This window comes from Staphylococcus sp. 231237_7MaSpsaltlick (genome assembly GCF_043107035.1).
Genome location: NZ_JBICNX010000014.1, coordinates 1 through 57,671 on the forward strand (window position 1 = coordinate 1; position 57,671 = coordinate 57,671).

Annotated in this window: 56 protein-coding genes and 1 rRNA gene (1 of these 57 running past the window's edge); 13 read left to right on the plus strand and 44 right to left on the minus strand. The window is 32.7% G+C overall.

The features are described 5' to 3' along the window. The 4 genes from ACF91D_RS20995 to bcp all read right to left on the minus strand — a co-directional run. Window positions 1-67, minus strand: a 16S ribosomal RNA gene (locus ACF91D_RS20995); the annotation flags it as partial. Window positions 68-742: 675 nt separating this feature from the next. Next, window positions 743-1,192, minus strand: a complete 450-nt coding sequence (gene perR / locus ACF91D_RS21000) for a peroxide-responsive transcriptional repressor PerR (protein WP_042739153.1) — start codon at window positions 1,190-1,192, stop codon at window positions 743-745. Between the two features lie 95 nt (window positions 1,193-1,287). Further along, the gene (locus tag ACF91D_RS21005) at window positions 1,288-2,238 is read right to left on the minus strand and encodes a phosphoglycerate dehydrogenase (RefSeq protein ID WP_119624573.1); all 951 of its coding nucleotides are present in this window, start codon (window positions 2,236-2,238) and stop codon (window positions 1,288-1,290) included. A 6-nt stretch (window positions 2,239-2,244) separates the two neighbouring features. After that, complete coding sequence (gene bcp / locus ACF91D_RS21010; protein WP_107527636.1) at window positions 2,245-2,700, minus strand: thioredoxin-dependent thiol peroxidase; 456 nt, start codon at window positions 2,698-2,700, stop codon at window positions 2,245-2,247. 81 nt (window positions 2,701-2,781) lie between these two features. Between bcp and ACF91D_RS21015 the strand changes: the two genes are divergently transcribed. Together ACF91D_RS21015 and ACF91D_RS21020 are read left to right on the plus strand one after the other, a co-directional pair. Then, window positions 2,782-4,071, plus strand: a complete 1,290-nt coding sequence (locus ACF91D_RS21015) for a glutamate-1-semialdehyde 2,1-aminomutase (RefSeq protein WP_042739156.1) — start codon at window positions 2,782-2,784, stop codon at window positions 4,069-4,071. Between the two features lie 76 nt (window positions 4,072-4,147). Further along, window positions 4,148-5,242: an FUSC family protein gene (locus ACF91D_RS21020; protein ID WP_107527637.1), complete on the plus strand. Its 1,095-nt coding sequence runs from the start codon at window positions 4,148-4,150 to the stop codon at window positions 5,240-5,242. A 58-nt stretch (window positions 5,243-5,300) separates the two neighbouring features. Here ACF91D_RS21020 and ACF91D_RS21025 read toward each other — a convergent pair whose 3' ends face one another. The 3 genes from ACF91D_RS21025 to mutY all read right to left on the minus strand — a co-directional run bounded on the left by ACF91D_RS21025 (window position 5,301) and on the right by mutY (window position 8,908). Then, window positions 5,301-7,037, minus strand: coding sequence for an ABC transporter ATP-binding protein (locus ACF91D_RS21025; RefSeq protein ID WP_107527638.1), 1,737 nt, complete (start codon window positions 7,035-7,037; stop codon window positions 5,301-5,303). A gap of 207 nt (window positions 7,038-7,244) precedes the next feature. After that, entirely contained in the window at window positions 7,245-7,787 is a 543-nt protein-coding gene (gene ntdP / locus ACF91D_RS21030) for a nucleoside tri-diphosphate phosphatase (protein WP_042739159.1), read from the minus strand. 74 nt (window positions 7,788-7,861) lie between these two features. Further along, the gene (gene mutY, locus ACF91D_RS21035; RefSeq protein WP_107527639.1) at window positions 7,862-8,908 is read right to left on the minus strand and encodes an A/G-specific adenine glycosylase; all 1,047 of its coding nucleotides are present in this window, start codon (window positions 8,906-8,908) and stop codon (window positions 7,862-7,864) included. Between the two features lie 120 nt (window positions 8,909-9,028). Between mutY and ACF91D_RS21040 the strand changes: the two genes are divergently transcribed. Continuing rightward, window positions 9,029-10,006, plus strand: a complete 978-nt coding sequence (locus ACF91D_RS21040) for a metal-dependent hydrolase (protein ID WP_107527640.1) — start codon at window positions 9,029-9,031, stop codon at window positions 10,004-10,006. A gap of 116 nt (window positions 10,007-10,122) precedes the next feature. Here ACF91D_RS21040 and ACF91D_RS21045 read toward each other — a convergent pair whose 3' ends face one another. The 7 genes from ACF91D_RS21045 to ACF91D_RS21075 form a co-directional block, all read right to left on the minus strand. Then, entirely contained in the window at window positions 10,123-10,968 is an 846-nt protein-coding gene (locus ACF91D_RS21045; RefSeq protein ID WP_119624574.1) for a sugar ABC transporter permease, read from the minus strand. A gap of 9 nt (window positions 10,969-10,977) precedes the next feature. After that, window positions 10,978-12,510, minus strand: a complete 1,533-nt coding sequence (locus ACF91D_RS21050; protein ID WP_107528022.1) for an ATP-binding cassette domain-containing protein — start codon at window positions 12,508-12,510, stop codon at window positions 10,978-10,980. Window positions 12,511-12,525: 15 nt separating this feature from the next. After that, on the minus strand, window positions 12,526-12,840 hold the full coding sequence (locus tag ACF91D_RS21055) for a YfhH family protein (protein WP_042739164.1): 315 nt from the start codon (window positions 12,838-12,840) through the stop codon (window positions 12,526-12,528). Continuing rightward, complete coding sequence (gene recX / locus ACF91D_RS21060) at window positions 12,818-13,636, minus strand: recombination regulator RecX (protein ID WP_107590095.1); 819 nt, start codon at window positions 13,634-13,636, stop codon at window positions 12,818-12,820. The genes ACF91D_RS21055 and recX overlap by 23 nt, the downstream gene beginning before the upstream one ends. Window positions 13,637-13,849: 213 nt before the next feature. Further along, on the minus strand, window positions 13,850-14,662 hold the full coding sequence (sgtB, locus tag ACF91D_RS21065; protein ID WP_042739166.1) for a monofunctional peptidoglycan glycosyltransferase SgtB: 813 nt from the start codon (window positions 14,660-14,662) through the stop codon (window positions 13,850-13,852). Window positions 14,663-15,300: 638 nt separating this feature from the next. After that, complete coding sequence (locus tag ACF91D_RS21070) at window positions 15,301-15,819, minus strand: type 1 glutamine amidotransferase domain-containing protein (RefSeq protein WP_042739167.1); 519 nt, start codon at window positions 15,817-15,819, stop codon at window positions 15,301-15,303. Between the two features lie 94 nt (window positions 15,820-15,913). Beyond that, window positions 15,914-16,087 (minus strand): SE1561 family protein, encoded by a 174-nt coding sequence (locus ACF91D_RS21075; RefSeq protein ID WP_107513199.1) that lies wholly within the window; start codon window positions 16,085-16,087, stop codon window positions 15,914-15,916. 259 nt (window positions 16,088-16,346) lie between these two features. Between ACF91D_RS21075 and yfkAB the strand changes: the two genes are divergently transcribed. Then, complete coding sequence (gene yfkAB / locus ACF91D_RS21080; RefSeq protein ID WP_107526969.1) at window positions 16,347-17,498, plus strand: radical SAM/CxCxxxxC motif protein YfkAB; 1,152 nt, start codon at window positions 16,347-16,349, stop codon at window positions 17,496-17,498. A gap of 561 nt (window positions 17,499-18,059) precedes the next feature. On the opposite strand, the gene ACF91D_RS21085 is transcribed toward yfkAB, so the two are convergent. The 3 genes from ACF91D_RS21085 to ACF91D_RS21095 form a co-directional block, all read right to left on the minus strand. Further along, complete coding sequence (locus tag ACF91D_RS21085; protein ID WP_042739169.1) at window positions 18,060-18,581, minus strand: acyl-CoA thioesterase; 522 nt, start codon at window positions 18,579-18,581, stop codon at window positions 18,060-18,062. A gap of 121 nt (window positions 18,582-18,702) precedes the next feature. Continuing rightward, entirely contained in the window at window positions 18,703-19,938 is a 1,236-nt protein-coding gene (locus tag ACF91D_RS21090) for an aminopeptidase (protein ID WP_119624575.1), read from the minus strand. 18 nt (window positions 19,939-19,956) lie between these two features. Next, window positions 19,957-20,139, minus strand: a complete 183-nt coding sequence (locus ACF91D_RS21095) for a DUF1128 family protein (protein ID WP_082039199.1) — start codon at window positions 20,137-20,139, stop codon at window positions 19,957-19,959. Window positions 20,140-20,293: 154 nt separating this feature from the next. Between ACF91D_RS21095 and ACF91D_RS21100 the strand changes: the two genes are divergently transcribed. The 3 genes from ACF91D_RS21100 to ACF91D_RS21110 all read left to right on the plus strand — a co-directional run bounded on the left by ACF91D_RS21100 (window position 20,294) and on the right by ACF91D_RS21110 (window position 22,326). After that, on the plus strand, window positions 20,294-20,758 hold the full coding sequence (locus tag ACF91D_RS21100; protein ID WP_107526967.1) for a low molecular weight protein-tyrosine-phosphatase: 465 nt from the start codon (window positions 20,294-20,296) through the stop codon (window positions 20,756-20,758). A 6-nt stretch (window positions 20,759-20,764) separates the two neighbouring features. Beyond that, on the plus strand, window positions 20,765-21,049 hold the full coding sequence (locus tag ACF91D_RS21105) for a magnesium transporter CorA family protein (RefSeq protein ID WP_042739173.1): 285 nt from the start codon (window positions 20,765-20,767) through the stop codon (window positions 21,047-21,049). Between the two features lie 203 nt (window positions 21,050-21,252). Continuing rightward, entirely contained in the window at window positions 21,253-22,326 is a 1,074-nt protein-coding gene (locus ACF91D_RS21110; protein WP_107526966.1) for a YihY/virulence factor BrkB family protein, read from the plus strand. Window positions 22,327-22,378: 52 nt separating this feature from the next. Here ACF91D_RS21110 and vraR read toward each other — a convergent pair whose 3' ends face one another. The 5 genes from vraR to map form a co-directional block, all read right to left on the minus strand. Next, window positions 22,379-23,008 (minus strand): response regulator transcription factor VraR, encoded by a 630-nt coding sequence (gene vraR, locus ACF91D_RS21115; RefSeq protein WP_042739175.1) that lies wholly within the window; start codon window positions 23,006-23,008, stop codon window positions 22,379-22,381. Beyond that, window positions 22,998-24,041, minus strand: coding sequence for a sensor histidine kinase VraS (vraS, locus tag ACF91D_RS21120; RefSeq protein ID WP_042739176.1), 1,044 nt, complete (start codon window positions 24,039-24,041; stop codon window positions 22,998-23,000). The genes vraR and vraS overlap by 11 nt, the downstream gene beginning before the upstream one ends. Continuing rightward, on the minus strand, window positions 24,038-24,739 hold the full coding sequence (vraT, locus tag ACF91D_RS21125; protein WP_107526965.1) for a cell wall-active antibiotics response protein VraT: 702 nt from the start codon (window positions 24,737-24,739) through the stop codon (window positions 24,038-24,040). The genes vraS and vraT overlap by 4 nt, the downstream gene beginning before the upstream one ends. A 16-nt stretch (window positions 24,740-24,755) precedes the next feature. Further along, a complete protein-coding gene (locus tag ACF91D_RS21130; protein ID WP_107526964.1) occupies window positions 24,756-25,142 on the minus strand; it encodes a hypothetical protein in 387 nt (128 codons plus the stop codon). A gap of 104 nt (window positions 25,143-25,246) precedes the next feature. After that, a complete protein-coding gene (map, locus tag ACF91D_RS21135) occupies window positions 25,247-25,999 on the minus strand; it encodes a type I methionyl aminopeptidase (RefSeq protein WP_107526963.1) in 753 nt (250 codons plus the stop codon). A 174-nt stretch (window positions 26,000-26,173) separates the two neighbouring features. Between map and ACF91D_RS21140 the strand changes: the two genes are divergently transcribed. Then, window positions 26,174-27,160 (plus strand): FUSC family protein, encoded by a 987-nt coding sequence (locus tag ACF91D_RS21140; RefSeq protein ID WP_107526962.1) that lies wholly within the window; start codon window positions 26,174-26,176, stop codon window positions 27,158-27,160. A 300-nt stretch (window positions 27,161-27,460) separates the two neighbouring features. Here ACF91D_RS21140 and gatD read toward each other — a convergent pair whose 3' ends face one another. Both gatD and murT read right to left on the minus strand, forming a co-directional pair. Further along, complete coding sequence (gene gatD / locus ACF91D_RS21145) at window positions 27,461-28,177, minus strand: lipid II isoglutaminyl synthase subunit GatD (protein ID WP_107526961.1); 717 nt, start codon at window positions 28,175-28,177, stop codon at window positions 27,461-27,463. Continuing rightward, a complete protein-coding gene (gene murT / locus ACF91D_RS21150; protein ID WP_107526960.1) occupies window positions 28,174-29,493 on the minus strand; it encodes a lipid II isoglutaminyl synthase subunit MurT in 1,320 nt (439 codons plus the stop codon). The genes gatD and murT overlap by 4 nt, the downstream gene beginning before the upstream one ends. A 171-nt stretch (window positions 29,494-29,664) precedes the next feature. Between murT and ftnA the strand changes: the two genes are divergently transcribed. Further along, the gene (ftnA, locus tag ACF91D_RS21155; RefSeq protein ID WP_042739183.1) at window positions 29,665-30,165 is read left to right on the plus strand and encodes an H-type ferritin FtnA; all 501 of its coding nucleotides are present in this window, start codon (window positions 29,665-29,667) and stop codon (window positions 30,163-30,165) included. A 233-nt stretch (window positions 30,166-30,398) separates the two neighbouring features. Further along, window positions 30,399-30,953 carry a 3'-5' exonuclease gene (locus tag ACF91D_RS21160; RefSeq protein WP_107526959.1) on the plus strand — a complete coding sequence of 185 codons (555 nt, stop codon included), beginning with the start codon at window positions 30,399-30,401 and terminating at the stop codon, window positions 30,951-30,953. Between the two features lie 71 nt (window positions 30,954-31,024). On the opposite strand, the gene dinB is transcribed toward ACF91D_RS21160, so the two are convergent. The 7 genes from dinB to gatC all read right to left on the minus strand — a co-directional run bounded on the left by dinB (window position 31,025) and on the right by gatC (window position 38,972). Then, entirely contained in the window at window positions 31,025-32,095 is a 1,071-nt protein-coding gene (gene dinB, locus ACF91D_RS21165; protein WP_042739185.1) for a DNA polymerase IV, read from the minus strand. A 237-nt stretch (window positions 32,096-32,332) separates the two neighbouring features. Next, window positions 32,333-32,881, minus strand: a complete 549-nt coding sequence (locus tag ACF91D_RS21170) for a DUF3267 domain-containing protein (protein WP_107513080.1) — start codon at window positions 32,879-32,881, stop codon at window positions 32,333-32,335. A 189-nt stretch (window positions 32,882-33,070) separates the two neighbouring features. After that, the gene (gene rlmD, locus ACF91D_RS21175) at window positions 33,071-34,432 is read right to left on the minus strand and encodes a 23S rRNA (uracil(1939)-C(5))-methyltransferase RlmD (RefSeq protein WP_107526957.1); all 1,362 of its coding nucleotides are present in this window, start codon (window positions 34,430-34,432) and stop codon (window positions 33,071-33,073) included. A gap of 134 nt (window positions 34,433-34,566) precedes the next feature. Then, entirely contained in the window at window positions 34,567-35,484 is a 918-nt protein-coding gene (locus ACF91D_RS21180; RefSeq protein ID WP_042739188.1) for a diacylglycerol kinase, read from the minus strand. Between the two features lie 286 nt (window positions 35,485-35,770). Beyond that, on the minus strand, window positions 35,771-37,198 hold the full coding sequence (gene gatB, locus ACF91D_RS21185; protein ID WP_107513078.1) for an Asp-tRNA(Asn)/Glu-tRNA(Gln) amidotransferase subunit GatB: 1,428 nt from the start codon (window positions 37,196-37,198) through the stop codon (window positions 35,771-35,773). 12 nt (window positions 37,199-37,210) lie between these two features. After that, window positions 37,211-38,668, minus strand: a complete 1,458-nt coding sequence (gene gatA, locus ACF91D_RS21190) for an Asp-tRNA(Asn)/Glu-tRNA(Gln) amidotransferase subunit GatA (protein WP_107527820.1) — start codon at window positions 38,666-38,668, stop codon at window positions 37,211-37,213. Between the two features lies 1 nt (window position 38,669). Continuing rightward, the gene (gatC, locus tag ACF91D_RS21195) at window positions 38,670-38,972 is read right to left on the minus strand and encodes an Asp-tRNA(Asn)/Glu-tRNA(Gln) amidotransferase subunit GatC (protein ID WP_042739191.1); all 303 of its coding nucleotides are present in this window, start codon (window positions 38,970-38,972) and stop codon (window positions 38,670-38,672) included. 379 nt (window positions 38,973-39,351) lie between these two features. On the opposite strand from gatC, the gene putP reads away from it, so the two are divergent. Next, entirely contained in the window at window positions 39,352-40,887 is a 1,536-nt protein-coding gene (putP, locus tag ACF91D_RS21200) for a sodium/proline symporter PutP (RefSeq protein ID WP_042739192.1), read from the plus strand. 302 nt (window positions 40,888-41,189) lie between these two features. Here the strand turns inward: putP and ACF91D_RS21205 are convergent, their stop codons facing one another. The 11 genes from ACF91D_RS21205 to ACF91D_RS21255 form a co-directional block, all read right to left on the minus strand. Continuing rightward, complete coding sequence (locus ACF91D_RS21205; RefSeq protein ID WP_042739193.1) at window positions 41,190-42,398, minus strand: CamS family sex pheromone protein; 1,209 nt, start codon at window positions 42,396-42,398, stop codon at window positions 41,190-41,192. A gap of 12 nt (window positions 42,399-42,410) precedes the next feature. Continuing rightward, complete coding sequence (gene ligA / locus ACF91D_RS21210; RefSeq protein ID WP_107526939.1) at window positions 42,411-44,414, minus strand: NAD-dependent DNA ligase LigA; 2,004 nt, start codon at window positions 44,412-44,414, stop codon at window positions 42,411-42,413. A 3-nt stretch (window positions 44,415-44,417) separates the two neighbouring features. Beyond that, window positions 44,418-46,625: a DNA helicase PcrA gene (gene pcrA, locus ACF91D_RS21215; RefSeq protein ID WP_107526940.1), complete on the minus strand. Its 2,208-nt coding sequence runs from the start codon at window positions 46,623-46,625 to the stop codon at window positions 44,418-44,420. Continuing rightward, entirely contained in the window at window positions 46,622-47,314 is a 693-nt protein-coding gene (gene pcrB / locus ACF91D_RS21220; RefSeq protein ID WP_107526941.1) for a heptaprenylglyceryl phosphate synthase, read from the minus strand. The genes pcrA and pcrB overlap by 4 nt, the downstream gene beginning before the upstream one ends. A 399-nt stretch (window positions 47,315-47,713) precedes the next feature. Further along, window positions 47,714-48,403: a M15 family metallopeptidase gene (locus ACF91D_RS21225; RefSeq protein WP_107526942.1), complete on the minus strand. Its 690-nt coding sequence runs from the start codon at window positions 48,401-48,403 to the stop codon at window positions 47,714-47,716. A gap of 204 nt (window positions 48,404-48,607) precedes the next feature. Further along, entirely contained in the window at window positions 48,608-48,910 is a 303-nt protein-coding gene (locus ACF91D_RS21230) for a YerC/YecD family TrpR-related protein (RefSeq protein ID WP_042739198.1), read from the minus strand. Window positions 48,911-49,008: 98 nt separating this feature from the next. Further along, window positions 49,009-50,304, minus strand: a complete 1,296-nt coding sequence (gene purB, locus ACF91D_RS21235; protein WP_042739199.1) for an adenylosuccinate lyase — start codon at window positions 50,302-50,304, stop codon at window positions 49,009-49,011. A 234-nt stretch (window positions 50,305-50,538) separates the two neighbouring features. Next, window positions 50,539-50,727, minus strand: coding sequence for an NETI motif-containing protein (locus tag ACF91D_RS21240; RefSeq protein WP_042739200.1), 189 nt, complete (start codon window positions 50,725-50,727; stop codon window positions 50,539-50,541). Continuing rightward, window positions 50,724-51,302, minus strand: a complete 579-nt coding sequence (locus ACF91D_RS21245) for a DUF2179 domain-containing protein (protein ID WP_042739205.1) — start codon at window positions 51,300-51,302, stop codon at window positions 50,724-50,726. Before ACF91D_RS21245 ends, ACF91D_RS21240 begins: the two co-directional genes overlap by 4 nt. Before the next feature lie 83 nt (window positions 51,303-51,385). After that, window positions 51,386-52,207: an ammonia-dependent NAD(+) synthetase gene (gene nadE, locus ACF91D_RS21250; RefSeq protein ID WP_107526943.1), complete on the minus strand. Its 822-nt coding sequence runs from the start codon at window positions 52,205-52,207 to the stop codon at window positions 51,386-51,388. Further along, entirely contained in the window at window positions 52,200-53,669 is a 1,470-nt protein-coding gene (locus ACF91D_RS21255) for a nicotinate phosphoribosyltransferase (RefSeq protein ID WP_107512682.1), read from the minus strand. Before ACF91D_RS21255 ends, nadE begins: the two co-directional genes overlap by 8 nt. Before the next feature lie 233 nt (window positions 53,670-53,902). On the opposite strand from ACF91D_RS21255, the gene ACF91D_RS21260 reads away from it, so the two are divergent. Beyond that, complete coding sequence (locus ACF91D_RS21260) at window positions 53,903-54,967, plus strand: nitric oxide synthase oxygenase (RefSeq protein ID WP_107526944.1); 1,065 nt, start codon at window positions 53,903-53,905, stop codon at window positions 54,965-54,967. Window positions 54,968-55,004: 37 nt separating this feature from the next. Further along, a complete protein-coding gene (gene pheA / locus ACF91D_RS21265) occupies window positions 55,005-55,823 on the plus strand; it encodes a prephenate dehydratase (RefSeq protein WP_042739204.1) in 819 nt (272 codons plus the stop codon). Window positions 55,824-55,927: 104 nt separating this feature from the next. On the opposite strand, the gene ACF91D_RS21270 is transcribed toward pheA, so the two are convergent. Both ACF91D_RS21270 and ACF91D_RS21275 read right to left on the minus strand, forming a co-directional pair. After that, window positions 55,928-57,481 (minus strand): SLC13 family permease, encoded by a 1,554-nt coding sequence (locus ACF91D_RS21270; protein ID WP_107526945.1) that lies wholly within the window; start codon window positions 57,479-57,481, stop codon window positions 55,928-55,930. Between the two features lie 124 nt (window positions 57,482-57,605). Next, on the minus strand, window positions 57,606-57,671 hold the 3' end of the coding sequence (locus ACF91D_RS21275; RefSeq protein ID WP_392437676.1) for a glycosyl hydrolase family 28-related protein. Its footprint extends 1,017 nt past the window's final position; only the last 66 of its 1,083 coding nucleotides appear in the window; its start codon lies off the right edge, out of view; the stop codon is at window positions 57,606-57,608.

Here is a 57,671-nt window from a genome sequence, read left to right on the forward strand (position 1 = left end):
GCTCGACTTGCATGTATTAGGCACGCCGCCAGCGTTCATCCTGAGCCAGGATCAAACTCTCCATAAAAAATTATGATGTTTGATTAGCTCATAAAATACTAATTTGTGTTATCATTAACACGTTTTTTTGAACCAACGATTATCGTTGTGTTCGGAATTAACGTTGACATATTGCAATTCAGTTTTCAATGTTCATTAATGTGTTACAAGAATTTATTTTAACATTAAGTTTTTATTAAGTCAAGAATAAATTTCTTTTTTTATTTTATTAAGTTTGTTGCGTTTGTTAACTCAACATTTAATATTGTATAACCTTTCAACCACATTAACAAGTGTCAAATTTACACTTTTTAAATATTTGTTTGAGAAGTTAAATTCGTTCGCCGCCTTGTTTTGACGACTTTTATATAATATCAAGAGAATTCGTAATCGTCAATCATATTTATCAATATTTTTAGGTTTAATTTTACCTTTGTAATTACTAATTATCGATAATATGTACATAGATTTAAAATAGTGTAAATATTTGTGGCTATATTGCTTATATTTTACCTCATTTTCATGATTTTAAGCATCATAATTATAAAAATGTTTCAATTTTCGTATTATAAATATTCAAAATCACTGACTTGATTAATTTAGCAGTAACTTTAATTGTTATAAATTTTGAAATAAAAAAACACGAATCAATCAAATTGAGACGTGTTTCTTCTATAGTTAGTTATTTATAACAATGTTACTCTTACTTTTTATCTTGGCAATCTTTGCATAGTCCATAAATTTCCATTCGGTGATGCGTAACATTAAAGTCTGTTACATGTTGTGCTAATTGTTCCACTTCATCTAACTGTGGATAATGGAAGTCTACAATCTTACCACAACTCTCACAGATCACATGGTAGTGATTATGTGTATTAAAGTCAAATCGGCTAGAGGAATCACCATAAGGTAATTCTTTAACGAGTCCAATATCCTTAAAGACACGTAAGTTATTATATATTGTCGCAACACTAATATTTGGAAAATCAGGTGAAAGTGCTTGATAAATTTCATCAGCAGTAGGATGTGTCTCTGATGCAATAAGATACTTTAATATTGCTTGTCTTTGAGGTGTGATTCTAATCCCTGCATTTCTTAAAGATGCTATTGAATCTTCTAACTCATGTTCAATTGTGTCCATCTCTGCACTCATATCGTTCACCATCTTTCTATTTAATAATTATTATTACTTAATATAAATATAACTTCTAATTAAGGAATATGTCAATATACAAACATTATAATCCACTAATAACCTTGTTTCGCATCAACTTCATTCTCAATTAGATGGTTGTTATTGAGAAAATGAGTTAGATTCTTTGCAAATAAATCTGTAGCTTCTTGGAAGTTTTCCTTTCCATTTCCTGTAATATGAGCAGTTATTGTTACATTTGATAAATTAAACAGTTCATTTTGTTGCGTTAAAGGCTCTTTCTCAAAAACGTCCAGATAAGCATGTCTTATTACGCTATCCTTCAACACTTTAATCAATATATCTTCTTTAACTACGGATCCTCTACCAACATTTATAAATAATGCTGTATTTTTCATTTGTGAGAAATGCTCACTTGTTAATAGATGAATCGTGTTCTCGGTTTCTGGCAATGTGTTAACTACTATATCCGCTTCCGGTAATACACTCAATAACTCCTTTAATGGATATGTCTTATTAATACCATTTACTTTATGCCCTGTAGTATTAATACCTATAATATTCATATCTAAAGCTTGTAACACATGCGCTGTTCTTTGAGCAATTGTTCCTGTACCTAAAAAAAGTACGGTTTGTTTACCCACTCTATCTGCTGTTAGTTTGGAATCATATACTTTATTCTGTTGGTTTATATATGAGGTTCTCATTTTTTTATAATCATCTAAGATGAAGGCAGTAATAAACTCTGCCATTTGTTTTGCATGAATTCCTTTACCATTTGTCAATAAAATATTTTGATTAGCTATATAATTTAACGGCAGTTTATTAACACCCGTTGCATACCATGCTATCCATTTTAAGTTTGGACATTCAGTTAAAAAGCTTTCATCTAAATTGCTATCATAGCCAATTAAAATATCGAGCGTTGATCTATCAGATTTAGCAATTTCATTTACACCTTTAGTAAAAAGAAATTCGACATCTGGAAACCGATTTGTCAGCTCTTGTTCCAAATCTCCTAATCTTTTCAAACTTACGACTTTCACCTAACATCACCCCAATATATTCTTAAGTGTTTCCATCTGTGTTTTTACTTTTACTTTTTCAATAACATCTATGACTTTTCCTTCTTCATCTAATATAAATGTTGTTCGAACAATTCCCATAGATTCTTTACCGAATGATTTCTTCAATTGATAAACACCTGTAGCTTTGGATAATTGGAAATCTTCATCAACTAGCAAATCAAAATTTAACCCTAATTTTTCAATAAAGTTTTGGTGCTTTTTCTTACTATCACCACTAATACCAAATACATTAACACCTAGTTCATTAAAGCTAGCCAAGTTATCTCTAAAGTCACAAGCCTCCGTAGTACAAGTAGGTGTATTATCTCTTGGATAGAAGTAAAGTACTGTCTTATTACCTTTAATTGTTTCATTAGAAATAACTTCACCATTTTGATTTTCTAAGTTAAATTGTGGAAATATATCGCCTTTTTTCAACATCAAACTCACCCTATTCTGTTTATTATTAATTTTATGATACGATAATAGGCGAAAATATTAAATTAAAAGAGGTTGATATTAATGAATTTTACTGAAAGTGAAAGACTTCAACAAGCATCTAATGAATATATATTAGGAGGGGTGAACTCACCTTCTCGCTCATATAAAGCCGTTGGAGGTGGCGCTCCTGTAATGATGCGTTCTGGACAAGGTCCTTTCTTATTTGATGTTGATGGAAATAAATATATTGACTATCTACAGGCATACGGACCTATCATTACTGGTCATGCACATCCACATATTACTAAAGCAATTCAAGAACAGGCTGCTTCTGGTGTGTTATATGGTACCCCTACAGAACTAGAAATTGATTTTGCTAAAAAATTACGCGATGCAATTCCTTCTTTAGAAAAAATAAGATTTGTTAATTCTGGAACAGAAGCTGTGATGACCACAATCAGAGTAGCTCGTGCATATACTAAGCGTAATAAAATTGTGAAATTTGCTGGTCAATATCATGGACATTCAGATCTAGTATTAGTAGCTGCTGGTAGTGGGCCATCCCAATTAGGTTCCCCTGACTCTGCAGGTGTTCCTGAAAGTGTTGCAAAGGAAGTAATTACAGTTCCTTACAATGATATTGAATCATATAAAGAAGCATTGGAATATTGGGGAGATGATATAGCTTGTGTATTAGTTGAACCAATAGTTGGAAACTTTGGTATGGTGGAACCAAAACCAGGTTTCCTAGAACAAGTTAATGAACTTACACATAATAATGGTAGTTTAGTAATTTATGATGAAGTTATCACAGCATTTAGATTCCATTATGGCGGCGCCCAAGATTTATATAAAGTTTATCCTGATTTAACGGCTTTTGGAAAAATCATCGGAGGCGGACTTCCTATCGGCGGATATGGTGGTAAACAAGACATTATGGAGCAAGTTGCACCTTTAGGCCCTGCTTATCAAGCTGGTACAATGGCAGGTAACCCTCTTTCAATGAAAGCTGGCATAGCTTTATTAGAAGTTCTTGAACAAGATGGTGTTTATGAACACCTTGATAATTTAGGTAAAAGATTAGAAGATGGATTAAATGAATTAATTAGTAAACATAACATTACTGCAACAGTAAATAGAGTCTATGGCGCATTGACACTCTATTTTACAGATGAAAAAGTAACACACTATGATCAAGCAGAGAATTCAGATGGAGAAGCCTTTGCAAAATTCTTTAAATTAATGTTGAATCAAGGGATTAATTTAGCACCTTCCAAATTTGAGGCATGGTTCTTAACTACAGAACATACTGAAAAAGAAATTGACCAAACTTTAGCTGCTGCTGACTATGCATTTAGCCAAATGAAATAAACTTGAATTTTATCGACAATCGTTGTATAACAAGTATAAATAAAAAATAATATTTTATGATGAAGGAGCGGTACATTTGAAATTAGGAGCTCGTATTCTCAAAACAGGTATAGCTATTATACTTGCTTTGTTTATCGCTTCTCTACTACCTAATGAAGCTGGATTAAAAGCAATTGCTGGTGTCAGTGCAGTAGTCGCAATGCAACCAAGTGTCTATCGATCGTTAAAGATTGTATCAGAACAAGCACTTGGTAATGTAGTAGGAGCTTTATTAGCTGTAGCTATGGTTACAGTATTTGGTAATAATGTAGTCATATTAGGAGTCACTGTCATCTTATTAATAGCTATATTATTCCGATTTAACCTCGCACATGTGGCGACTTTAGCGAGTGTGACAGCATTGATAATTATGGGACAGCACACTGGAAACTTTTATATATCTGCATTTTATCGTTTCGTACTTGTTATGATTGGCGTCTTAAGTTCATCTGTTGTTAATCTGTTATTTTTACCACCAAAATTCGAATCGAAAATATACTATAATTCTCAAAACATATGCTCTGACATATTCGTGTGGTTTAAATTAGTCTTGAATGATACTTCTGAATATCAGAACATTAAAGAAGATAGAGGATTGATTAGTAAGCGTATCAATAGATTAGAACAGGTATTTGGCTATTACGAAGAGGAAAATCCATGGACCAAGAAGCACGTCTTTTCACAAAATAGGAAGAAGATACTATTTAAAGAAGTCGTTCGTAGTACTAGACAAGCGTATGAAGTATTAAAGAGAATGAATCGCTATCAAAATGACTTGCACAATCTCAACCACGAATTATTACTACAAATAAAGTTAGAAATTGATACGCTTATTGCATATCATGAGCAAATATTTGTCAGTCTATCCAAAAGAGCAAGATATGATGTAGGTCAACTAGATAGTCAAATTGAAAATCCACAAAAGAAAGATTTAATGGATGCCTTTCAAAAGGAAATTATTAAATCGCCTTATCAAACAGAATATTCATATGCAAATATAATGCAAATCATTGCAGCAATCGAAGAATACCGATATATACTCGAACATCTCGACCGATTGCGTATCAGTTTCTTTTCTTATCATCGTAATGACAATGAAATTGATATTGAGGCAGAAGATTTTGACTTATAACAAAAGAACCCCAAACACTAACTTAACTATTAGTGTTTGGGGTTTCTACTATATATTGTTAAAGATTTTGTATACTGTATAAATGTTCGTACGCACCTTTTTTACTCAATAAGGTTTCGTGATTACCAACTTCAACAATTTCTCCATTTTCAATAACCACAATTTTATCAGCATGTGTAATGGTAGATAATCTATGAGCCACAATTAACGTTGTACGATCTCTACTTAATACATTTAACGCATCTTGAATAATGGCTTCACTTTCTAAATCTAATGCACTTGTCGCTTCATCTAGAATGATAATTGGTGGATTATTCAAGAATATACGTGCAATTGAAACTCTTTGCTTCTGACCACCTGATAATTTTACGCCTCTTTCACCAACTTCAGTGTCATATCCTTCAGATAAATCCATGATAAAGTCGTGAGCATTCGCCATTTTAGCCGCTGCTATCACTTCTTCATCAGTTGCATCTGGTCGCCCAAGTAAAATATTTTCTTTGATTGTATCAGAAAATAATATATTATCTTGTTGCACTAAACCTATTTGATTTCTTAAACTACCCGTAAGATACGACTTAATATTTGTACCATCAATACGAATTTCACCATCAGAAACATCGTAGAATCTTGGTATCAAATTAATTAAGGTTGATTTACCTCCACCACTCATACCAACAAATGCTACTGTTTCACCTTGTTTAATATCAAGATTTATATTATTTAATATAGTAGATTCATCACTGTTATATTTGAAACTAACATGATCTAGTTCAATATGACCTTTTTTAATTTCAATTGGTAATGCGCCTTTTTTATTTTTTATATCGTAGCCTTCATCCATTAATTGAAATACGCGATCCATAGACGCGAAACTTTGAGTTAATGTTGTAAATGAAGAAACTAATCGACGAAGCGGTCCAAATAGTTGTTCTAAGTAACTCACAAATGCAGCCAAAGTACCAACTGTAATATTTCCTGTAATCGCAAAATACGCACCCACGCCGATTACGATAATTGGACCAATATCTGTCACAGTATTAATTGCTGAAAATGAGTAGGCATTCCATCTAGTATGTTTAAACGCACGATCTAAAAAGTGTCTATTATGTCTATCGAAATTTTTCTCTTCATTATCTTCAATAGCAAAACTCTTAATGACAGACATACCTTGAACTCGTTCATGTAAAAATCCTTGAACCTCTGCTAGTGCTTGAGATCTCTTACGTGTTAACTTTCTCAAACGGCCAAAGAAAAAATAAACAGTTAGAATATAGAACGGGAAGATTACGATTGCTGCCAATGTTAATTTCACATCTAAAAACATCATAATACTGAGTGCAATCACAATTGTTATACAGTCTAGCCAGATATTCATTAAGCCAGTAAGTATAAAATCTTTTGTCTGTTCTACATCATTAATCACCCTTGAAATAACTTGTCCTGCTTGGTTATTAGCATAAAAACGAGCGCTCAATGCTTGCAAATGGTTATATAATTTCTTTCTAATATCGTACAAAATTTTGTTACTTGTCCATTGTGCCAAATATTGCCTTAAAAATTCTATTGGTGGTCTGACAATCACAAAAATAAATGCTGCTATACCCAGAGCAATAGATAATCTTGTGAATTTTTCTGGTGTCGATATGTCACCGTTATTTATTACATCATCAATAACAAATTTAATTAATAACGGAATTAACATAGGGATACCAAATTTAATAATACCAATAATAATTGTAGCAATGATTCGCCATTTATATGGTTGCACAAACTTTAAATATCTGCGAATCATAATACATTTCCCCCCAAAAATATTATTACAAATGAAACAGCCCAAGTTGAAATTCAACTAAGGCTGTTGTAAACGCATTATCTTAGTTAGTTAATCATTACGCTAGCGATTACAGTTATATTTTTCACAAAATATAGCATAACTACATTTTGTAAGACATACCTATATTACTATAAATGATTATCTAACTTATCTCATTAAATATGCTTAATAATTTCTTACTTTCTTATATCTTTCACGCCACACTTTGATAAAGTCGGGAGCAAAAGGTCCTTTCTTTTGTTCTATCCATTGTTGTAAAATATCGACATTACGTCTTAATATTTCATCAATATCAGATGAATAATTCATTTGTTTCATATGTTGTTCATATTCATCTTCATCTAGCAAATGATATTTGCCATTTGGATAAACCTTTATGTCTAAATCATAATCGATATATTTTAACGCTTCTTCATCACACACAAAGGGTGACGAAAGATTGCAATAGTAATATACACCATCTTCTCTAAACATACATATCACATTAAACCAATATTCAGAATGAAAATAAACAATCGCTGGTTCTCTCGTTATCCATGTTCTACTATCGCTTTCAGTGACCAAAGTATGATCATTTCCACCGATTACAACATGATCCGTACCTTTTAATATAGTAGTTTCAGACCACACACGATGAATATTACCATCATGTTTATAACTTTGAATCTTTATCGTCTGTCCTTCTTTAGGTATGGATTCTTTAACCATGCTCCACACCACCTTTTCTTAGATTTCACAAGTTAAATTATAACATATCTTTGTTTCTTGCAACGAGTTTAGACCTACTCTGACTGACAAATATGATTATAAATTTTAGTCATACTTACTGGAAAGTTATATGATGCTTTATCTGTAAGTTTCATCCAGGTCATATTTTCAGGTAATACAAGTGAATTTTTTGTTATCGTTGATTCGGCAACAAACACTGATATATCCCATGTAATGTGAGTGAATTGATGTTTTAATGTATATACAGGCTTTTCATTAAATGAAATCTCCTGTCCTAACGTTTGCTGTATACTTTCATTGCTTTCAGCCTCATACATTGGAAATTCCCACATTTGATTAAGTAATTTTTGTGTTCGTTGTTCAATTAAATATTCATTATTTTCATTTTTCACGATATAAACATGTTGCTTTATATGTCTTTTCTTTACTTTTGTTGTTTTGACAGGTAATTCCAATACTGTCCCTTTCTCAAATGCTTCACACTGTGTTTGAACCGGACAAAATAGACAGAGAGGCGATTTAGGTGTACAAATGAGTGCCCCTAATTCCATCATAGCTTGATTAAATGTACCAGATTCATTTTGTACATATGGTAATAATTCTTGTTCAAATGCTTTTCTTGTTGACTGTAATTTGGTATCCCTGTAATCATTATTTAACCTAGACCAAACTCTAAAGACATTTCCATCAACCGTCGCCAATGGTTGGTTAAATGCAATGCTCATAACCGCAGCTTGTGTATATGGTCCTACACCTTTTAAATCGGCAAATTGTTGTGGGTCATCAGGCACTTTCCCCTGAAATTTATCAGCGACTTCTTTAATTGCTGTATGAAAATTTCTAGCCCTACTATAGTAGCCCAATCCTTCCCAGTATTTTAATACATCATCTTCATGTGCGTTACTTAAATCTTCAATTGTGGGAAACCTTTTCGTAAATCTAAGATAATAATCTATAACTGTTTTTACTTGTGTTTGTTGTAACATCACTTCGCTCAACCATATATAATATGGATTGGATGTTTCTCTCCAAGGCATTTCACGTTGATTTTCATCAAACCATGTAACTAAATTCGTTTTAAATTCATTTTCTTTAAACATCACACACATCTCTTTCTATTTTTCACGTAATTTTTTTCTTTTAATTAGTTGGGATATTTTTATTATTTTAAAAATTCGATTATAATAAATGTAACATTGATACGAAATGAGTGAAACATTATGGACACAGCTACACATATTGTCATGGGCATAGGCTTAACCGCTTTAGCAACTCAAGATCCTGCAATGGCTGGGTCTTTTGCAGCAACTGCAACAACTTTAGTAGTTGGCTCCCTCATTCCTGACGGTGATACAGTGCTAAAGTTAAAAGATAATGCAACTTATATATCAAATCATAGAGGTATCACACATTCAATCCCTTTTACAATATTATGGCCTCTATTAATAGCATTATTTATTTTCACTTTCTTTAAAAATGTTGATATCACTCATATATGGTTATGGGCGCAACTCGCAGTTTTTTTACATGTATTTGTAGATATATTCAACTCATATGGTACACAAGCATTGAGACCTATTACGAATAAATGGATTCAACTTAGCGTCATTAATACATTCGATCCAATTATTTTTGTAATATGGTGTATTGGCATTGCACTTTGGGTAATTGGATTACATCCTTTTGCTGTGTTTTTCCCTTTAATTGGCGTACTTGTTATATATTATATAATTCGGTTTCGAATGCAAGCAATTATTAAAAAACGTGCACTGCAACAGATACAACAAGAGCATCAACCGGTCAAAGTTTTCGTGGCACCAACAATGAAATTTTTTGAGTGGCGCGTGGCTATTCAAACAGAGTCATATGATTACGTTGGTCGAAGTTTTAGTAGAAATATTGTATTTAGTGATAAATCAAAACGTCATCCTTTTCCAAGTGACGATTTAATGGATTATGTAAAAAACGATAAAAACATTAAAACTTTTCTAAACTTTTCTTCTATTTATCGTTGGCAAGCGACTAAAAATGATGATGGTACTACTGAAATTCGTTTGATTGATTTACGTTATTTAAAAAACGGACACTATTCCTTTGTTGCCATTGCACATCTAGATTCGGATAATACTATCGATCATTCCTATATTGGTTGGGTATTTAGTGAAGATAAACTGCAAAAAAAACTTTTTGCAAAATAACAATTTGAAATTTGTTTAGAATGCTAAGTTAGATTTTGCAATTAAAATAACCCTTAACTATCTTGTCTAAGTCGTTGACAATGATAGCTAAGGGTTATTTTTTAATTACGTATCTATTAAGAAGGATTTGAATTTTGAACTGCTTCAGAATCTTCATCATTAATTTCAGTTTGGCTAGCTATTTTTTGTTGTTTACGTGCGAAAAATATATATTTTTTATTAGCAATTGTACGATACAAAGCATATATAATGACACATAACAATCCAATAAATAAATAGAAGTAAATATGATATGGCAAATTATTTAAACTCAACGCACCTAAAACGACAGACTGGGAAACGCCCTCAATAAGATAATATACCGGGTTTAACATTAAAATATGTGTCACAATACCTTCATTTGTAGTTGGAATAAAAATAATTGGCACAATAAAAAATGTTATCGCTGAAATAATGTAATATATTAAATTTAATTTCGTTGTTAATATAGAAATTAAACCCATAATAGTTGATACAACAACCATGAATATTAAAGCCATAATCACATAATATAATGTGGAAATAACAGAGCTTTCTATATTAACTGGCGTCGCAAAAATGATAATAATGAGTGAAATAAACATTAAGATACTAGACGCTATAGTAATAATAATATTTTGGAAAATCGGATTTATATTATATAACTTACTAATGAAGTAATCTTTCTTATAAATCAAATAAACTTGGTAAATCGTTATCCACATAAAAGAAAAGCTTGTAAGTGCTGCTAATCGATAATACGCACGCGCTTGTTTTATTTCTTCAGTGTTATTCATTTTAAATACCAACATCATAATAAATAAGATAATAATGCTAGCAACGAATGGCGCAACAAACCATATCCATCTTTCTTTAAAACGTACCAAAACATGTTTTAACAGATATGGTATATTTTTATAAAAATTAATCAAACTATCTATCATTATTCACACCTACAATTCAATATATAACCATTTATTATTTTTTAAATCTGCCATATAGTAACCGTCACCTGATTTAGTAATCCAGAAGTCACCTTCAATATCAAATTTCTTTTTCAATTTATCTTTATCCTTTATCGGAATAGTAAAGCCTGTTAATTTATTTTGATCATTGAAAATCATTGCTATAGGCTGTTGTACAATTGGTACAACAAATCGATTATCTTTATCAGTTTCTGGTACTAACGAATCTGTCACTTTGCCATGCTTTTTATGTAAATGACTGTTAAAAAATTCATTATAGTTACTATAATTTTTATGCATATATGGTGCTATACTTTTAAAACTATGTGATTCAAACAAACCTGCTGGATCAAAATAACGTAATTTGTTTTTCGCTATTCTATAATTCTTGTTGTCTACTACCACACGGTAATATTTTGTATTTTCTCCTGTTATGGTAACAAATCCATATTTAGCAACTGTCTTTGCAGCAGTATTCTGCATGCTATCTAATTTCACAGAATCAGCAAGTACTATTCCATATGCTAGCTTTTCTTCATATGGGTTTTTATGTTGGTTTTGAATTGTAGACTGATCAATATTTTGGTTAATATTTAATTTACCAATGTCATTGAACATTAAAAGAGCCATTATGATCAGCCCTATTAAAAATATACTGATTAAACTCCAAAATCTATAAAACGAAACTGGTGGTCTTACATGATTATAACGTTCAACGCGTCTAAAGTTATATGTTAATTCAGGTATACGTGCCCTAGACTTTTTCCAATCCACATCAAAATTTTCTTTTTCCTCAGCTGTCTCTAAAGAAGTACGATCAATTTCATGATCTCTATAAAGCGGTAGGACTTGTTTCAGCGAGCCTTCCTTTCTTAATTGACCATGTGAGAACCAAGCTATATAATTGCTCGTTCTTGCAACACGCTCGACATCATCCTCTATCATGACCATAGTTAAACTCTTGCTTATGTATTCATCCGTTAATTCAATTGCACGCTCAAAAAATGTCTCATCCAAATGTGAGATAACTTGGTTAAAGATAAGAATATTAGCATTAGATGTACGCGCCAACGTAAATAATAGACGCGCATAAGCTTCATCCGTTAGTTCATTTATCTTCGTCGTTTCCGCTTCTGTTAAATGAGCATATTTTAAAATCTGTTCTACTTTATGTTCAGATGCTTTATATGGAAATAATAATACCGCATTTTTCACATAATCAAGTACAGTATTATCTTGCATCGACCTATCTTGCATATCTGCATAAAATAAATCAGTCTTTCTTACAACCTTACCTTTATCAGGTTTAATTTCACCACTCAAAATACGACCGACACGTTCTTTAGAAGATTCTGGTTCACCAATAATACCTAATGCCTCACCTTGATAGATATGTAGGTTAATATTATTCAATTCTATATCTTCAGCATCATAACCAAAAGGTAGATACCATTTTTTAGATTGTTTATTTCTATAATAATGCGTTACATTAAGTAACTTTAAAATAATTGAACTACCCATTCTATCGTCATCCTTCTACAATTTTAATAATGCTACTGGCAATCCTTCTTCAGGTTCTGAACTATTAATTCTAAATCCCCATGCAAATATGCCCTTTAGACGTTCCACCTTAAAATAACTATCTGTACCATCATTTAATTTATAAATTTTGCCTATTTCTATTTTAGTTCTATCAACTAAATAGCTTTCGGCCACAATGACTTTACTTTGATAGACGTCATATTCATTTAAAATGCCATTCATCTCAGCTTTTCTCATTTTTTCTTTATAACCTTGAATTTCATGTCTTAATTCAATTTCACTCATCTCACTCAATTTCTTCTGTTCCACTATTGATACCACTCTCTTCTAACTTTGACTTGATTTTATCATAGGTATAACCTTTTCTCATAAGACCTTCTATTGTCTTATTGATCAATTGACTACCCGTATATTTTCTTGCATTTTTATTATAAACTTTTTCTAAATCTTTCTGTATTAATAGATCAACCTCTTCTTCAGATTGTGAAAAATCCATTTCAGACATAATTTCTTTTATCTTTTCAAAGGAATAGCCTTTTTGTAATAATGATTGCGTTAATTTTTCTTTTCTTTTAATACTTGGTCCCTTTTTTTGATTCCAAATTTTATTAGCTAATTTCAGAATATCTTCCAAAGGTTGTTCCGCTTCATAAAGTTGGCCATATTCATCTATAATTGATTTTTCAATACCAGATTGATGCAACTTCTGTTTATATACCCCAGGACCTTTGTCAGTAGTCAAAATCATTGTATTTTTTAAACTATTTGCAAAATCATTATGATCAATTAACTTTTCTTTATGACAATAATCAATTACTTTAGCTATTACCATTTCAGAAAATTCTTTCTTAACTAGATATTGTTGCACTTCAAATTCAGTTCTTTTTCTATAAGAAAGGTATTGTATTGCTGCATTTAAAGCCTGTCGATATGACTCGTATTTTTGAATCTTTTCCATATCACTCGCTTCTAAGATTTGACCTTTTTTCAAATTGAATTGGACAAAAGTATCAACATCTATTCCCATTTCAAATGCTTCATCTAAGTATAAATTGAATCGTTCTTTATTGTTTTTTTGCACTTCTATTTTTGTGATTTTCGGCATTTTACTCACTCCACTTAATAAGAATAACTTATATCACATATGAATGGAATTATAGTGACTATTATAATGTTTTTTTAAGCTTTATTTCAAAAAAATATTACCTCATTAGCTATATATACTGTTCCACCTATCCTATTATAAATTACAATTTTATATATTGAAATTATTGATACAAAAAACTCAACATCTACGTGAGAGATGTTGAGTTTCTACTTATACGCCTAATTGTTCAATAGCTGTACGATATTGCTCTTCAGTAATATAGTTTTGCTGTTTCATCTTTTCTAAATTAACTTTAACTCTATTAATAAAATTATCTGACATATCATTTAAATCATACACACTAGGTGCGTTCACCTTGCTCGCCAACATTGCACTTTGTAATACAGTAATTTGCGGTAAATTTGAATTATTCTTATTCGTTGTTGTACCAAAATAATGATTAGCGGCTGATTCAACTGTATATTGATTACTTCCAAAGTAAATATTATTTACGTAAAAACTTAAAATTTGATCCTTATCATATGTCTTTTCAACTCTATGCGCTACAAACAATTCTTTAATTTTACGAGTGATGGATTGTTCGTTATCATAAAAATAATTTTTAACAACTTGTTGTGTTAATGTACTACCACCTTGAACGTTATTGTCACTTAAAGTTGAAAATAATGCTCGAGAAGTACCTTTGAAATCAAAGCCATGGTGTTTGTAAAAACGTTCATCTTCCATTGCTACAAATGCACCTTTAGTGTAGTCAGGCATGTCTGCAGCAGATACATAACTTGATTTATCTTCTATACTCTTTAAATCATCAACATTTGCTTGCAAAGATAAGGCATACATAACACCTATAAAAATTGCGAAGATTAATACGATTGGTAATAATATTTTGAATATTAACCCCCTACCTTTTTTCTTTTTCTGTGGTTTACTCACCGGTTGAACATAAGTGTTATGGTAGGGCTGATTATAATTTTTCTCTTTTGACTGCATTGTGGATTGCTTGTAACGATCGCTTCTTTTCATGCGGCAGCTCCTTTATATTGCTCTCATTATATTATAAGTGAGTTTAACAAGAGTTTAAACGTTTATCTACAAGAAAGTACAAAAATCAGTCGCAAGGTGTATGAATATCTCAATACCAAGTTTTAAAAAGCTTCAAATAAATAGTTATTTTCGCATAGTGAGCAAATAAAAAAATGTCACTCTCTACTATTAAATAGAAAATAACATTTTTGCTTTAATCAAATTGATTAATAAAACAGTTTAGGACATTTGTCTTTCAGGCTAAAATAAAATCAATGATTTTTACTGATAAATGCTTTGTAATTTTACTTAATTCTTCATTACTTAACTCGTTTTTCAATTCTTAGTTTACCTCAGTGATAATTTCTGTCTCAATTACTTCATTATAAAGTGTCTTATTTTTTGTAGTAATAACATATAAGAACTGCGTTTTGTCTGCGAGTTACCTGAGGGAGTAGGATGCGTGTCGAGACCGAGGGTCGACCTAACCCCAAGGTATCAAGGTATGCAAGCAATAACAAGCCCATCAAAGATTAAAAATCTTTGATGGGCTTAATGCTGGGTATTTATGTCCCAGACTCAAAATGATTTAAAGTTGATGACTTAAATAATTATCAAGCACTGTGTTTACGTTATAACTAGTCATTTAGTTGATTAACGATTTCTCTATTGAAATCGTCTAAATCGTCTGGTGTACGGCTTGTTACGATATTTTTATCAACTACTACTGATTCATCGACTACTTGCGCACCAGCGTTAGATAAGTCTTTACGTACATTTAATACAGCAGTAAGTGTACGACCATTTAAATCATCTGTGTCAATTAAGATTTGTGGACCATGGCATATAGCAAATGTTGGCACGTCATTTTTAGTGAAGTACTTAGCAAATGTACCGTATCTACCTTCAGAATCACCACGTAAATGGTCTGGTGAGAAGCCACCTGGGATTAATAAACCATCATAGTCTTCCGGTTTTGCATCAGCAATACTTAAATCAACAGTGGCTTTTGCGCCATGTTTCCCAACGACTTCACTGTTTGCTTCATCACCAATAATAACGACTTCATGACCAGCCTCTTCAATTGCTTCTTGTGGACTTGTTAATTCAATATCTTCAAATTCATCAGTTACAATAACTGCTACTTTTTTAGCCATGTAATATCACCTTTCTCTTTTATGTTCTATATTTTATATAGACAAAAGTAAAGTGTTTTAAACATTATTAAACAAATCTGAATACCTATAGATACTATTGATCATTTGATTTAGATACTGTTTTAACTTTTTCCTCTAATTGATCTAAAAGTCCGATCCATTCATCAATATCTTCCACTCTAACCTCATCAGGGTTTACATGATCAATGTCATCAATGAATTTTTCTAATCTTGTTTTAATTTGATCAATTGTTTGGTTTTCATTCATTTTGTAAGGAACTCCTTTATATAAGATATGTTAATCCTAACATGAATTTGACAAAAATAGGTATAGTCTGAATAATATTTATAGTAAAATAGAAGAATTAGTACTATTATCATAATCATTTATATACCTATAATGATTACTACATATAATTTAATTCATTATAAGTAGCTATTAGTAATGATAAATGTTCAATCTGTACATGATAACCGCTAATCAATTCATTTAAATATAGAAAAGCAAAAAGAAGGAAGTTTTAATAATGCTAAACACTAGTGTGAATACTAAAAAACCTATCACGATTACTAACGACGCTTGGGAATCATATAACGATATTCAGGCACATAATCAATTGACGTTGAGTAATATAGAATTTACGACAACTAATTTATGTAATATGCGTTGCAGTCATTGTGCTGTAGGCTATACATTACAAACAACGGACCCTGACCCATTACCAATGGATTTGATTTATCGCAGATTAGATGAAATCCCACACCTCAAAACGATGTCAATTACTGGTGGAGAGCCAATGTTCTCTAAAAAATCTATAAGAAATGTTGTTAAACCATTGTTAAAATATGCCTACGATCGTGGCATCTATGTCCAAATGAACTCAAACTTAACATTGCCATTAGATAGATATTTAGACATTGCAGAATATATTGATGTAATGCACATCTCTCACAATTGGGGAACAATTGATACATTCACCGATGTTGGCTTTGGAGCAATGGAAAAACAACCACCAATCAAAGCTAAATTAAAGTTATACGATCAAATGATTACTAATGCACGTACATTGTCTGAACAAGGTATGTTTATATCTGCAGAAACAATGTTAAACCAAAGTACCTTACCCCATTTAGAAAAAATACATCAAGAAATTGTAAATGATATGAAATGTAGTCGCCATGAAATACATCCGATGTATCCTGCTGATTTTGCCAGTCAATTAGAAGTCTTACCATTAGCTGATATGAAAAAAGCAATTCATCATTTATTAGACTTTCGTGATCCTAATACTTGGATGTTATTTGGTACATTGCCTATTTACCCTTGTATCAATGATGAACAAGACCAAGCATTACTTCAACGATTACGTGATACTGAAAATGTTACTATGAGAAATGATCCTGACGGACGAAACAGATTAAATGTCAATGTGTTTACTGGTAATGTCATTGTGACTGACTTTGGTGATGAAAATGGAACTATTTCTAATATCAAATCAGATAAATTACCAGATGTCTTTAATCAATGGTTACAAACACCTTTAGCACAATCATTAAATTGTCATTGTTCAGAATTTAGTTGTTTGGGTCCAAATGTATTAGTAAAAAATATGTATTACCCTAACACTGACTTTAAAGAAAAAGAACGTCAAATGCACCGTATATATTCAATGACATAAAATCATATGTAATAAGTATTTATAAGTGAATACATTACATGCGCCTGGGACATTCGTCTTACAGACTAAAATAAATTCGATGACTTTTAACATCCTTTTAGGATGATAAGAAGAAGCACCATAGAAATGGTTGCATTCATTTTTGTGAAATTGTTTCTACTAAATAATTTATAATTGGTGCGATGTCGGATTTAGGTATAAGTATTACAGTTTCCATTGGTCGAGTTAATTGAGATATATTTAAAATTTTTATAAATAAGACACCTCGTTAATTTAGTTTAGTATGTTTATTAAATTATACGAAGTGTCTTATTTTTTGTAGTAATGACATATATGCACTTCGTCTTGTTTTCGAGACACCTGAGGGATTAGGATGAGTGCCAAGACCAAGGCTCGACCCATCCACTTAGGTGAGCGAGCAATAACAAGCCCATTAAAGGTCAAAAACCTTTGATGAGCTTTACGAAACAATGACTTACAACACAACATATAAAAAAACTACCTACAAAACAATAATGTTCTGTAGATAGTTTCATCATTTAAGAATTTAACACCTATACTTTATTCTATTTTTTGTACATTCGACAAAAATTCTATTGTGTTTTTACTCTCTGTTCGACGTTCTTTACGTCGTTTAACGCGAGCAGGCGCCGTATCATGGAACCATTTTTCAGTTTCAGATTCAGGATATACGTCTGGGACTCCAACAGGCTTACCTTGATCATCCAATGCAACAAATGTTAAAAAACTAAGTGCTGCTAAATGACGTTCATTATTCAATACATCTTCAATTATAATTTGTACACATACTTCCATAGATGATGTGCCTGCAAATGTGACCATCGCTTCGTAAGATACAACATCTCCTGTTTTTATTGGCTTCAAGAAGTCTACAGAATCCGTAGACGCTGTCACCACTTGTGCATTACTATGTTTCATAGCTGTAATAGCAGCAATTTGATCAATATTAGCCATCATAGTTCCACCAAACATTGTGTGATGGTGGTTAGTGTCTTGTGGAAAAACTTGTAAAGCCTTCACACTACGTCCTTCTGACATTGGCTTACTCTTTCGATTTCCCATATATACTCATATCCCCTCTTTAAGTCGTATGACCTATCTGTAAATTATTTATACAAACAAGATTTAATTCAATTTTTCCCATTATAATTTTCATCATCGTTTATATCTCAGTTATTAGAATTTATGCCCAATTACCATTTTCAAATACTAATTCCTTTTTACCATCTTGTGTAATGCCATATATTGTTAAGTCCGAACTTCCAATCATAAAGTCAACATGTATTAATGAATCATTTAGTCCATTCTCTATTTTCTCTTCAGTAGTCATTTCTGTACCACCTTGAAGGTTAAATGCATATGCAGCACCTAATGCAACATGACATGATGCATTTTCATCAAATAACGTATTATAGAAAATCGTATTTCTATTTGAAATTGGGGAATCATCAGGTACTAATGCAACTTCACCTAAACGTTTGGCACCATCATCAGTATTTAATAAATCTCTTAATACCGCTTCCCCTTGAGCTGCTTCAAAATCTATAACTTCACCATCTTTGAACGTAAGTTTAAAGCCATCTATAATGTTACCATTATGGCTTAATGGCAGTTTATTCGTTACATAACCATTTACTTTCGCTCTATGTGGTGCAGTAAACACTTCTTCAGTAGGAATATTGGCAACAAATTTTTGTCCTTTACTTGTATAGCTTGTCGCGTCTTCCCAGATATGGCCATCAGGTAATCCTATTTCTAAATCTGTGCCTTCAGATATATATTGTAGCGCTTTATATTGTTTACTTTGTAATTTTTCTGCATGTTTACTTAAGTTAGCAACATGATTTTTCCAATTTTCAACCGGATCATTGCCATCTACACGAACAATATCTAACACTTCATCAATAAATTTCTCATATGCATCAGCCTCATTTAACTCAGGATATACACGTTTCGCCCAAGCTTTAGAAGGATATGCGGCCACACACCATGGAAATTCATTTTTCTGACTTTTTTCCATATAGCCTTTATACGCAATTGAATATGCACGTTGGAAAGTTCCTAATTTATCATTTTCAATTCCGTTCAATAAGTCTGGATCTTGAGTGATTAACGCAAGATTTGCTGCACCTCTATTAACATAATCCATTCTTTTTTCTACTTCATATGCTTTAACTTCATTATTCTCAAAATGGTCTAACGATTCATGTTCAAATTTCAAACGTGTTAAACGATCATCACTATATTCAACCTTAACATCTGAAGCTCCTCTTTCATAAGCAGCTTCGACTATGTAATGTGTCAATTCTAATGCGTCTACACTTGAACGAATAAATACCGGTTGCCCTTTTTGTATATTCATACCTACATTTACGAGTAATTGCGCATATTGCTGTAACTTATCTTGTAAATTTGTCATATTAACACGCTCCTTTGTTTATTTGCGAAGTTGCCCAAGTGCATCTGCAATAGCCGCTGTTTCACTTGGAGTAAAAGAATCTTTAGAAGTAACATACTCATGGATTTCTTGCACTTCTTCTTCATTCGCAGTCTTATATTTTTCTGGATCAATTAAACTTTGATTAACCAAGTTTAATTTTTCACGAATTTCTTCAATCATTTGTTCATTTCTTGTTGTCACAGTACTCACCTCTTTTTACGTTTTATTTTATCAAAATTACCTATCTTGTTAAACTTTTATCATAAATGCCCTTTAGAAATGATTAAAAAAGCTTTAAAATGGGAATTAGGATTATACAATTTGGAGGTACACAATGATTTCAGTAGCATTTGTTTGTCTTGGAAATATTTGTCGTTCACCTATGGCTGAAGGCATCATGAGACAAAGATTACAAGATCGCAACATTACCGACATAAAGGTGTATTCACGAGGTACAGGTAAATGGAATCTCGGTGAACCACCACATGAAGGTACGCAAGACATACTATCACGAAATAATATTTCGATTGATGGAATGATTAGTGAGTTATTCACATCTACAGATGATTTCGATTATATCATTGCAATGGATCAAAGTAATGTAGAAAACATACGTAACATCAACCCAAATATCAAAGGACAATTGTTTAAACTATTAGAGTTTAGTGATATGGAGGAAACAGATGTCCCGGATCCATACTATACAAATAATTTCGAAGGTGTATATAAAATGGTACAATCATCTTGTGATAATTTAATTGATTTTATACTTAAAGATTCAAATTTAGGAGAGGGGTAACACGACATGCAAAACAAATTAATACCGGGAATTTTATTAGGTGCTGTGATTGGAGGCACTATAACTTTAGCAGATAAATCAACACGCCAATCGTTAAAACAATCAATTAAAGATGCTAAAGAAGGTAATCGTTCACAAAAACCTTCAAAAATTGGGAATATTAAAGATGAAGTTCTTTATTGGAAAGATGTAGTTGAAGAAATTAGACGCAACAATCCAGAATTAGAACGTTCATTAAAGGATGCAAAGGATACATTTGTAGACCGTAAAAATAATCGTTTAAATGGTTAACTTTATTTAACTACTTTGCAAACAATACTAGAGCGCATTTGCTCTGGTATTGTTTTTTTATACAATCAAAAGTCTCAACAATATTTTTAAAAAAGATAAATTAGAGTTTTATAGAAAGAATCACGTAACACATATTTACCAAAAACAATTTTTACAGTATATTAAAGTGGTATATGAAAATATAATACATAAGGAGCTTTGATATGTCTAAACAAAAACGAAGTACTTCTGAATTCCTTAATGAAATTAAAGAGGAAGAACAAGAAACACATACTCAAAATGAACATAAAAGTAAATCGAAACGTGATCGAACTTATATTACACCTGATCAATTCAAATCAAAGTCAGCAAAGAAAGAAAATCAAACATTTTTTGTATCTCGAATTAATAAACCTGTAAAGTATACCAAGGATTCTAATTTTTTCTCATATTTAATTTATCGTATTGGTAAAGATGATGCATCAGGTCTATCTGCACAATTATCATATTACTTTATGCTATCACTTTTTCCAATGTTACTATTCTTATTGTCTATAGTTCCTATGGTAGGTATAAAACAGTCGACGATTCGTTCTATGATTAAAGAACATGTACCACCAGATTATGCACCGCAAGTATCATCTATCATTGGAGATATCATGGGTAACGCAAGTAGTGGCTTACTTTCAATCGGTTTAATAATGGCATTGTGGTCAGCTTCTAATGGTATGACCGCAATCATGAATTCATTTAACGTTGCATACGATGTTGAAGATAGTAGGAACTTTATCGTCTCTAAATTACTCAGTGTACTTTTCACACTAGCAATGGTTATTATCTTCCCAATTGCAATGATTTTACCAACATTCGGCCAGCAAATTGGTGCACTCCTATTTGGTCCACTCGGTCTTGGTGAACAAGTTAAGATTATTTTTAACTTAGTGAGATTTATTTTACCTCTCATTATTGTGTTTATAGCTTTTGTTGTATTGTACACATTAGCACCTAATGTGAAGATTAAAATGAAATCTGTTATACCTGGTGCTATTTTTGCAACAATTGTATTTTTAGGTGGGACTTACCTATTTAGTATTTATATTTCTAATTTTGCCAACTATTCTAAAACATACGGTAGTATCGCCGGGGTTATCATATTAATGCTTTGGTTATACATTACTGGTTTTATTATCATTATTGGCGCTGAAATTAATGCAATTATGCATCAACGAAAAGTAATCGCCGGTAAAACACCAGAAGAACAAACATTAGCAGAAATCAATAATCAACAGAATGTATAAATATAAAATTAATAATAAAAAGGACAATCGAAATAATCGATTGTCCTTTTTATTATTGAATTAAATTATGTTGAAAGGCATAGATAACAGCCTGTGTTCTATCTTGAACTTCAAGTTTACTCAATATATTACTAACATGTGTCTTAACGGTCTTAATTGTTATATGTGATGCGCTCGCGATCTCTTGATTTGAATAACCTTTAGCTATAAGTAATAAGATTTCCATTTCTCGCTCTGTCAACATTTCATACAATTCTGCACGTTGTTTCATTCTATTACGCATTTTCACTAGTACTTCTGCTTCGAAAACAGATTCACCAGCATGTGTTTTCCTAATTGCCTCAGCAATATCACTTGCACTTGTTGTCTTTAGAATATAACTATCAACCCCTGAATCTAGTGCTCGATATACTTCGTTATCTTCTATATAACTTGTTAACATAACTACTTTGATTTGAGGTAAGTCCTTTTTAACTTGCTCGGTAGCTTCGACACCGTCCATGTCATCCATGAGTAAATCCATCAAGATTAAATCTGGTTGTAGTTCATGTGCCTTTTCAATAGCTTCTTTTCCTGATTTACCTTCTCCTACCACATCAATATCTGACTGTGTTGATAAATAACTTGAAATTCCTATTCTAACCATTTCATGATCATCAACAAATAATACTTTAATCGTCATTAGACTCCTCCTTATTTAACGGTGCTTTCACTTCAATTCTTGTACCTGCATCAGGTAACGATACAATATGGAAAGTCGCGCCAATTTCAAGTGCACGTTCTCGCATATTTTTCAACCCATAACTTTGCTCTAATTTATCATCAACATTAAAGCCTTTCCCATCATCTTGAATGCGTAATAAAAGATAATCTTCTTTATTAAATAATTCAATCGTAACTTTGGTTCCTTTAGAATGTCTTAATGTATTAGAAATAGCTTCTTGCGTTATTCTAAACAAATGATCCTCGATTCCTTTAGGTACTTTAAATTCTTCGATATCATGTACAACCTTCATAGGTACTTTCTTTTGTAAATCAACGACTAAATCTTTAATACCTTCACCTAATGATTTATCTTTTAAACCAATTGGTCTCAAATGTAAGAGTAAAGCACGCATTTCTAGTTGTGAATCTTGAATCATTTTTTCTAGGACTGGAATTTGTTGGTTTAAAGGTGGCTCCAAGTTCGATTCTTTAATAGCTGAAAGCATCATACTCGCAGCGAACAATTGCTGACTTACAGAATCATGTAATTCTCTAGCTAACCTTTGTCTTTCATCTTCTATTATTTTTTTAACCTTAACGTCATTAATATTGTATGACTCATTTGTTAAATTTTGCGTCTTCATACGCAGTTTATGTACCTCTTGATTAAGTGGCACTAAGGTTTGATATAATTCGATTGTTTCATTGTACAGCTCAATATTTTGGTCATTAATCCCTACTGTTTGACCTTCAATTGAACGTTCTATTTGGTTTTGTAACCAATGATTTTGTTGATTTATTTTATAAGCTAAAACAGAACCCACAATGATGCATAACAATATTACTAGTAAATTTAGAAAAAGTAATACTGGAATACCAAAAATTTGTGTGTAAAACATGCCTTGGAAATACATGATATTTACAAACACTTTATCTATAAAAAAGATTGCAAAAAATGTACTATAAACTAATATTAACATCGAGCCAATCGCTCTTATATAGTGATTCACTTATAAATCACCTCAACATCACCTAAGAATGTTGAAACAAAGATATTCACAGCATAATTTTCAGCTTTAGTCTGTTCTTCAACCTTTATATTATTGTTTTCCACTTTGTAAGACTTATCATTGATATAAGCATTACCATATAAAGTGGTGAAATTTAATTTAATATTATAATTAAGCGGAACAATGATTTGTACTTTACCTAAAATATGTCTCACAACAACTGTATTATTTTCCTTAATATTCGCTGCTTTTGACATATCTATATGGACATCACCAATGCCATGTTGAACCTGTAAATCTTCCCATTTATATACATAAACTGGTGTGCGTTGTTCACCAAACCATTTTTGCTTAATAAACTCGGGTGACTCTACATCTTCGTCCGTTGCAACAACTTTTAATGGTTTAAATCTATAAATAATATATCTCACAATTAAGACAATTAAAAAGATAAATAAAATTATAATAGTGTATTTATTAGAGAGTAATGTAAAGGCAATAAATAATGTTCCTATCCAAAAAGACAATAGTCCTCTTACTTTATGAAAATATAAGTAACCTACATAAACTAAAATGCACCCTAGTAATAACACTAATAAGAAGCCAATCTTTTCAAAGAAAATGTAATAAAAATTGGCTATGATCATTAAAGCTGTAAATATGATCAACATTTCAGTTGATATATATTTATGAGTCATGTTTCGCCACCTTTCTTCAAGCGACTAAACTAATACGTTCGATTAAATCACATTCTGTTTCTACATTCGCTTTCTCTGTAGCTTGCTGTGATAAATCGGCTTCAATTCTCGCGTAGTCTGCTTCCATTCCATTTAATTTATTTTTAATATTTTCAATTTCATTATCATCGATTTCCTTAGCGCAATAAATATGTTTTTCCTCTATTTTATCGATATATTTATTCTCTAAGGTTAAAGTTAAACTGTCAATTAATTCTTCTAAATATGCTTTTCTTTCAATTAAGTATTTGATATATAATTCGATGCTTCTTAATTTTTTATCTAATGCATCTCTGTATTCTACTAAACTGCTATAAAATGTATTTCTCGTAACTTTTTCTAAATATAACGTAATATAATTCATAGAATCACCTCATGCTTGATTAGATTCTATTATAAAAAATATCCGGAGCCATTGTAATAGGCTCCGGAACCATCTTATATTAGGACTTTAGACCGAAACACCTTTTAATCTATTTTAGTAGTTAAAACAGGTCCATCTTTTGTCACAATCACTGTGTGTTCAATTTGTGCAACAAAACTTTTATCTTTTGTTTCAAATGCCCATTCATTTTTACCTTCTGTTACGAATGTAGCATTTGTTGAAATAAACGGCTCTACTGCTATTACAGTGCCCTCTTTTAATAATGTTTTATCTTTTGGATCATAATAATTCATTACGTGGTTTGGTGCTTCGTGTAATGATTGGCCAACACCATGCCCCGTTAGGTTTTTGATTACTGTCAAATCATTTTTACGTGCTGTTGCGTGTACAGCCTTCCCGATTTGACTTAATTTCGTGCCTGGTTTCACCTTTGTCATTGCCGCTTCAAATGCTTCTAAAGCCACATCGCATACCTTTTGCTTTAATGGATTATCTGATTCACCGACTACAAATGAAATTCCAGTATCTGCATAATAACCATTCTTTAATGCAGAAACATCTATATTTACCAAGTCGCCTTCTTTAATTGTGCGTTTACCAGGTATACCATGAGCAACTTCTTCATTTACACTAATACATGTTTGCCCCGGGAAGTTTTCATCATGGATAGGTGCAGAAATTGCACCATGTTCTTCAAATAAATCCTTTGCAATATCATCTAATTCTTTAGTTGTGATACCAGGTACTGTAGCAGCTTGCATTTTGTCGCGAACTAAAGCACAGATGTAACCAATGTCTTTTAACGCAATTAATTCTTCTTCTGTTTTTACAATCATTTTATCCCGTTCCTTTTTAAAATTTATATTCTTTCTTATTATAGCAGATTTTTTTTGATATAATAAATTAGAAAAATTCAACAAGTACAGTTTAACACTATACTTGAATGAATCATACGGCAACTTTTGTTTATATACTACGTTTGATTTTTTAATCTACTAGGAGTTTTGTTAATGAATGATAATTGGTATAAACGTATTATCGGTGCAAGAACAATTAAAACAGGTTTAGCTACATTTTTAACTGCATTTTTTTGTTTAGCCTTAGATTTAAATCCTATTTTCGCAATATTAACAGCTATCGTAACAATAGAACCAACTGCTAAAGCATCATTAAAAAAAGGCTACAAGCGTTTGCCTGCAACTGTAATAGGTGCATTATTTTCTGTTGTATTCACCTTTATCTTTGGTGACCAGTCGCCATTTTCATACGCCTTTAGTGCAACATTTACTATTATTTTATGTACTAAACTTAATTTACATGTTGGTACCACAGTAGCAACGCTTACAGCGATGGCGATGATTCCAGGTATACATGAAGCATACTATTTCAATTTCTTTTCGCGTTTATTGACTGCCATTATCGGATTGGTCACTGCTGGGTTAGTCAACTTCATCATCTTACCACCCAAGTACTATGATCAACTTGAAGACAATATTAATTTAACGGAATCTTTGATGTATGATTTATTCAACACACGCATGAAACAACTGTTACTTGGGAAGTTTACTAAAGGAGCACCCTTTAATCAATTGAACGCATTGTTAGATTTAAACCAAAAGGTAGAAACACTGCTATCCTATCAAAAAGACGAACTCAGTTACCATAAACATCATGACGATGAATGGATCAGACTTAAATCATTAACGACACGCTCACACACCAACAGATTATTTATCACACATCTTTCTAACCTTGTTTATTTACCTAAGGATACATATGAAGTGTTTACTTGCGAGGAACGTCTTGCAATACTTAATATTGCACACAGTATTAGTGAAATTCATAAAACCGGACATTTCGAAAGACAACGACGTGCTGCTTCCGTGTTAAAAGCATCTGTTAAAGGGTTAGATGAATTTGATGACAATCAAATAAAGAGCCATATTATTTACGAAATATTATTAATTTATCGTATATTAGATCATCGATTTGCCTAAATTTTTGCAATCGTTTTCAAACACTTTACTCTTCTTGTCATTCAGTTTCAAAAACAAGGTTCATTTAAAGTCTTTATTGGTAATCGTCTAGACTTTGTTTATTATATTTAGTACATTGCTAAAGTACCTGATAACGTGATAGACCTCGTTTAGTCACTGGTTAAATGATTGTTTCTAAGAAATCATCAAATCAAAACACAAAATTTTCATATAAAAACTGCCAATACAGTGCATGCACTGTATTGGCAGTTTTAGTTATATCTTTATTAAACCTATAAGAATAGGATTATGCTATACCTGTTACTTTGAAACACGGTCGACAATAACTTGCTTTGCCGCTTCTTCTTCCGTATTATCTAATTGTTTCGGCTCGAACGGGATACCCTTTCGCTCACATGCCTTCTCCAATAAATAATCCGTTATTTCATGATTTTTAGGTAAAATTGGGCCATGTAAATAAGTACCTAATAAATTTTTATAATGAATCCCTTCTTTAGCATCGTCATCATTATTACCAAAACCATGCACGACTTTACCTAGCGTACCAAAGTTATGATACGTTCTTCCACCATGGTTCTCAAAACCAACAATTGTACCAAATGTCTCACTTTCAATTACTATATCACCAGTCAGTCGGTCAGTTTGTGATTTAGTATAAAAGTCTAAAATGTTTAAACCTGCTAATTCTGTACCATCAGGTGTAATATATTTACTGCCTAAAAACTGATAACCGCCACAAATTGTTAAGCCTGGCATACCGTCTTCAATTGCAGTTTTTAATTTTTCTTTAATTTTACTTAGTTCTTTAGTAGCTAATGATTGTTCTCTGTCACTACCACCACCGATAAAGAAAATATCACAGTCATCTAATGTTACACCTTCAGTTTCATTTACATTTCTGACATTTAATTTAATGTTTCTCAGCTTGGCACGTTGCTTTAATGCAATGATATTCCCTATATCACTATAAAGGTTTAATTTATCTGGCATAAAGTGATAAACCGTTAATTCGTTCATTTATCTTTCCCCTCCTCAAAAGAGTGGTTTAACTGACTAAGCATTGGCGTTAATGAAGTATAGTTTGGTATCGCCACAGTAAAACTCTCTTTAAACTCCATTGACTTAGCAGTGGCCTTATAAATGTCTTTCTCTAATATGATTGGTACATTTACTTCAGCCAATTTCAATCTCAATTGTAACTCTTCCGCACGAGTCCCTGTAACGATTATCGTTTCAATATCCTGACGTGTTAGCTTTTCAAAGTCAGCATCATAAATCCAGGATGTGTCCTTTCCATCGGCAGCATTGTCATTTAAACTCATTAGATATACTTTGCGTCCTTCTAATTGTTCACCTACTGAAAGACTCGCATTCATACCAGCAGGATTTTTAGCTAGGTTTATCATTGCTTCTTTACTATCTTTTCTGAAATATTGCATACGTCCATTATTTGATGTGTATGTTTCAAATCCTCTTCGTATCGCATCATTATTTAATCCTAATTCTCTTAGAACTGTATATGCTGCAATTGTATTATAAGCATTAAAATCGCCTGCAATTTTCATATTAAACATTTCATTTTCAATGGATATATTAATAAAAGGGGTTAAATCAAAGTGAGATACTTCGTATTTCGTTGCTTCACGCTTAAAGCCACAATTACAATGATAATGCCCAATTTGGTTATAATGGATATAATCATAATGTAAGAGTTGTCCGCAATTAGGACAATACTTGCTCTCATTCATTGTACTTTGTTCAAATTCATGTGCATGAGCTTTCATACCATAATATTCAACTGTATCACTTGCAATCTTCAATCTACTTACAAATGGATCATCAGCATTTAGTAACAACTTAATACCTTTATTACTTATAGCATTAGCAATATTGTTAACCATAATATCAATTTCACCAAAGCGGTCCATTTGGTCTCGGAAGAAGTTTGTGAATACCATCATTGTCGGCGTTACTTCATTTAGCACTCTTGGTATCGATCCTTCATCAATCTCAATAACAGCAATCTTTGTTGCTGGTTTGATTTGTAAAATGAATGCCGAAGTGATGCCAGCTGCCATGTTCGCACCTTCATTATTATGTATGATTTTAATATCATTGGCTCTTAAAGTATGACCTATTAAATTTGAAGTGGTTGTTTTCCCATTTGTACCACTTATAAATACAATTTCATCCACTTGAGAAGCTAATTTTCTTAATATATTTTTATCTACTCTTCTAGCAATTTGACCTGGCAAGTCAGTGCCCTTTTTCCCTGCAGCTCTGCTCGCTTGCCTTGCTACTTTTGCTAGTCGTGTCGCAGTCCAACGTCTCATGTCGTTCCTCCTCTACTTCTTCACTTAAAATATTATAACATGATTAAGTTGTATTCCAAACAATTCTCATTAAGAATTATCATACCCAATCTCTAGATTATAATAATTATTATTTACTAATGAGAATAGATTTGTTATACTGAAAAAAATGATATATGGAGGCTATTACTTATGTTAAACAAAGAATTGTTAGACGCATTAAATGAACAAATGAACCATGAATTTTACGCAGCCCATGCATACATGGCAATGGCAGCATACTGTGACAATGGTTCATATGAAGGTTTTGCTAACTTTTATATCCAACAAGCAAAAGAAGAAAGATTTCATGGCCAAAAAATTTATGATTACATTAATGACCGTGGTGAAAAAGCAGTGTTCTCAGCTATTTCAGCACCAAAATCTGATTTCAAAAATATTTTAGAAACATTTGAAGATGGACTTGCACAGGAACAAGATGTTACACGTCGTTTCTATAATTTATCAGAATTAGCAAATAAAGATAAAGATTATGCAACAATTTCATTTTTAAATTGGTTCCTAGATGAACAAGTTGAAGAAGAATCAATGTTTGAAACACACATCGATTACTTGAAACGTATTGGTGATGATAGCAATACACTTTATTTATACGAAAAAGAACTTGCAGCACGTACATTTAATGAAGAATAAGGTTCATAATTCAGTCTATATTTTTTAAACTTAAGTTCAATCGTTCCATAACGGCTCACCCATTCACATTTAAGAATGGGTTTTTTATATTTTATCACTGCTATTGATTATGCAAGTTGTGCCATGAATATTTCTATATAGTGTATAATAATATTACTAACAATATGGATATTATTTATAATTGAAGCTAGTAATTTAAACGATATATTTTTACTTTGAAAGGAACTTGCACAATGAAAGACGACGCATTTATTGCCTTGGATTTTGAAACTGCAAATGGTAAACGCACAAGCATTTGTTCAGTTGGTATGGTTAAAGTAGTCAATCATCAAATCACTGAAACATTTTACACATTAGTAAATCCGAATGACTATTTTTCTCAACAAAACATAGCAGTACACGGTATTCAACCAGATGATGTTCAAAATGCACCTGACTTTGCATTTGTCTATCCACATATGTTGGATTTTATTGGTAATTTACCTGTTGTTGCGCATAATGCTGCGTTTGATATGAATGTATTGCATGAAAGTATAAAGGCAATAGGTCAACAAACACCTAGTATGAGATACTTTTGTTCATTGCAATTATCCAGAAGAACAATCAATCACCATCGTTATGGACTAAATTATATGATGCAATATTACAATTTAGATTTCCATGGTCATCATGATGCATTAAATGATGCGAAAGCATGCGCTATGATAACATTCAGATTATTACAACACTATGAAAATTTAGATAGCATGTTAAAGATTTATGGAAAAGATTTAACTGATAAAGATTAGTTTATTAATATGCAGAACAGGCACGAAGCAAAAATTTGCTTCGTGCCTGTTCATGTTTACATTAATGTAATTTAAATATAGTCATAAATCGTCATGTTTTCGTATGTTGAGCGTTCTAAATTACCTACAGTTACACCAACTAATCGAATTGGTACTTCAGGATCCTTTAACTCAGCATACAGGCTATAAGCGATATTATAGATATCTGTTTCATTTCTAACAGGTGACCTTAAACTTTTTTGCTTTGATAAGGCTTCAAATTTATATGTTTTTATTTTTACGGTTACTGTTTTACCTGACTTTTGAATTTTAGCTAATCTATCTGCAGTTTTATTACTTAGTTCCCATATTTTTTGTAATATCGCGTCATCGTCGTTCATATCAGTTGAAAAGGTTCTCTCAGTACCTACAGATTTACGAATTCTTGTTGGTTTTACAGGATTATGATCGACTCCACGCGCTTTATTATATAAACCATGACCTCGTTTACCAAATAACCTTATCAGTTCATACTCACTTTGATTATATAAATCTTGTCCATTAAATATATGGTGTTCATGCATTTTTTCTTTTGATGCTTTACCTACCCCTGGAAAATCACCAATATCTAAATTCATCAATATTTCATGAACATTATTATAATCAATTACTGTTAAACCATTAGGCTTATTCATACCACTAGCTAATTTAGCGAGAAATTTATTGTATGATACACCAGCTGAAGCTGTTAACTTTGTTTCCTCAAAAATATCTCTTCTTATATATTGAGCAATACTTGATGCTGGAAGATCAGGTCTCACCAAATGGGTTATATCTAAATACGCCTCATCTAAAGATAATGGTTCAACAATATCTGTATAACTTTTAAATATTTTCATAATTTTATCAGAAGCTGCTTTATATGCTTCAAATCTTGGAGAAACATAATAGCCATTCGGACATAGTTTATGCGCTTGAGCTGTAGGCATTGCAGAATGAACACCATATTGACGAGCTTCATAAGATGCTGTAGATACCACGCCCCGACTACTCGCTTTACCTCCTACAATAACTGGTTTCCCTTTTAACTTTGGATTATCACGCATTTCAACTTGCGCGAAGAAATAATCCATATCAACATGAATAATGCGTCTTTCTGCCAATACCATACACCTCCTTTTCATTTATGTCATAAAATTTCATCATGGATATTACCTTCTAGTACATTTATTATACTAGCAATTTAGTTTCAGTTGTAGCCATTTGTCTATTCTAATGAGTTATTAGAAATTTAAAATATTTACAATTCATGACATAGTTAGAGCCAATGGTTTCAATAATAACTTGAAATCATTGGCTCTATAATCGAACTAACATAATATACAATTGCCTAATTTAGCTTATTCTACCTCAGTGCGGTATGTAGTCTTATCTTCTGTATAAAACAATATACCCTCTTCAGTATCTTCAATAAGTTTGACTTTACTATTTAATGCCCCAGTCACAAAATAAATATCAAGTACACAATATCCCACATGTATACTAGCAATAAACAATATTGATGAGTAAGCATAAAATGAAAATACAATAAATAATAATGCTGTGATAACGACTAAAGGTGCTAACATTATAATGATATATTGCCATCTTTTAAAATATACCTTTGGCATATGTGTCGACAACAAGCCCAGTTTAAATTTATATGTGGGCTTCTCACCTTTAGAGAACAATTTAAAACATACGATATGAATCAGTTCATGTAAGAAATAAATCACCGTAAACCCTAGAATCCCAAATATCATGTTAAAGACGATGTTTTGCTCAATAATATGCGTTAATGAATATGCCAACTTATAGCAAAATAAAATTGAAATCATTACCACTGTGAGTTGGAACAATATAAATCTTTCCAATGCTTTTTTATTAGCAAGCAAATCAATTTTAAACATTAGCTAACCTCCCAATCGTTACCTATTACCTAGAGTATACAATGGTTATTCCCACGTTTAAAGTACATTTCACGAAAGTTAGTTGCCTGTAATTGAATTTTAACAAACATCCGTTTCCTGCAATATTTCGAAATATTATACTTCTATGTTAGTTGGTCTATTCCCTTTATTACCTTTTACTAACAAATATTATATTCTATCAAATTGCGCCACTGTTTCCACATGTGTTGTATGTGGGAACATATCGACAGGTGTTATTTGTGTTAACTCGTACTGAGTTGCTAAATGTTGTGCATCTCTTTGTTGCGTTGAAGGATTACAAGATATATAGACAATTCTTCTTGGATTTAATTCTAATAATGTATCTAAAAAACTTTCATCGCAACCTTTGCGTGGGGGATCAACCATAACTACATCAGGCTTGATTCCTTGTGCTTTCCATTTTAAAATAACTTCTTCTGCTTTACCACAGACAAAAGTAGTATTTTCAAACTGGTTTATAGTCGCATTCTTTTTAGCATCCTCAATAGCTTCAGGTACAACTTCAACACCATATACATGCTTTGCTTTTGGTGCCATGTAAAGACCAATTGTACCTATGCCACAATATGTGTCTAACACTGTTTCCTCGCCTTGTAAATCTGCATATTCAATCGCACGTTGATACAATTTTTCAGTTTGCGTAGAGTTAATTTGGTAAAATGATTGATCGCTAATCTTAAAGGTAATATCCGATAAAGTATCTTCAATTTGATCTACACCATAAAGTGTATGTGAAACGTCACCCATGATGACATTAGAATGGGTATTGTTAATATTATGCTTTACACTTTTTATATTTGGAAATGCTTCAATTAATTTTTGAGTCATAATGTCACTTTGTTTGAATTTCTTACCATTTGTAACAAATATAACCATCAAATCTCCGGTATAATGACCTGTTCTGATAACAACATGACGCATAAGTCCAGCTTTTTTGCGTTCATCATAAATACTCACATTTAGTTCATTGAACCATTGCTTCACATGATTCATTACATCTTGATGTTTTGTATCTTGTATTAAACATTCATCCATATCTATGATTTGATGACTTCTTTGACGATAAAAACCCATGATTGCATCATTATCTTCATTTTTACCTACAGGAATTTGAGATTTGTTTCGATAACGCCATGGCGTCTTCATTCCTATTGTGTCATGGATAATAGTATTTTCGAAGTTGGCCTTACGGTGAAACAAATTAATGACTTGTTCTTTTTTCATTGCTAACTGTGCTTGATATGACAAGTGTTGCAATTGACAACCACCACATTTGTAATAATAAACACAGGGTGGTTCAACTCTTTGATTGCTTTGTACTTTAATATCTAATAACTTACCAATTGCAAAGTTCTTTTTGACCTTAATCACTTTATATTCAATTGTTTCATCAATTAATGCATTCGGTATAAATATAGGATAGCGATCTAATTTAACAACACCATGCCCTTCATGTGTCAAATCAATCACTTTACCTACTCGCACTTCATTTTTTTGTAATGTACTCATTATTTCACCCCACATGAAAAGAGGTTAGGATACTTGATGTTTACCTAACCTCGTCGCTTAACTCTCTTTTAAATTTTTTTTGACTATTTATTTTAACTTAAAGTGAATACACACTTCAAGCTTAATTTACGTTATTATTGTTCTACTAATTCTTGATTATGAACATCACTCGGTGTATAAACTTCAATGTGTTGCTTTAAATTCAAGAAATTACCTGGTAATTTACCGCCATATTCGCCATCGACATTTAACTGCATATCAACGAATGATGACACGCTGACTGATTTTGCTTTTTTATAATGCACCTTTGGATGTTTGGTGTGCTCACCTCTTGAAGCTAACGTCATAATATGCCCTAATTCTGCTAAATTAGCCTTCTCAACGATAATCAATGTAAAATGTCCGTCATCTAACTTGGCATCTGGTACTAACTTTTCAAATCCTGCCATTGAATTTGTTAAACCTAATAAGAATAACAAGGCTTCACCTTGGAACACTTCATCATCATATTCTATACGTAAATCGACAGCCTTCATTTGTGGTAACATTTCGAAACCTTTGATATAGTATGCAAAAGGTCCTACAATCGACTTCAATTTACTTGGTGTCTCATATGAAACTTGTGTGAGTTGACCGCCAGCCGCCAAGTTTATAAAGTATCTACTATTCATCTTACCAATATCAACTTTGGTACTGTGACCTTCTATAATAACATCGATTGCACTCATGATGTCATTAGGCAGATGTAAAGCACGTCCAAAATCATTCACAGTCCCCATTGGAATAATCCCTAATTGGGGTCTGTTAGGCTGTTCAGCGATACCATTGATTACTTCATTAAGGGTACCATCACCACCAGCTGCAATCAGTACATCGTAGTTATGTTCTAAACATCTTGCTGCTTCTGCAGTCGCATCGCCAACCTTTTCAGTCGCATATGCACTCGTCTCAAATCCAGCTTTTTCTAATTTTATTAACACATCTGGTAACGTACGTTTAAATAATTCCTTACCTGACGTTGGATTATAAATGATTCTAGCTCGTTTTCTCATATTTTATCCCTCAACTTCATTTACTCATACTCTATATTAAATGATTTATGAAATGGATAAAAGCATTTAGACCAAATTAACTGAATATATTATGCAAATAGACAAAATTGACTTCCACATAAACTGTATCATTGTCTGAAAATCAATAGATAGTCATTATGTTTAAAAATATAAGATACCTTTTTTCTATAAAATAACAAGTAGGGCTAATCCAATTTTTTGGATTAGCCCTACTTGTATAAGCTATGTGCAATGATGACCCCAAGCTATTATATTAATTACTCAATTATCTCTTTTCTAATTCTTGCTTTAATAATTGGTTAACTAATTGTGGGTTTGCTTGACCTTTAGAGGCTTTCATAATTTGACCGACTAAGAAGCCCATCGCCTTACCTTTACCATTTTTAAAGTCTTCAACAGATTGTGGATTATTATCTAAAGCTTCGTTAACAAATTTCAATAATGTAGCCTCATCAGAAATTTGAACTAGTCCTTTATCTTCCATAATTTGTTTGGCATCTCCACCATTTTCAGCTAATTCTGGGAATACTTTTTTAGCAATTTTACTACTCATTGTGCCATCTTCAATTAACTTAATCATACCAGCTAAATTTTCTGGTGTTAATTTTGTATCTAACAGCTCAACTTGGTTTTTATTTAGATATTCATTTACGCCACCCATTAACCAGTTTGATGTTAATTTCACATCGGCACCTGCTTCTACTGCACCTTCAAAGAAATCTGACATTTCTTTAGTTAATGTTAAGACATGTGCATCGTAAGCTGGCAGACCAAATTGATTAACATATTTTTCTTTTCTTTCATCTGGCAATTCAGGAATAGTTTGACGTACGCGCTCTTTCCATTCTTCATCTACATAAAGTGGAACAATATCAGGTTCTGGGAAGTAACGATAATCATCAGAACCTTCTTTCACACGCATTAGAATTGTTTTACCAGTTGATTCATCAAATCTACGTGTTTCTTGAAGAATTTCTCCGCCATTTAATAATTCTTCTTCTTGACGTTTTTCTTCATATTCAAGACCTTTACGTACGTAAGTAAATGAGTTAAGGTTTTTCAACTCTGCTTTAGTACCAAATTCCTCTTGACCATATGGTCGTAAAGAAATGTTAGCATCACAACGTAATGATCCCTCTTCCATTTTACAATCAGATACGCCAGTGTATTGAATAATTGAGCGTAATTTTTCTAAATAAGCATATGCTTCTTGTGGAGAACGGATGTCAGGCTCAGACACAATCTCGATTAATGGTGTACCTTGACGGTTTAAGTCAACTAATGAATAGCCATCTTTGTGCGTTGATTTACCAGCATCTTCTTCCATATGAAGACGTGTAATACCGATTCGTTTTGTTTTTCCATCTACTTCAATATCAATATAACCATTTTCACCAATTGGTTGGTCAAATTGAGAAATTTGATATGCTTTCGGATTATCTGGGTAGAAATAGTTTTTACGATCGAATTTAGATTCTGTAGCAATATCCATATTTAATGCCATTGAAGCTCTCATCGCCCAGTCTACTGCACGTCTATTTACTACTGGTAAGACACCTGGGTAAGCAAGATCAATTACGTTCGTATTAGAGTTTGGATTTGCACCAAAGTGCGCTGGTGATGGAGAGAACATCTTAGATTCTGTTTTAAGTTCAACATGGACCTCTAGTCCAATAACTGTTTCAAAATGCATGGTTTCCACTCCTTATAAATTTTCGTATTCATTATGAAGATTGAATTTTGTTTCATATTGGTAAGCAACACGATATAACGTCTTCTCATCGAACGGTTTACCGATAAATTGTAAGCCAATTGGACGACCGTTAGATTTACCACAAGGAACAGAAATACCTGGTAAACCAGCCAAGTTAACTGGTGTCGTTAATAGATCATTTGCATACATTGTTAATGGATCATCAATTTCCTCACCTAGATTAAAGGCTGGAGTTGGTGTAGTTGGACCAACAACAACGTCATATTCTTTGAATACACGATCAAAATCATTTTTGATAAGTGTTCTTACTTTTTGTGATTTTTTATAAAATGCGTCATAGTATCCTGAACTTAAAGCAAATGTTCCTAAGTAAATACGACGCTTAACTTCAGCACCAAAGCCTTCGCTTCGAGACATCTTGTATAATTCTTCTAATGAGTTTGCTTCAGGTGAGTGATAACCATATCTAATACCATCAAAACGTGATAAGTTTGATGATGCTTCAGAAGATGCAATAACATAATATGATGGAATACCATATTTAGTATTAGGTAGTGATACTTCTTCTACGGTAGCGCCTAATTCAGTTAAAGTTTTAACTGCTTGTTGTACAGATGCTTTAACTTCGTCAGAAACACCTTCCCCTAAATATTCTTTAGGTAAGGCAATTTTTAATCCTTTAATGTCTTTCCCGATATCTGAAGTAAAATCAGCATCTTCAACTGGTGCACTTGTTGAATCATGTTCGTCTAATCCAGTAATTGCTTCAAGTACTAATGCGTTATCTTTAACAGTACGAGTCAATGGTCCAATTTGGTCTAAAGATGAAGCGAATGCAACTAATCCAAAGCGAGACACACGACCGTATGTTGGTTTCAGTCCTACAATTCCACAATATGCTGCTGGTTGACGAATAGAACCACCTGTATCAGATCCTAAAGTAAATGGTACTAAACCGGCAGCAACCGCTGCAGCAGAACCACCTGATGATCCACCAGGAACAGCAGTATGGTCAAATGGATTCACGGTCTTCTTATAATATGAAGTCTCTGTTGAACCACCCATTGCGAACTCATCCATATTGACTTTACCGATTAGTATCGCTTGCTCATTATGTAGTTTATTCATTACAGTTGATTCATAAATCGGTACGAATCCTTCTAACATTTTACTTGCACACGTTGTTTCCACGCCTTCTGTAATAATGTTATCTTTAATTCCCATTGGGATACCAAATAGTTTCCCTTCCATTTGATCTTTCGCTTGTAATTCATCTAATTCTTGTGCTTTTTTAATAGCATTTTCTTTATCTAAAGCAAGAAACGATTTAATTGCTGGATCTGTCTCTTCTATTGCATCGTATATATCACTAACGATTTGTGACGGTTTAACTTCTTTATTTTTAATTAATTTAATTAAATTTTCTACAGACTCATAACGAATGGTCATCTTACGCGTCCTCCTCATTCATGATAGATGGTACTTTAAATTGACCATCTTCAGTGTCTTTTGCATTTTTCAATGCAAGCTCTTGAGGAATACCCTCGATTGCTTTATCTTCACGTAATACATTTTGTAAATCTAAAACGTGATATGTTGGTTCGATATCACTTGTATCTGCAGTATCAATTTGGTTGGCAAAATTTAAGATACTTTCTAATGTATCTTGCATTTCAGTTGTTTCTTCTTCAGTAATTTGAAGTCTAGCTAAGTTTGCAATATGCTCAACTTCTTCACGTGTAACTTTAGCCATTAAATTAAAAGCCTCCTTTTTACTCATTCATTACAAAATTGTACCAAAATTTCGCTTAAAAATCTAAGTTTTTCACTATTATCAGTAAATTAGTCTATAAATCTTTATCTTTCCTTTTGATTTTAATCAACAATATAATTTTAAGCAACTTGACTCTTTTATAACTTTATTAAAGTTGCGATGTTCATTTTGCATATAAAACCACCCTTTTTTATACATGAGATATAATTGCACTATTATATTGTAAGCGCTTAATTTACTGTGATAAAAAGGTTTTTATAAAATTTATTTGAATTCCCACTATTCTAACAATTAAATTCAATGTATAATAATTCATGTAACACAATTATATACTTATAGACAAAGGGGGATGTTCATCATGATGATTTTAGGTTCTTCATTAGCCAGTCAAGTACATGCAACTTGGCAAACATATATCATGATCGTAGTTTATTTCCTCATTTTACTTGTGATTGGTTATTATGGTTATAAACAGTCAACTGGTAACTTGAGTGAATTTATGCTCGGAGGTAGAAGCATAGGGCCCTATGTAACAGCTTTATCTGCTGGTGCCTCTGATATGAGTGGTTGGATGATAATGGGATTACCTGGTTCGGTATACAGTACCGGTCTATCAGCAATGTGGATCACTATTGGTCTTTCACTAGGTGCATACATAAATTACTTTGTAGTAGCACCAAGACTACGTGTTTATACAGAAATAGCTGGGGATGCTATCACATTACCTGATTTCTTCAAGAATAGATTAGACGATCGTAAAAATTATATTAAAATTATTTCTGGCTTAATTATCGTCGTCTTCTTTACTTTATATACTCATTCAGGTTTTGTTTCTGGTGGTAAATTATTCGAGAGTGCATTTGGCTTAAATTATCACTTTGGATTAATTTTAGTCGCTGCAATCGTTATTTTTTATACATTCTTTGGAGGTTATATGGCAGTATCCATCACTGACTTCTTCCAAGGTGTAATCATGTTAATTGCTATGGTTATGGTACCAATCGTTGCTTTGATTGAATTAAGTGGCTTAGATACATTTAGACAAGTTGCCGAAATGAAACCAACGAATTTAAATTTATTTAAAGGGACAACAGTGTTAGGAATTATTTCACTATTAGCATGGGGATTAGGTTACTTTGGACAACCACATATCATTGTGCGTTTTATGTCTATTAAAACACATAAAATGTTACCAAAAGCGCGTCGCCTTGGTATTAGCTGGATGGTGGTTGGTTTACTTGGTGCCGTAGCAGTTGGACTTACAGGTATTGCTTTCATTTCTGAACGCAACATTAAAATGGAAGACCCTGAAACTCTATTTATTATTATGAGTCAAATCTTATTCCATCCATTAGTTGGTGGTTTCTTGCTTGCAGCAATTTTAGCAGCAATTATGAGCACCATTTCTTCACAATTGCTCGTTACCTCTAGTTCTTTAACTGAGGACTTTTACAAATTAATTCGTGGAGAAGAAAAAGCAAAGACACATGAAAAAGAATTTGTAATGGTCGGTCGTTTATCTGTATTACTTGTGGCGATAGTAGCAATTTGGATTGCTTGGTCACCAAACGATACGATCTTAAACTTAGTTGGTAATGCTTGGGCAGGTTTCGGTGCAGCATTTAGTCCACTTGTCATCTTCTCACTTTATTGGAAAGGTTTATCAAGAGCTGGTGCTTTAAGTGGTATGATTGTTGGTGCAATCGTTGTTATCATTTGGATTGCGTGGATTAAACCACTCGCTGAAATTAATGAAATTTTTGGTATGTATGAAATTATCCCAGGATTCTTAGCTAGTGTCATCGTAACTTATGTTGTTAGTAAAATGACTAAGAAGCCAGGAGACTTTGTAGATCATGATATCGCAGAAGTGAAACGTATATTGAAAGATTAATAAAAAGTTTTTAACAAATCACATAACGTCTGAGATATTAAAATATTAGATACATGAAAAGGCAATTTCTATTGAAATAATATAGAAATTGCCTTTTTTAAAGTATTTTAATCTACCCTCAGATCTGGCAATGACGTATATTGGCGAGACTCCTGAGGGAACAGGACAAGCTGAAGACTACAGGCTGAAGCTGTCCCCTAGGAAAGCGAGCCAACAATACATAATATATAAAAAATAAAGCACTCAGATAAATTGAATTCATTCATCTGAGTGCTTTATTTGAAATTTAAATCTCATAATTTTTAATTATTGTTTTTATAAATATGAACTTGTGGCTCTTTATCATCTTTTGTTTTGCTGATTAATGCTTTTGAATCATTTCCATCCTTAATGTGAATCTCATATTCATCAATATTATCGAAATATTTTTCAGCTTGTTCCGTAACATATTGTGTGATTCCAATTGTTTCTGCTTTACCATAGAAATCTATCGGAATATCAACAGACAATTGCTTCGCTTTTTTATTATCAAATTTAGCCGTCCCAACAGCTTGAGAGAAGTTATTGAAATAACTTTGCAAATTATCATTAAATTGTTTGAAATTCGTGTTTAAATTTTCATCTAAATCAGCTGCTTCATTTGAAGGTAGTAACACTGTTTTTTGTTTAATATCTTTCCATTCATTGATACGTGTTTTTCCTTCTTCTACTGTCGTACCACTGATAAATTCACCCGGTACAATAGAGTTTTCACCAGATTGCTTATAAATAGCAAAGTGGATAGGAATATCCTTAAGTTCTTTATTTTCTCTCAATCTTGATAGAATTTCACTAGCCATTTGTTGACCTTGCTTTTTGATTTCTTTATCGTCTAATTTTTTACTAAATGTTTCGCCATCTTTTTCCTTTTGATAGTAATATGTACCATTCATCGCTAATCCAATAGTCATACCCTTTATTTTCTTACCTTTTGTATCTCCACTCGCATAGAAATCTTGTTCCAAAATATTAGAAAGGTATGCCGGTGATTTTTTGGCAATTTTTTCAGGATCACTTTCACCTTTATGTGAAGGATTTAAACCTAAATTTTCATTCGCTTTCTTTTCTTTGCGCTCATCTTCATCCATCTTATCTACTTCACTTTTAGTATATTTGGGTTGTAGATAAGCATTAATTGTATCCTTATCAAAGTACTGACCATCTTGATAGATATAGTCGTCAGTTGGGAATACTTCTTTACTTAATTCCAATAAGCCATCTTCAAAGTCTTCACCATTATAACTATTTGCCATATTATCTTGTAATACACCACGAGCTTGACTTTCTTTAAACGGCAAAATGGTTCTATAGTTATTACCTTGGACATTTTTATCAGTTGCAATTTCTTTTACAGAGCCTGATTCTTGTTGATCATTTGTTGCTTGTTGTTTTTTGTTGTTGCCATTGTCATCATTACCACATGCAGACAACACAAAAATCGCCGAGATGATTAATATAAGCGTTCTTTTCATGCCAGATCTCCTCTATCCCTCAATTTCTTTTTGTTTATTCATAAACTCTTCTTCTGACCAGACTTCAGTACCAAACTTTTCAGCTTTTGTTAATTTTGAACCAGCATCTTCACCAGCAATAACTAAATCTGTACTCTTAGTGACACTACTTGTCACCTTAGCACCATGATTTTCTAACCATTTAGAAGCTTCACTTCTAGTCATCTGTTGTAACTTACCGGTCAATACAATTGTTTTATCATTGAACTCAGGGTGACCTTCCACTTCAGAAACTTTCACACCTTTGTAAAGCATATTAACATTTTTCGCTTTAAGTTTATCAATTAGCGCACGAATATCTTCATTTTCTAAATATGTAACCACTGATTGAGCGAGTTTATGACCAATATCATGAATACTGGTAAATTCTTCCTCGGTTACTTCAAATAATTTATCGATAGAGCCATATTTTTCAGCAATAACTCTACTCGCCTTTACCCCTAGATGTCGTATACCTAAACCAAAAAGTAATTGTTCTAGAGAATTAGATTTAGCATTTTCAATCGCAGTTAAAAGATTATTGACTTTCTTTTCACCCATTCGCTCTAGTGGTAATAGGTCTTCTGCCGTTAGATAAAAAATATCTGCTACATCTTTAATTTTTTCGTTTTCATATAATTGTTGAATAATTTTCGTACCTAAACCATCAATATTCATTGCTTGTCTAGAAACAAAATGAATCATACCTTCTACCAATTGTGCCTGACATTTAGGATTGATACATCTAAGTGCTACCTCTCCTTCAATACGAACAAGTTCATGGTCACAACTTGGACAATGCGTAGGCATGTGATAAACAGTCGCATCTTCAGGTCTTCTGTCGATAACACTTTTTATAACTTCCGGAATGATATCTCCAGCCTTTTTGATAATTACACTGTCACCAATTCTGATGTCTTTTTCATGTATTAAGTCTTCATTATGTAACGAGGCACGTGATACTGTTGTCCCTGCAACTTTAACAGGTTCTAATACTGCAGTTGGTGTGACTACGCCAGTTCGCCCAATACTTAGTTCAATATCTTTTAGTTTTGTAATCACTTCTTCAGCTGGAAACTTATATGCAATGGCCCATCTTGGCGATTTTTGAGTAAAACCTAATTCATCTTGTTGGTCAATAGCATTAACCTTTATAACTATACCGTCAATGTCATAAGGTAAATCCTCACGCTGTGCTGTCCATTTTTCAATATATTGTAAAACTTCGTCTATCGTTTCTACACGTTGGCGTTCGTGATTCGTTTTAAATCCTAGTTCATCTAACTCATCTAACGCTTCACTTTGTGTAACAGCATTAAACTGTGTAAAGTCATTGACACTATATAAAAATACGCTCAATTTACGTTTGGCCGCTAATTTAGAATCTAATTGGCGTAATGAACCTGCTGCAGCATTTCGTGGATTGGCGAATGGTTGCTCATCATTTTTTTCCTTTTCTTCATTTAAATTAATAAATGATTGACGTGGCATGTATGCCTCACCACGAACTTCAAAAGTTCGCGTATCGTTGATTCTTAATGGTATCGCATGAATGGTACGTAAATTTTCTGTAATGTCTTCACCAATTGTCCCATCGCCACGTGTTAAACCTTGCACGAAACGACCATTCTCATATTTAAGAGAAACGGCTAATCCATCAATTTTCAATTCGCACATATATTCAACTGGACCAATAAGGTCCCTGATACGCTGATCAAATTTGCGCAAATCTTCTTCATTAAATGCATTGCCTAAACTCAACATTGGTGTATCATGTGCAACCTTTTCAAATGTAGATTGTGCCGATCCACCAACTCTTACTGTTGGTGAATCTGGTGAACGCAATTCTGGATGTTCTGCTTCAATGTCGATTAATTCATGTAATAATTTATCATATTCACTATCGGGTACCGATGGGTTATCTTGTACATAGTATTCGTAACTATATTGGTTTAATAATTTGTGTAACGTTTCTACACGTTTTTGTAACTCTGCCAAGTGTTATTCCCCTTTCTTTTCAATCGGTGCAAATTGAGCGAGTAATCGTTTAGGCCCTTGAGATTTGAAAATAATATCTAATTCTACTGAACCATTCTTTTCATTTACATTACTAACCATACCCTCACCCCAAGATTTATGAATGACTTTATCTCCAACTTTCCAATCTGAAGTTGATTGCGAATTACTTGAAGTTGTCGCGCGTCTACTATATCCACGCTTTGCTGGTTGTTTCGTCGCTGATTTAAATCCATTGGTAGTTTGTGATCTTGGCTTAGATTGATTTACTTTATCTAATAAATCTTCAGGAATCTCTCTTAGGAACCTTGATGGCATGTTAGATTGTGGGCGCCCAAATAACATTCTTGAAGTTGCGTGAGTTATATATAATGTCTCTTCTGCTCTTGTAATGGCTACGTAGCATATTCTACGTTCTTCTTCCATTTCGTGATCATCGTCACTTTTTATAGCTCTAATATGTGGGAACAGTGATTCTTCCATACCCATTATAAAGACAATTGGAAACTCCAAACCTTTAGCAGAGTGCATTGTCATCAACGTAACACCATCTTCGATTTGCGCTTCGTCAATATCTGCAACTAATGATAAGTCCGTCAAGAAATTAATTAATGATTGTTCTTCAAGTGGTGTATTTTCTTCATAATCTTTCGGTACAGACATAAATTCATCAATGTTTTCCAAACGACTTCTTGATTCTAAAGTTTGTTCACGTTCTAACATTTCTCTATACCCAGATTTTTCAAGCACTTCGACTACAATTTCACTAATTTCTAAGAATTCTTGTTGTTTTATTAAGTTTTGCATTACCTCATAAAACTGAACACATTCTTGTGTCACTTTCTTAGATAATCCAATAAAGTCTACTTCTGCTAAGGCATCAAACATACTAATATCATTTTGATTTGCGTATGCTTGTATCTTATCCACTGATGACGGACCTATACCTCTCTTAGGAACATTAATAATACGTTGTAAACTGATGTCATCATTACTATTTGCAATAATACGTAAATAACTTAATAGATCCTTAATTTCTTTACGATCATAGAACTTTTGACCACCAACCATCGTATAAGGAATATTCGATTTCATAAATGTTTCCTCTAATACACGAGATTGTGCATTTGTACGATATAAAATAGCCATATCTTGATACTTCTTACCATTGCGTTGATGCTTCATCATTTCACGAACAACATATTCCGCTTCATCACGCTCTGTCGTAGCCTCATAATAATGAATTTTATCACCATCAGTATTACCAGTCCAAAGTCCTTTCGGCTTTCTTTCAGAATTATGTTTAATTACTTCATTAGCTGCGTTCAGAATATTTTTTGTAGAACGGTAATTTTGCTCTAGGAAAATAGTCTTTGCTTCTGGATAGTCTTCTTCAAATGATAAAATATTTTGAATATCTGCACCACGCCAACCATAAATAGACTGGTCTGAATCACCTACGACACATAAGTTTTTAAATTTACTTGCTAATAAATTAACTAACGTATATTGTGCCTTATTGGTATCTTGATACTCATCCACATGAATGTATTGGAATTTATTTTGATAATAATCTAACACCTCTGGCACACGTTCAAATAAACGAATTGTTACCATGATTAAATCATCAAAATCTAATGCCTCATTACGTGAAAGTTGTCTTTGATAACCTTTATATACTGTAGCTACCATTTGTGAATGATAATCTTGAGCTTCGTTTTGAGCATCTTCCGGTGTTTTCAATTCATTTTTAAGGTTACTGATTGCTCCGATAAACATTCTTGGTTCAAATTTTTTACTATCGATATTTTCATTTTTCAATACATCTTTAATGACAGACTTTTGATCTGTTGGATCGATAATCGTAAAGTTTCTTTCAATACCTATACGATCAGCATCACGTCTTAATATTCTCACGCACATTGAATGGAATGTTGACATCCAAATGACTTGCGCTTCTTCGCCAACTAATGCCTCTACACGTTCTTTCATTTCTCTTGCAGCTTTATTTGTGAACGTTATTGCTAACACATTATATGGAGACACATCTTTTTCATCAAGCAAATAAGCTATACGATGTGTTAATACACGTGTCTTACCTGATCCTGCTCCTGCCATTATCAGCAATGGACCTTCAGTCGTACGTACTGCTTGGCTTTGTTCATCATTCATCTTACTAACTAATGCATTCATTTATGTGACTCCTTTATTTTAACTGTTTTTAATGCTTGTTTAATATCTGTATATACAACATCTCCGACAATTATGGTATCTGCATATGCTGCCATTTCTCTTGCAGCCTCTAAACTGTCAATACCACCACCATAAAATAATTGTGTTTCAGTTAACATATCAGCTGCAGCTTTTACATAATCTTTATTACCATATGTCCCACTATATTCTATGTACATGACAGGCAACTTATACATATTATTAATCATCTGAGCATACGCTTCAATATCTTCAATTGACAACTCTGTGCTCGCATCAGTCAATTCGGCAACCTTACTCTTAGGATTCAACACAACATAACCTTCAAACACGACTTCATCGAAATCAATAACATGACCGAATGACTTTAAAGCCTCTAATAATATGCCATTATGAAATTTAACGTCATTACTATTTAAGACGGTTGGAATAAAATAAAAATCAAATCCTGGCATTACACTTTCAACATTAGAAACCTCTAAAGCTAAAGGTAATGGATAACGTCTTACACGACTCATTAACTGGATTACATTATCCTCTGTAACATTGTCAGTCCCTCCGATAATGATTGCGTCAGTATTTGACATACATAATGATTCCAAATCCTCATCTGAGATTGTTTTTGCAGGGTCTAATTTAAAAATATGTTCCCACTGTTTTATGTCATACATGATATGTTACTCCTTTATTTAGCATACATTGTATTATATCATTTTTAGCCAGTGGTTTCTAAAATGATGTTAAAAATGAGCGACTCAATAAGCGAGTTTTTTTGTTAACATCCATTTAACTAAATGCAGGTAGTATTTATTCACTTTTTCTCATTCTTTAATAGTTATAAGGTATTATAATTCCCTTTTTTATTTAACAAAAATGGATAATAAATATCCCACACCATAAAAATTGTATGTCGTTTGATAGGTTTTGGAGGAGGATTTCAGCCAGCCATAAAAAATACCCTTCAAAATTAACATTTTCCAGTGTCAATTTTGAAGGGTACTGATCATTACGTATTGGCGCTATTATTCTGAAATTGAAATTCATGATCCAAGCGCTATTAACTTAGGTTATTATTTTGATTGTATTTCGTAATAATGTTCTAAATTAGTATGTTCATCTGTGATTATTTTCGCTAATGTTTTACCAACATACCTAATATGCCATGCTTCATAAGCATATCCAGTTTGTTTAGATTGTCCCTTGGGATAACGAATAATAAAACCGTACTCAGCTACATGACGTTCTAACCAATGTGCTTCTTTAGAATTTTGAAAGTCTTTATGAAAATCTTTCATTGGTCTATGAGTACCAACATCAAATGCCAATCCAGTTTGATGTTCAGAATGACCAGGTTTCGCTGTATATTGCTCTGCTGTCATTTTACCGTCTTTTTTCTCATATGCTGCTACTACTTTCTTTTGTTCATTATAACTACGATAGCCACTGACATAGTTTAAATCCATGTTATCCTTTTGAGCATTTTCTAATAATTTATCAAGCTGATAGCGCGCATGCTTATTTTCTTTTGGCTTATAGTTTGGAGGTAGACTAAATCGTTTGTTAACAATGACATGACCATTCACTCGTGTAACGCCCTGTGCTTTGGTGATGATTGGTACTGCATGAGTCGGCTTTATCATTGTAATTGCTTCTTCTGTATTTTTATTATAAGACTTAACAACCGATATGATTAACCAGACGATAATAATCAAACAAATTATAATAAAAATCACACTGCTAATCATCAACTTTTTTAACATAAATTACCCCTTCCATCATATAAAAACATACGCTTATCACATCATTTATCCCCCAATATACACGCATAATAATTAACAAGCCACACTTTACTATGTCAACATCCAATATTACATACAACAAAATTTATCACAATAAAAAAGATTTTTATAGTAAAAAACTACCAACTAAGCTCTATGACATAGTTGGTAGTAATTAATTATTATTTAGTCGGCTGTTTCAATATTCATGCGTTCAAGAATAACAGTGTAGGCATCGTTCCCCCACTGTAAAGATCTCTTCACTCGAGAAATTGTAGCAGTTGAAGCACCTGATTCTTGTTCAATAGTTGCGTAAGTGTAACCTTGCTTAATCATTTTAGCTACTTGTAATCGTTGAGATAATGATTGTAATTCATTTACGGTACATAAATCATCAAAAAATTGATAACATTCTTCACGATTTTCAAGCGTTAAAATTGCATCAAACAATTCGTCCAATGCTTGTCCTCTTAATTTTTCTATTTGCATAAAAACAACCCCTGTATTTTTCAATTTAATCTCGTTTTAACGTACTAACACATTAAAGTGTAACGATTTTTATTGAAAAATTCAAGTTAAGTTAACTTTTAAACTAAACCTGCACGTTCAAAAATTGTATCAACTTGATTTAAATGATGTTCAGGATTGAAACATTCATCTAATTCTTCTTTTGACAATTGACTTGTAATTGCATCGTCTTGTTCAATTAAAGTTCTGAATGGTGTCTTAGTTTGCCATGATTCCATTGCCTTAGGTTGAACACTGTCATAAGCTGCCTCACGTGCCATACCTTTATTAATTAATGCTAATAAAACACGTTGTGAATAAATTAGACCAAATGTTTTATCAATATTTGCTTTCATATTATCTTCATAGACTGTTAATCTGTCCACGATATTTGTGAATCGATTTAATGCGTAATCTAGTGCAATAGTAACATCCGGTAACATGATACGTTCAGCAGATGAATGTGAAATATCTCGTTCATGCCATAATGGTACATTTTCGTAGGCTGTTGTAACATAACCTCTGATCACACGTGCGATACCTGTAATGTTTTCAGAACCGATAGGATTACGTTTATGAGGCATTGCTGAAGAACCCTTCTGACCTTTAGCAAATGCTTCTTCAACTTCTCTTGTTTCAGTTTTTTGTAAATTACGAATTTCTACTGCGAATTTTTCCAAAGAAGTGCCAATCAAGGCTAATGTCGCAATATAATAAGCGTGTCTATCACGTTGTAATGTTTGAGTAGAAACCGGTGCAGTATCAATTCCTAAATGCTCACATACATATGCTTCAATTTCTGGTGGAATATTTGCAAATGTACCTACTGCTCCACTCATTTTACCAACTTCAATTTCTTCTCTTACACGTTTAAAACGCTCTAAATTACGTTGCATTTCTGTGTACCAAAGTGCCATCTTCACACCAAATGTAGTAGGTTCAGCATGAACACCATGTGTACGCCCCATCATTAATGTATATTTATAATCTTTTGCTTTTTGTGCTAATACTTCGATAAATCTCTCTAAATCTTTTTCAATAATGTCATTTGCTTGTTTAATTACATAACTCAAAGCAGTATCTACAACATCTGTTGAAGTTAAACCATAATGAACCCACTTACGCTCTTCACCTAAAGTTTCTGAAACTTGTCTAGTAAATGCAACGACGTCATGACGTGTTTCTTGCTCAATTTCTTGCGCACGTTCTACATTCACTTTTGCATTTTGACGGATTTTCTTTACATCTTCTTCCGGGATGTCCCCTAATTTACTCCAAGCTTCACATGCTAGAATTTCCACTTCTAACCATGCTTCATAGCGGTTTTGGTCAGTCCAAATATTTGACATTTCTTCTCTTGAATAACGTTCAATCATTGAAATAAGCTCCTATCTTACGTAAGTTTTAGTTCACAAACCCAAAAACATGTACATTTAATGAAAAATAGAGTTTAAAGTTCGTGTTTAATCTCTTCACTACTAGTTTAACAGAATTATTATCAAATGTATAAACCTTTTAGGTTTTCTTTTAAAATTTTTAACTTGTTGTTCAGTTCAATTAAATTCATCCTTTAAAAAAAGACCGCATGGTAACACCATGCGATCATTATTTTAAGATTCCATTAAACGACCTACAAATTCAATATCTTGTCTTAGCACTTCGACACTACCGTCTTTATTTTCTTTGTAAACAGGCTTTTCGAAACGTTTCACCGGCATATACCCTGCTTCACGCATGCGCTGTAAACAATCCTGAATTGATTCGTTTTCTTCTACTTTGAATTTTTGTTGTTTTTTCATATACTTTCAACTTCATCCGTATCATATTGTTTAAGTTTCTTACTTTTAAGACCTTTAGCCCAAAAGCCTCCATGTATCGTACGTGGTTCATATGCTACGATAAAAGCCTTATTGTCTATTTGTTTAATTGTATCGATTAATTTAAACTCAAATCGTCTCGGCGTTAAAATTTGTAGAATTAAGCGGTCACCGTCTCTACCGTAAGCAGTATAGTGTGTTACACCATACCCTAAATCTCTCAATTGTCGCGGTAAATCTAATTCATACTCTGAAGATGTAACATTGACGACAGTATAGCCTAGAGCCAATTTTTCTTCTATCTTCATCCCTACAATAATACCGATTGAAAAACCAAAAGCGTAAGCAATAATATTTTGAATTTGGTCTAAACTTGACATGACCATCCCTAGACCGACAACATAAACTAAGACTTCTAAAAAACTAACGACAGCAGCAACATATCGATAACCTTTTAACGTCAATATTGTTCGCATTGTTAAAAATGATACATATGCAACATTAACTACAAATATCGCTAATACCATTAACCACGGATTAGAAGTTATTACTGACATATTCATTGTCCTTTCTCATACATTAAATTTAAGTAATTTTATCAACTCACACTTTATTTGTCACTAAAAAAATTACGCTAAATTTAATTTTTCGGCCATGAATATCTTGTGTATGCTAGCTCTCTTTTATGTGCTGTTTTGATATAGTGTTGTTCAATTGTCGCCTTCGCTTCACTAGACACTGGCTTACCTTCTAGATAATCATCAATGTCATTATAGCTGACACCCAAAGCTTCTTCGTCTGGTAATTGCGGTTTGTCTTCTTCTAAATCTGCTGTTGGTGTTTTTTCATATAAATGACTTGGGGCATCTAAAGTTTGTAATAACTGTCTACCCTGTCGCTTATTCAGACCAAATATCGGTGCGATATCTGCTGCACCGTCACCATATTTAGTATAAAATCCAGTAATATTTTCTGCTGAATGATCCGTACCTACAACAATGCCCTGTTTATTTGAAGCAATAGAAAATTGCACCTTCATACGTTCACGTGCTTTTTCATTACCTTTTTGGAAATCAGTAAGTTCAATTCCAGCCTCTTTTAATGACTGTACACTTTGATCAACCGCAGGCTTAATATTTACTGTAATTGTCTTATCCGGCTGAATAAACGCTAATGCATCCTCTACTTCGTCCGCATCTTGTTGTTGACCATAGGGTAATTTCACTGCAATAAATTGACAATCTATTTGCTCTTCTCTCAATTCATTAACTGCCATTTGGCATAATTTACCTGTTAATGTTGAATCTTGCCCACCAGAAATACCTAATACCAATGACTTAATAAAAGAATGCGTTTGTATATAACCTTTAATAAATTGAATGATGCTACGAATTTCAGCTTTACTATCTATTTCAGGTTTCACTTTCATTTCCTTTACGATAATATCTTGTAAATTACTCATGTTCTTCCTCCATCTCCTTTACATGTTCAGCCACTTCAAATATACGTTTATGTTTATTTTCCCAACATGCAGTACTTAAATCAACTGGATACTCTTGTGGATTTAAATGACGTTTATTTTCTTCCCATAAATGTGAAAGGTTCTCTGTTAAATAACGTTGCGCTTCCTTTTCACTTGGTAAGTCATAAACGAGTTGTCCATCTTTAAAAATATCACTGTGTAAGTCCTTAGCTATAAATGATTTAATAAATTTCATTTTATATGTGTGGACAGGATGGAACAATTTCAGAGGTGCTTCGTCATTTGGATTTTCATGTTCTAATGTAATGTAGTCACCTTCTGCTTTGTTTGTTTTCTTATTAATAATACGGTAAACATTCTTTTTACCTGGTGTTGTTACCTTTTCAGCATTATTAGATAATTTAATACGATCTACATATTCACCTTGTTCATTTTCGACGGCAACAAGTTTATATACCGCACCAAGTGCTGGTTGATCGTAGCCAGTAATCAATTTCGTGCCAACGCCCCACGAATCTACTCTTGCACCTTGCGATTTCAAACTCATGATTGTTTCTTCATCTAAATCATTTGAGGCAATAATTTTGGCATCCTTAAAGCCCGCTTCATCTAACATTTTTCGAGCTTCTTTAGATAAATAAGCGATATCTCCTGAATCCAAACGAATACCAACAAAATTTATTTTGTCACCTAACTCCTTAGCAACCTTTATTGCTGTTGGTACGCCTGACTTTAATGTATGGAACGTATCAACTAAGAACACACAATCTCTATGACGTTCTGCGTACTTTTTAAAGGCAATATACTCATCGCCATATGCTTGTACCATTGCATGCGCATGTGTGCCAGATACAGGGATATCAAATAGTTTGCCAGCTCTCACATTACTCGTTGAATTAAAACCACCGATAAATGCAGCTCTCGCTCCCCATAAAGCAGCATCTGCTTCTTGTGCTCTTCGCGTACCAAATTCCATTAATTTATCGTTGCTCGCTACTTGTCTAATTCTACTCGCTTTTGTTGTAATTAGCGTGTGGAAATTCACAATATTCAACAACATAGTTTCTATAAGTTGTGCTTGAATTAACGGCGCTTCTACTCGAAGTAGCGGCTCATTCCCAAAGCAAAGTTCCCCTTCTTGCATTGAGCGTATATGACCAGTGAATTTCAAGTCCTTTAAATAGCCTAGAAAGTCATCTTGGTAGCCAATTGATTTTAAGTACGCAATATCATTTGCTGAAAAATGAAAATCACTAATAAAATCTATAATTTTTTTTAATCCATTAAATACAGCGTAACCACTGTCAAATGGCATATTTCTAAAATATAAATCAAATACTGACCATCGCTCATGAATGCCATCATTCCAGTATGTTTCAGCCATATTTATTTGATATAAATCATTATGTAATACAAATGTATCATCTTCAAATTGGTACACAATTATCTCTCCAATCAGCTTTTCCATTAGTTTAGCATAAAAGAAACACTGATAGCACCTTAAATATGATGGATTCTATGTTCTTTCTATACCTTATATATATTGTACAATTTCCATATAAAAATTAAAATTATGATGATTATGTGACTGAAACAAAACAAAATAATGAATTTTCAAATTATCTCATTATATTTAAGAGCAAATCTTTTATAATACATTATGAGGTGTTAGAAATGTTAAATGAAGCCAAAGCGTTTATTAAAGCAATGTATAATGAATTAAATTATAGCAACGACACATTACGTCAACGCTTATCAGAAATTGAACACTCCATCACTAATACTGGTACGTATGAGCACACAACAGATGAACTCACGTACGGTGCTAAAATGGCATGGCGTAATTCAAATCGCTGTATCGGAAGACTATTCTGGGAATCTTTAACCGTCAATGATGCAAGATCAATTCAAACTGAAGCAGAGTTTATAACTGAAATTGAAAATCATATTGAACACGCTACAAATAATGGTAGAATCAAACCTTATATCACTATTTTCAGTGCTACAAATCCACCTACTATATACAATAATCAATTAATTCGCTATGCCGGTTATGACGATTTAGGTGACCCAGCAGAGAAGGAAATTACAACACTCGCACAACATCTAGGTTGGCAAGGCGAGCATACACACTTTGATATTCTTCCACTTATCTATCAAATGCCAAACGATAGTATTAAGTACCATAACTACCCAAAATCGTTAATTAAGGAAGTGCCAATTACACATGACCGTTACCCAAAATTACAATCATTAGGTCTCAAATGGTATGCAGTACCAATAATCTCAAGTATGGATTTAAGCATAGGTGGTATTACTTATCCAACTGCTCCCTTTAATGGTTGGTATATGGTCAATGAAATTGCAGTTAGAAATTTCACAGATAATTATCGTTATAATTTATTAGAAACTGTTGCAGATGCCTTTGAATTTGATACACTTAGGAATAATACTTTTAATAAAGATAGAACACTTGTCGAATTAAATTATGCAGTCTACCATTCTTTTAGAAATGAAGGCGTCTCTATAGTGGATCATTTAACTGCATCAAAGCAATTTGAAATGTTTGAACAAGCAGAACATACTGCAGGTCGTGAAGTAACAGGAAAATGGTCTTGGTTAGCACCACCTTTGTCGCCGTCATTAGTTCCAAACTATCATCATGGGTATAAAAACGAGATCAAGGATCCTAATTTTCATTATAAAAAGAAAGCACCGACCGGTTGTCCTTTTCATTAAAAGTACGTAATCAACATATAGAACAAGGGGTAACGTTATGAAACTTTATTATCTGGGACCGAAGGGTACATTTTCTTACTTAGCTGCAAAACAATATAAATCTGAAGATGCATATGATTTTATACCTAAATCAAATTTATACGAGGTCGTTCAAGCAGTATCTCATGATGACGAAAGTATCGCAGTCGTTCCGATTGAAAACTCAATTGAGGGAACCATTAATATCGTCGCTGACGCATTAACTCAACAAAATATCTATGCACAAGGTGAATTACATTTAGATATTCAATTTGCACTTTATGGCCCGGACGATGCAACTGTAAATGATATTAACAAAGTCTATTCCATTGCACCGGCAATCAGTCAGACAAGTCAATATATTCAAAACCACGGATTTGATTATGATTATGTCGAAAGTACAATCAGTAGCCTAGATAAAATTTCAGATCAAACTGGCGCTATTGCACCCTTAGGCAGTGGCGAACCATATGGATATAAAGCAATCGCTCACAATATCCAAGACTTTCCACATAATACAACACGTTTTTTAGTTGTGAGTAATCAACCTCAGCATATTAAAGATGCAAGTGATAGCATGGTACTCATCACACCAAAATATGATAAACCTGGATTATTGGCGAGCATATTAAACACATTCGCATTATTTAATATTAACTTATCGTGGATTGAATCACGTCCATTAAAGACACAGCTAGGTATGTATCACTTTTTCGTACAGGCTGACTCACCTATTAATGACGAGCTTAATAAAGTGATTAAAATATTAAATACTTTAGACTTTGAAGTTACAGTAATTGGTTCCTTTAATAAAATGGACCTATCAGATAAATCATAGATATAAAAACTTTCACCATTTTTCGTCAAAACAAAGTTTTAACAAATACGAAAAGCGATAATGTGACACAATTTTAGTGTCGACATTATCGCTTTTTTTACATATTATTTCAGTGGCAATGGTTTCGTAATATCTATACCTAACACTGGTGGTACTAGGAAATAGACAATAAGTACGATAACAACCACACTGATCATGTTTACCCAAAATCCTACACTCGCCATTTTCTTTATCGTAATCCGACCTGTTCCAAAAACAATGGCATTTGGAGGTGTTCCAACCGGTAGCATGTATGCGCAATTAGCTGCCATAGCTGCTGGCACCATTAATAATAATGGGTGAACATTTACTGCTACTGATAGTGTAGCTAATATAGGTAATATCATTGTCGCTGTAGCTGTATTCGATGTGATTTCTGTTAAGAATAGTACAAATAAAGTAATAACTATAACGATAAGTAATGGACTGACGCCTTCTATTAAGCGTAATTGGTCGCCCAACCATTTTGCCAATCCACTTGAAGAGATACCTTTAGCTAATGCTAAACCTCCTCCGAATAATATTAAGACACCCCAAGGTAAATCCTTTGCGACATCCCAATCAATAATACGTTTATGCTTAGCTTTATTTTTCGCAGGTATTAAAAATAATAAGACAGATATAAATATAGCGATTGTGCCATCTGCAACTTCAGATGTTAATTCCCAACGCTTTAATAAAAATTCCCTACTAATCCATAAAAAACTAGCTAAAATAAACACAAATTGAACGACCTTTTCTTCAAATTTCATCTTGCCTAACTCATCAAGTTTATCCTTGATAACATTATGACCACCAGGCAAAGTTTTCATTTCATGTTTAAATGCTACAAATCGAATATAAGCCCAGACAATTGCCAGTAAAATAATCACCGTAGGAACACCAATAATCATCCATTTTGCGAAACTAATTTCCTCACCGAAAGCCGACTGATACTGCCCCTTCAAAATGATTAATGGAGGCGTTCCAATTAATGTTCCAAGTCCGCCGATTGTCCCAGCATAACCAATTGCGAGCACTAAAGATTGTTCGAATTTACTTAATGAATGTTCACTTATATCACTATTTTTCAATTCACGAGCCTCTTTAATAATCGCCATACCTATAGGTATCATGATCATCACCGCTGCAGTATTTGATACAAACATCGATAAAAATCCTGTCGCAATCATAAATCCTAATAAAATTTTACCAGTACTTGTGCCTAAATAATTAATAATCGTTAATGCTACACGCGTATGTAAATTCCATCGTTCCATCGCAATGGCCAATATAAAACCACCTAAAAATAAAAATATAATGTCATTACCGTATTGCGCTGAAACTTCTTCTGGATTTAATACATGTCCCATTGGTAGTAAAATTAATGGCAATAAACTCGTTGCTGCTATAGGTATCGCTTCCGTTATCCACCATACTGCAATCCATAGCGTTATTGCTAATACAAAAACCCCTTTTCGCGACAAGTCTTCTGGGTGTATGAATAATAACGTTAACACAAACAATAGTGGACCTAAGATTAAACCAATTTTTTGTCCTGTATTATATGACTTTTTGTCTTGTGAAAAGAATGTTAAGTAATGGCTTAGCGGACGCTCCCCTTCATTTAATTTGTTCATAAAATCCCCCTTTATTATTGTCTGAATATTCACAATAATTACAGCAATTATAACATATCTTCACAACAAATAAAGCGTATAATTAAAACGCTTACACATTTGGTATAAGCGCTGTCCATCTTATTTATTTAACTTGTTTTTTAACCACTTTTGCATCACCATTTCCAACTAAAATCACATCTTGAACATG

Bases quoted from the DNA above. Each gene is read 5' to 3' on its own strand.
- perR (WP_042739153.1), bottom strand. From the start codon at position 1,192: ATGAGTGCAGAGATGGACACAATTGAACATGAGTTAGAAGATTCAATA.
- bcp (WP_107527636.1), bottom strand. From the start codon at position 2,700: ATGTTGAAAAAAGGCGATATATTTCCACAATTTAACTTAGAAAATCAA.
- ACF91D_RS21015 (WP_042739156.1), top strand. From the start codon at position 2,782: ATGAATTTTACTGAAAGTGAAAGACTTCAACAAGCATCTAATGAATAT.
- ACF91D_RS21025 (WP_107527638.1), bottom strand. From the start codon at position 7,037: ATGATTCGCAGATATTTAAAGTTTGTGCAACCATATAAATGGCGAATC.
- ntdP (WP_042739159.1), bottom strand. From the start codon at position 7,787: ATGGTTAAAGAATCCATACCTAAAGAAGGACAGACGATAAAGATTCAA.
- mutY (WP_107527639.1), bottom strand. From the start codon at position 8,908: ATGTTTAAAGAAAATGAATTTAAAACGAATTTAGTTACATGGTTTGAT.
- ACF91D_RS21040 (WP_107527640.1), top strand. From the start codon at position 9,029: ATGGACACAGCTACACATATTGTCATGGGCATAGGCTTAACCGCTTTA.
- ACF91D_RS21045 (WP_119624574.1), bottom strand. From the start codon at position 10,968: ATGATAGATAGTTTGATTAATTTTTATAAAAATATACCATATCTGTTA.
- ACF91D_RS21050 (WP_107528022.1), bottom strand. From the start codon at position 12,510: ATGGGTAGTTCAATTATTTTAAAGTTACTTAATGTAACGCATTATTAT.
- recX (WP_107590095.1), bottom strand. From the start codon at position 13,636: ATGCCGAAAATCACAAAAATAGAAGTGCAAAAAAACAATAAAGAACGA.
- sgtB (WP_042739166.1), bottom strand. From the start codon at position 14,662: ATGAAAAGAAGCGATCGTTACAAGCAATCCACAATGCAGTCAAAAGAG.
- ACF91D_RS21070 (WP_042739167.1), bottom strand. From the start codon at position 15,819: ATGGCTAAAAAAGTAGCAGTTATTGTAACTGATGAATTTGAAGATATT.
- ACF91D_RS21075 (WP_107513199.1), bottom strand. From the start codon at position 16,087: ATGAATGAAAACCAAACAATTGATCAAATTAAAACAAGATTAGAAAAA.
- yfkAB (WP_107526969.1), top strand. From the start codon at position 16,347: ATGCTAAACACTAGTGTGAATACTAAAAAACCTATCACGATTACTAAC.
- ACF91D_RS21085 (WP_042739169.1), bottom strand. From the start codon at position 18,581: ATGGGAAATCGAAAGAGTAAGCCAATGTCAGAAGGACGTAGTGTGAAG.
- ACF91D_RS21090 (WP_119624575.1), bottom strand. From the start codon at position 19,938: ATGACAAATTTACAAGATAAGTTACAGCAATATGCGCAATTACTCGTA.
- ACF91D_RS21095 (WP_082039199.1), bottom strand. From the start codon at position 20,139: ATGATTGAAGAAATTCGTGAAAAATTAAACTTGGTTAATCAAAGTTTA.
- ACF91D_RS21100 (WP_107526967.1), top strand. From the start codon at position 20,294: ATGATTTCAGTAGCATTTGTTTGTCTTGGAAATATTTGTCGTTCACCT.
- ACF91D_RS21105 (WP_042739173.1), top strand. From the start codon at position 20,765: ATGCAAAACAAATTAATACCGGGAATTTTATTAGGTGCTGTGATTGGA.
- ACF91D_RS21110 (WP_107526966.1), top strand. From the start codon at position 21,253: ATGTCTAAACAAAAACGAAGTACTTCTGAATTCCTTAATGAAATTAAA.
- vraR (WP_042739175.1), bottom strand. From the start codon at position 23,008: ATGACGATTAAAGTATTATTTGTTGATGATCATGAAATGGTTAGAATA.
- vraT (WP_107526965.1), bottom strand. From the start codon at position 24,739: ATGACTCATAAATATATATCAACTGAAATGTTGATCATATTTACAGCT.
- ACF91D_RS21130 (WP_107526964.1), bottom strand. From the start codon at position 25,142: ATGAATTATATTACGTTATATTTAGAAAAAGTTACGAGAAATACATTT.
- map (WP_107526963.1), bottom strand. From the start codon at position 25,999: ATGATTGTAAAAACAGAAGAAGAATTAATTGCGTTAAAAGACATTGGT.
- ACF91D_RS21140 (WP_107526962.1), top strand. From the start codon at position 26,174: ATGAATGATAATTGGTATAAACGTATTATCGGTGCAAGAACAATTAAA.
- gatD (WP_107526961.1), bottom strand. From the start codon at position 28,177: ATGAACGAATTAACGGTTTATCACTTTATGCCAGATAAATTAAACCTT.
- murT (WP_107526960.1), bottom strand. From the start codon at position 29,493: ATGAGACGTTGGACTGCGACACGACTAGCAAAAGTAGCAAGGCAAGCG.
- ftnA (WP_042739183.1), top strand. From the start codon at position 29,665: ATGTTAAACAAAGAATTGTTAGACGCATTAAATGAACAAATGAACCAT.
- ACF91D_RS21160 (WP_107526959.1), top strand. From the start codon at position 30,399: ATGAAAGACGACGCATTTATTGCCTTGGATTTTGAAACTGCAAATGGT.
- ACF91D_RS21170 (WP_107513080.1), bottom strand. From the start codon at position 32,881: ATGTTTAAAATTGATTTGCTTGCTAATAAAAAAGCATTGGAAAGATTT.
- rlmD (WP_107526957.1), bottom strand. From the start codon at position 34,432: ATGAGTACATTACAAAAAAATGAAGTGCGAGTAGGTAAAGTGATTGAT.
- ACF91D_RS21180 (WP_042739188.1), bottom strand. From the start codon at position 35,484: ATGAGAAAACGAGCTAGAATCATTTATAATCCAACGTCAGGTAAGGAA.
- gatB (WP_107513078.1), bottom strand. From the start codon at position 37,198: ATGCATTTTGAAACAGTTATTGGACTAGAGGTCCATGTTGAACTTAAA.
- gatA (WP_107527820.1), bottom strand. From the start codon at position 38,668: ATGACCATTCGTTATGAGTCTGTAGAAAATTTAATTAAATTAATTAAA.
- gatC (WP_042739191.1), bottom strand. From the start codon at position 38,972: ATGGCTAAAGTTACACGTGAAGAAGTTGAGCATATTGCAAACTTAGCT.
- putP (WP_042739192.1), top strand. From the start codon at position 39,352: ATGATGATTTTAGGTTCTTCATTAGCCAGTCAAGTACATGCAACTTGG.
- ACF91D_RS21205 (WP_042739193.1), bottom strand. From the start codon at position 42,398: ATGAAAAGAACGCTTATATTAATCATCTCGGCGATTTTTGTGTTGTCT.
- pcrA (WP_107526940.1), bottom strand. From the start codon at position 46,625: ATGAATGCATTAGTTAGTAAGATGAATGATGAACAAAGCCAAGCAGTA.
- pcrB (WP_107526941.1), bottom strand. From the start codon at position 47,314: ATGTATGACATAAAACAGTGGGAACATATTTTTAAATTAGACCCTGCA.
- ACF91D_RS21225 (WP_107526942.1), bottom strand. From the start codon at position 48,403: ATGTTAAAAAAGTTGATGATTAGCAGTGTGATTTTTATTATAATTTGT.
- ACF91D_RS21230 (WP_042739198.1), bottom strand. From the start codon at position 48,910: ATGCAAATAGAAAAATTAAGAGGACAAGCATTGGACGAATTGTTTGAT.
- purB (WP_042739199.1), bottom strand. From the start codon at position 50,304: ATGATTGAACGTTATTCAAGAGAAGAAATGTCAAATATTTGGACTGAC.
- ACF91D_RS21240 (WP_042739200.1), bottom strand. From the start codon at position 50,727: ATGAAAAAACAACAAAAATTCAAAGTAGAAGAAAACGAATCAATTCAG.
- ACF91D_RS21245 (WP_042739205.1), bottom strand. From the start codon at position 51,302: ATGTCAGTAATAACTTCTAATCCGTGGTTAATGGTATTAGCGATATTT.
- nadE (WP_107526943.1), bottom strand. From the start codon at position 52,207: ATGAGTAATTTACAAGATATTATCGTAAAGGAAATGAAAGTGAAACCT.
- ACF91D_RS21260 (WP_107526944.1), top strand. From the start codon at position 53,903: ATGTTAAATGAAGCCAAAGCGTTTATTAAAGCAATGTATAATGAATTA.
- pheA (WP_042739204.1), top strand. From the start codon at position 55,005: ATGAAACTTTATTATCTGGGACCGAAGGGTACATTTTCTTACTTAGCT.
- ACF91D_RS21270 (WP_107526945.1), bottom strand. From the start codon at position 57,481: ATGAACAAATTAAATGAAGGGGAGCGTCCGCTAAGCCATTACTTAACA.